This window comes from Citrobacter sp. CK191, assembly GCF_030333435.1.
In the GTDB taxonomy this organism is placed as follows: Bacteria; Pseudomonadota; Gammaproteobacteria; order Enterobacterales; family Enterobacteriaceae; genus Citrobacter_B; species Citrobacter_B koseri.
Map to the genome: position 1 here is coordinate 115343 of NZ_JAOWFX010000029.1, position 57464 is coordinate 172806.

The window sequence follows — 57464 nt, forward strand, 5'->3', positions numbered from 1 at the left end:
GCCAGATAGGTGTAATCATCTTTCAGAAACTGAACTAAATCCGTTTCGCGATTGATCAGAATTGGCGTGATGTGTTGGCGTAAGTAGTGTTTAAAATAATGCCGCAGCCAGCTTTGCTGGTTGGCCGACAGTTGGCGTTCGTTGATTAAGAAGATCTGATTACGCGCCATTTCCAGCAGCAATTCGTTGTACAGGCTGTCGAATTCCTGGTCGGCTTTTAGTACCCGGGACTGGATCTTACCTAGCAGATGGCGAGAATGAGAATTAGAACCCTGTTCTTCGCTGATTATGATGCGACGTTTCAGTTCGGCGAAACGAACTTTATAGAACTCGTCAAGGTTATTGGAATAGATGCCCAGGAAGCGCATGCGTTCAATAAGCGGATTTGATTTATCCGCAGCTTCCTGGAGCACGCGTTCGTTGAACGCTAACCAACTTAGCTCTTTCTCGATGTATAGTTTTTCCTGACCCATTACAACTCACACTCCGTTTTATTCACGGGACACTGCCTGATTATTATGGCGAGCATTGCGCTCAGATGTCCAACTGTGCCAGAAAAATATGACAATAAACCGTCAGATAAGCAAAGAGATGAGGGGAATTCCTGAGGCGTAGGCCGGATAAGGCGTTGACGCGCCACCCGGCATTGAAACGTTGGATTGCCTGATGGCGCTTCGCTTACCCGTCCTGCGAGGGAATGTTATTACTCGGCGGCATAGCCTTGCGGCGGCAGGCGATTGCCATCCAGCCAGGCGGCGTTATCACGCATTTCCAGACGGCCATCCACAAACCAACTGACGACCAGAGGATAGATAGCGTGTTCCTGCGTCTGAACGCGGGCCGTAATTTCATCTTCGCTGTCGCCTTCAAAGACCGGAATCTTCGCTTGCAGAATAACCGGGCCGCCGTCGAGTTCATCGGTAACAAAATGGACAGAGGTTCCGTGTTCTTCATCGCCGTTTTCCAGCGCCTGACGGTGCGTATGCAACCCCGGGTATTTTGGCAGCAGGGAAGGGTGAATATTGAGTAGACGCCCCTCATAGTGGGCGACGAACGCGGGGCTCAGGATGCGCATATAGCCCGCCAGCACCACGAGATCGGGGGCGTAAGCGTCTATTTCACGCATCAGTTCGCGGTCAAACGCTTCACGGCTGGCGAATTGATCGGCCGTTAACGCATGTGCCGGAATTCCGGCCTCACGCGCGCGTTCAAGGCCGAACGCGTCGGCCTTGTTGCTGAATACTGCCCGAAGGGTGCCTTTGATTTTTTTCTCTTTGCAGGCATCGATAATCGCCTGCAAATTGCTTCCGTTGCCGGAAATAAGCACCACAAGATTCATCATTGAATAACCACGCGCTGTTCGGAATCAGAAGCTTTAATGATACCGATTTTCCAGGCGTTTTCACCTTTTGCTTTCAGCAGGGCGAGGGCGTTATCCACTTCCGCTTCCGGCAGGGCGATCACCATCCCGACGCCGCAGTTGAAGGTGCGATACATTTCATGCTGGCTGACGTTGCCTGCGGTTTGCAGCCAGTTGAAGACGGCTGGCCATTGCCAGGAAGATTCGTCAATCACCGCCTGGGTGTTGTCCGGCAATACGCGAGGAATATTTTCCCAGAAACCGCCGCCGGTCAGGTGGGCGATGGCGTGCACATCGACTTTTTCAATCAGTTCCAGAATGGACTTCACATAAATGCGGGTTGGCGCCAGCAGGTGATCGGCTAACGGTTTGCCTTCCAGCTCGGTGTTTTCCGGGTCGCAACCGCTGACTTCAACGATCTTGCGCACCAGAGAATAGCCGTTGGAGTGCGGGCCGCTGGAGCCAAGGGCAATCAGCACATCGCCATCGGCCACTTTGGAACCGTCGATAATTTCTGATTTTTCCACCACGCCGACGCAGAAACCGGCGACATCGTAATCTTCGCCATGATACATCCCTGGCATTTCAGCGGTTTCGCCGCCGACCAGCGCGCAGCCTGATTGCAGACAACCTTCGGCAATACCGTTGATCACGCTGGCGGCGGTATCGACGTCCAGCTTGCCGGTCGCGTAGTAATCCAGGAAGAACAGCGGCTCCGCGCCCTGAACGACCAGATCGTTGACGCACATCGCCACCAGGTCGATCCCGATGGTGTCGTGGCGTTTCAGATCCATCGCCAGACGCAGTTTTGTCCCTACGCCGTCAGTGCCGGAAACCAGTACAGGCTCACGATATTTTTGCGGCAATGCGCACAGCGCGCCGAAGCCACCCAAACCACCCATGACTTCCGGGCGGCGAGTTTTCTTCACTACGCCTTTGATTCGATCAACCAGAGCATTACCAGCGTCAATATCAACACCGGCATCTTTATAGCTAAGAGAGGTTTTGTCGGTCACTGCTTAGGTCCCCACGCGTTACTTGCGGTGAAAATTAAATTCGGCGCAATTCTAACAGGGAAAGCAAACGTTTGCGAGCCTGCTCTGCATCCGTTTTTATCTGCCGAATTTTTCAGCGTTTTACCGTTGTGTACCCATTTGTTTGAACTGCTCCACGAAAATGAAACCGGGTTCATTAACGTGCTTGAAACCTGCGCCAGTTATGCACAGTATCGTACTGAAACCGGTTTCTGTTTTGCTTCGGGTTGTCAGCGTAGCGGCGTTAACATTGCAATTACAATGAGGGAAACGTATGTCTGGATTTAAAGCGAATTTCATGTGGGGCGGCGCCGTTGCCGCTCACCAGTTAGAAGGCGGCTGGCAGGAAGGCGGAAAGGGGATTAGCGTGGCGGATGTAATGACCGCCGGTGCGCATGGCGTTCCGCGGGAAATTACCGACGGCGTGATCGCCGGGAAAAATTATCCTAACCATGAGGCTATCGATTTCTATCACCGCTACAAAGACGATATTAAGCTCTTTGCCGAGATGGGCTTTAAATGTTTTCGCACCTCTATCGCCTGGACGCGCATTTTCCCGCAGGGGGATGAATTACAGCCAAATGAAGCGGGTTTGCAGTTTTATGACGCCCTGTTTGATGAATGCCTGAAGTACGGTATTGAGCCGGTGATTACGCTGTCGCATTTTGAAATGCCTTACCATCTGGTCACGGAATATGGCGGCTGGCGTAACCGTAAGCTGATCGATTTCTTCGTGCGCTTCGCGAAAGTGGTATTTACCCGCTATCAGCACAAAGTGAAATACTGGATGACCTTCAATGAGATCAACAACCAGGCCAATTATCACGAAGATTTCGCGCCGTTCACCAACTCGGGGCTGAAATACCTGCCGGGCGAAGATCGTGAACCGGTGATGTATCAGGCGGCGCACTATGAGCTGGTCGCCAGCGCGCTGGCGGTGAAAGCGGCGCGGGAGATCAACCCGGCATTGCAGGTTGGCTGCATGATCGCCATGTGTCCGATCTATCCGCTGACCTGCGCGCCGGACGATATGATGATGGCGATGAACGCGATGCACCGTCGCTACTGGTTTACGGATGTGCATGTGCGCGGGAAATATCCGCAGCATATCCTCAACTACTTTGCGCGTCGGGGCTTTGCGCTGGATATCACCGATGAAGATCGCGCGGCGTTGTTACAGGGCTGCGTCGACTATATCGGTTTCAGCTATTACATGTCTTTTGCCACGAAAGCAACCGCAGATAACCCACAGCTCGATTACGACGAAACGAAAAGTCTGGTCTCCAATCCGTATGTGCAGAAGTCGGACTGGGGCTGGCAGATCGATCCTGTGGGGTTACGCTACTCGCTCAACTGGTTCTGGGATCACTACCAGCTACCGTTGTTTATTGTCGAGAACGGCTTTGGGGCGATAGATATTCAGCAGGCAGATGGTTCCGTTGACGATCGGTATCGTATCGACTATCTCGCAGCGCACATTCGTGAAATGAAAAAAGCCGTTGTGGAAGATGGCGTTGATTTGATGGGTTACACCCCGTGGGGCTGCATTGATTTGGTGTCGGCGGGGACGGGCGAGATGAAAAAACGTTATGGCTTTATCTATGTCGATAAAAATAATGACGGCAGCGGGACGTTAGCGCGCCATCCGAAGAGATCTTTTGCCTGGTATCAAAATGTGATTAAAAACAACGGAGAAAACATTTAAGATTCAATGCGTTGTTATTCAGCCCCGCCATCTGTGCGGGGCGTGTTTTATACTCATTCTCCAGACGTATGTCACTTTGGTTGATCCATGTCAAGCATACGTTGTGTTGCGCCAGAGAGGAAAAGCGGTATAATCCGGCGATTTTTTTTGTGGTTGCCACTCGTCTGAGGAAAGGAGAAGAGTATGAAGATCGTGGAAGTCAAACACCCACTCGTCAAACACAAGCTGGGTCTGATGCGTGAAAACGATATTAGCACCAAACGCTTTCGTGAACTCGCCTCGGAAGTAGGCAGCCTGCTGACCTATGAAGCGACCGCAGACCTGGAAACCGAAACGGTAACCATCGACGGCTGGAATGGCCCGGTTGAAATCGAACAAATCAAAGGTAAAAAAATCACCGTGGTTCCTATCCTGCGTGCCGGTCTGGGCATGATGGAAGGCGTCCTGGAGCATGTGCCGAGCGCGCGTATCAGCGTGGTGGGCATCTACCGTAACGAAGAAACGCTGGAGCCCGTTCCGTACTTCCAGAAACTGGTATCCAACATCGATGAGCGTATGGCGCTGGTGGTTGACCCGATGCTGGCAACCGGTGGTTCAATGATTGCGACGATCGATCTGCTGAAAAACGCAGGCTGCCACAGCATTAAAGTTCTGGTGCTGGTTGCTGCGCCGGAAGGCATTGCGGCGCTGGAGAAAGCGCACCCGGATGTTGAGCTGTACACCGCATCGATTGATAAGGGACTTAACGAGCACGGATACATTATTCCGGGCCTCGGCGATGCCGGCGATAAGATCTTTGGTACGAAGTAAGTGAATGAATAATAAAGAGCCGACTTTAAGAGTCGGCTTTTTTTTGAATAAAACACCCATAACATACAACACTCAGAGGAAAACACTATGACGCGCCGTGCTATCGGGGTAAGTGAAAGACCGCCGCTTTTACAGACAATCCCGCTTAGTTTGCAGCATTTGTTCGCCATGTTTGGCGCAACCGTGCTGGTGCCAGTCCTGTTTCATATTAACCCGGCTACCGTTCTGCTGTTTAACGGCATCGGTACGTTGCTGTATCTCTTTATTTGTAAAGGTAAAATCCCTGCATATTTAGGGTCGAGCTTTGCCTTTATTTCGCCGGTTCTGCTGCTGTTGCCGCTGGGGTATGAAGTGGCGCTGGGCGGTTTTATCATGTGCGGCGTGCTGTTCTGCCTGGTCTCTTTTATCGTGAAGAAAGCCGGAACCGGCTGGCTGGACGTGATGTTCCCGCCTGCGGCGATGGGCGCAATCGTTGCCGTTATCGGTCTGGAACTGGCGGGCGTGGCTGCGGGTATGGCCGGGTTACTGCCTGCTGAAGGGCAATCCCCGGATACCAAAACCATTACCATCTCCCTTGTGACCCTGGCGGTGACGGTCTTTGGCTCCGTGCTGTTCCGGGGTTTCCTGGCCATTATCCCGATCCTGATCGGCGTGCTGGCAGGCTATGCGCTGTCATTTGCAATGGGAGTGGTGGATACCGCGCCGATTGCCGAAGCGCACTGGTTCGCGCTGCCGACGTTCTATACGCCGCGCTTTGAATGGTTTGCCATTCTGACAATTCTGCCAGCGGCGCTGGTGGTGATTGCCGAACACGTAGGCCACCTGGTCGTGACGGCGAACATCGTTAAAAAGGATCTGGTTCGTGACCCTGGCCTGCATCGTTCGATGTTTGCCAACGGGTTATCAACGATGATTTCCGGGTTCTTCGGTTCTACGCCGAACACCACCTACGGTGAAAACATCGGTGTTATGGCGATCACCCGCGTGTACAGCACCTGGGTTATCGGCGGCGCAGCGATTTTTGCCATTCTGCTCTCCTGCGTGGGTAAACTGGCCGCTGCGATTCAGATAATCCCGCTGCCGGTAATGGGCGGCGTATCGCTGCTGTTGTACGGCGTGATCGGCGCATCCGGTATTCGCGTATTGATTGAATCAAAAGTCGATTACAACAAAGCGCAGAACCTGATCCTGACCTCGGTGATTTTGATCATCGGCGTCAGCGGCGCGAAAGTGCATATTGGCGCGGCTGAACTGAAAGGAATGGCGCTGGCGACCATTGTTGGGATCGGCCTGAGCCTGATCTTCAAACTGATCAGCGTTCTGCGCCCGGAAGAAGTGGTGCTGGATGCGAAAGACGCGGATACGCCGCAGCAATAATCCTGAAACCGGGCAGTGCTTGCTGCCCGGTTCTATCGTGATGGAATTCTGTGGTAAACTCATCGCGATTTTATGGAATCCTGGATTGAGGTATCTCTGAACACTCCGGCACAGCTCTCTCTGCCACTTTATCTTCCTGACGACGAAACTTTCGCAAGTTTCTGGCCGGGGGATAACGCCTCTTTACTGGCTGCACTGCAAAACGTGCTGCGTCAGGAACATAGCGGATATATTTATCTCTGGTCGCGTGAAGGCGCGGGCCGTAGCCATCTGCTGCACGCGGCGTGTGCTGAACTGTCGCAACGCGGCGACGCGGTAGGCTATGTGCCGCTGGATAAGCGCACCTGGTTTGTACCGGAAGTGCTTGACGGCATGGAACATTTGTCGCTGGTGTGTATTGACAATATTGAATGTGTCGCCGGAGATGAACTGTGGGAAATGGCGATCTTTGATCTCTATAACCGCATCCTTGAGTCGGGAAAAACGCGCCTGCTGATCACCGGCGATCGCCCTCCACGTCAGTTAAAGCTGGGATTACCCGATCTGGCTTCTCGTCTGGACTGGGGGCAAATCTACAAGCTGCAACCTCTCTCTGATGAAGACAAACTCCAGGCGTTACAACTGCGCGCCAGACTGCGTGGGTTTGAACTGCCGGAAGATGTCGGGCGTTTTCTGTTGAAGCGGCTGGATCGCGAGATGCGTACGCTATTTATTACGCTGGATCAGCTCGATCACGCCTCAATCACCGCACAGCGTAAACTCACCATTCCGTTCGTTAAAGAGATTCTGACGCTGTAACGCTGTCGCTTTTGCCCGGTGGCCGGGCAAAAAACTCAGGCAATATCTTCCAGTAAGTGCTCAACCAGCAGTGGAATCGGCCTGCCGGACGCGACGCTTCTGCCGTTTTCTCGCCATAGCGCCGTACCGCTAATGTCCAGATGTGCCCACGGGATATCCGACGGGCAAAAATGATGCAGTAACCAGGCTGCGGAAGCGCTGATTGCCGCATTGTTCGTCGGCGTATTACAGAGATCGGCTATGGCGCTTTCGGTCTGCTTTTTCAGTCGTGCATCCAGAGGTAAAGACCAGACTTCATCTCCGCTCTGCCGCCCAGCCTCTGTTAGCGCCTGTCTTAACGCATCGTCCTGAGTCATCAGCCCGCTGAGTTCGTAGCCAAGCGCTTTCACCACCGCACCGGTCAAGGTGGCCATGTCGATGATATAACGGGCCTGCGGCTGTCGTTGGCTCGTCCATGCAATGGCGTCGGCCAGCACCAGCCGTCCTTCGGCGTCGGTGTTATTGATTTCCACTGTCATACCGTTGCAGGCGCGAGCAACGCTGCCAGGCTGCATTGCGTTCGGGCCGATCGCGTTTTCAGCCAGCGCCAGTACGCCCATTATGCGTACGGGCAGTTTTAACTCCGCAACCGTCAGGAGCAGTCCCAACACGTTGGCTGCGCCACACATGTCATATTTCATGGTGTACATACCCGCGCCCTCTTTCAACCACAGGCCACCGGTATCAAACGTTATCCCTTTACCTATATAGCAGCGTACCGGGCCGTCACTTATGCCGTTGTAATGAATGGCAAGCAAACGCGGTGGACAGGTCGCTCCTTTGCCAACTGCATGGAGCAGTCCGAGGCCTTGTTCAACAATTTGTTGTTCATCAAGGACTTCACAGTGCAGCGCAGGAAAAGAGGCGCACAGGGTTTGTGCCTCATTGACCACGAACTGCGGCGTACAGCAATCGGAGGGGGTATCCGCCAGCCGCCTTGCAGCGACCATGCCGTTGGCAATGGCCTGCTGCTGCCTGAACATTTTTTCACGTTTCTCGTATTGTTCTGGCTGGCAGAACGCGGTGATATGGCGGATGCGAGTGGCGGTGGCATCCGTTTTTTTCAATTGTAAATCATTGAGCGTATACGCCTGATTGAACAGAAAACGCAGCAGCAGCGCCAGTACAGTGTCATTTATTTCGGTGACATCAATCAGCACATTTTCGCTGACTGGCGAGGCCAGCAGCGGTCGTATCGCATTGAGTAAACCTTCGGTCAGGCTGTCCTGCCAGAGCGCATCAGGCAACAGGGTAATTCGCGTAAAAGGCGCGCAGCCAAAGCGGGTATCCGCTACTTTATCTTGCGCCAGTACGTGCATTTCCGCGAGCAGAGCGGAATCCCGCAATAACGAACAGCCAGGAGGTGCGATAAGATGGCCTTGTGGTTGAACCTCTGCTGGTGAGCAAATCAGTTGGTATGAAATCATTTCTCTTCCTCGACTGGAGCACGTATCCGCGCGGCATAGTCTTGCATCCATTCTTCATCGACGGGGTGATAATGGGTCTTCTCGTGCTGGCGTTCGGCGCGAAATACGGTGAGCGGTTGGCGTGCGGTAGCGACAACGAACGAGAATGTTTTGATGTTAGTGGCTGCGCCAAACTCGCCTTTACGGTTCATGCAGACCACAGAGAGGTCGCCTGTGCGACCAAATCGCGACATCAATTTATCTTCCAGCTCAAACACGACAGAATCAGCCGCTTGTTGCGGTGTCATCCCCTGCGCCATGCGACGAACAATTTCATAGCTGGCGCAGCCTTTCATCAGATCTTCACCGACGCCCGTTGCCGTCGCCGCGCCGACTTCACTGTCGCAATAGAAGCCGGAACCAATAACCGGAGAGTCGCCAATGCGGCCGCGTTTTTTCATAAACAGGCCGCTGGTGGAGGTGGCAACGCTCATCGACCCCAGTTTATCCAGACCAATAATGCCGACCGTATCGTGGCCGTTATATGGACTTAAGCCTTTATCCAGCGTCTCCCGGCAGCGTTTTTGATAGTGCTGGATGGCTCTGTCGGTGAGCATGGTTTTATCCGCAAACCCCTGGCTCAGTGCCCATTCACGCGCACCCTGGCCAACCAGCAGACAGTTATAGCGCTGGCGGCTTAACGCATGTGCGACGCGCACCGGGTTGGCAATATCCACCAGATTCCCGACCGCCCCAAACGCCAGGGTATCGCCGTCCATATAGGCGGCATCCAGTTCGACCTCGCCATTTTCAGTAGGCAGTCCGCCATAGCCCACGGATTTATAAAACGGAAAGTCCTCAACGGTTGCGACGGCGTCTACCACCGCCATTGCGACCGGGTTTCCCGCAGCCAGTGCAGACGCGGATTCCGCCACACCTTCAAGCGCCATTCGCCAGGTTGCGATAATTCCCCACATGGTTTACTCCTGTTTTGCAAGTGGTGCATCGGGCTGCGTTACGGCAGCCAGTTCCGCCGCGCGGTACTGTTTATCGACGATCCGCATAAAGGGCAGATACAGCATTGCGCCAATCAGCAGGTTAATGAGCTGCATGACGCTGCCGCTAATATGTCCGGTAACGATAAAACCGCTAATGACTGGCGGCAGCGTCCACGGAATAAAGACGCCCGTGGTGACGGCGACTGCGCCGAGCTTCATCGCGGTATACTGTACGGTGACCAGCACCAGCGGCACCAGGTTGAAGGGGATCAGCATTATCGGATTCATTATCACCGGCAGACCGAACAGAATCGGTTCGTTGATGTTGAACACAGACGCTCCAGCACCGAGCCGCGCCACTTCCCGCATGTTTTTACTGCGCGCAAAGAAAAGCATGGCTAACACCAGCGACAACGTTGCGCCCGCGCCGCCCATCCAAATCATGTCAAAAAACTGTTCCGTAATGATGTGTGGGGGTGTGGTGCCAGCCTGAATAGCCGCAATGTTGTCGGTCTGGTTTTCCATCCACAGCGGACGGATGATGCCGTTAACCATTGAGCCGGAGTTGATACCGACCGACCACAAAATAGTGATGCTGAACACTGTCATCAGCGCGCCAAAGTAAGAGGTGCCGTAATGACGAATCGGTGTGGCGACCACTTCGTAAATAAACTGATGGATGGTCTGGTAATGGGTGTTTTCAAACAAGATGCGAATGCTCAGTACCAGTATCATGACCAGTAAGGCGGGGATCAGCGCGGCAAAAGATTCTTGCACCGCCGGTGGCACACCTTCTGGCATTTTGATCACCAGATTTTTACGCTTTAGCCAGCAGAAAAGTTCAGTCCACAGCAGCGAACCGATCATCGCGACGAACAATCCTTTTGTGCCAATCCATTCTACGGGGATCACGGTAATACCGCCGTTTTCCGCCACTTTGATAAACGGTGTAAGGATCAGAAAACAGACCAGCGCCAAAATGCCGCAGGAGATGCGATCTTCGCCGTAGTGTTCCGCCAGACGAAATGCGACCAGGAAACTGATAAACAGCGACATCGTTGAGAACACCGCGTTAAACGGGATCTCAATAATCGCACTCCAGCTCTCGCCAAAAGCCTGAGACATAAACTGCTGATAGTTTTGATTCGGAAACGAGGAGATCACCAGCAGAATAGAGCCGACGATAATAAACGGCATAAACGAAACGTATGCGCCACGAATCGCGCCGAGATGCCGCTGCTGAGCGGTTTTCGCCGCCAGAGGCATCAGTTTTGCTTCAAGAAATCCCAGAACATTGTTCATTGTGAACTCCGTACAAGATTAACTCACGTTGTGTGTGCTATGCATGAGGATTATCTGCGAAGGCGTGTGAACGAAAGGTGAAATAGCTCACAATGTGATCGCGATTAACATATAAATCTCATAAGATTAATTATCTGAAAATCGACAGGGATTCTTGCGATGGAAATAAAATTGCACGCCAATGCCACTACCACACCGCGTATTCGTCGCTATCTTCAGCAGTCTGAAAAAAGCGACAGAGAGCTTGCCGCCGAGCTTGGGATTTCTGTTACGACTGTGAGGCGATGGCGACATCGTGATCGGATTAGTGATGGGCAAACTACGCCGAAGACGATATACAAAGCGATGAGACAAGAACAGGTTGTTCTGGTGAACGCCTTGCGTGACGCAACAGGTGCGCCGCTGGATGACCTCTTATTGTTGGTGAACGAGGTGCTGGGCATTGTTGTGTCGCGCGCGACGTTGAATCGTTATCTTAAACCGGCGACACCTCGGCGACAGCGGGCGTCGTTACAAGGGAAAAAAGCGTTAAAATTCGGGATGCTGCCGAATCATCTGGCGCTGTATCACCTTCCACTCTCGTTGCATATGGACGACGGTGGCGAACATCATTTGTTCTGGGTGCGCGAGCCGATGAGCGGCTGGTGCTTTGCCCGACTGTATGCGGGTATTTCACCGCAGCGGGTCGTGGTCTGGCTGGATGAATTGCTGGAAACCTGCCCGGCTGATATACAATCTATTGAGACAAATATTTCTGATCGCATATGCCCACAGCTAAAAACGCACCTGGCGACGCGCGATATATCATGCCAAATAACCGGTACGATTCCCGGTTGGGTGCCGGTGACAGTACCGCTAAATGAGATTGTTCCCCGGCTAAATAGTGAATCTGCCAGCGAGCTGCTTATCCGCTTATGTGAATGCTACAACCGTGGTAAGACACAGAAAAAACTGGGGGATTGTACGCCGCAGGACTTTCTGGAAGCGCTGCGGCGCATGGATTAGCTCACGATTTCCAGCACCTGCTCCGGCGGGCGGCCAATACGAGCCTGACCGTTGGCGACGACAATCGGTCGCTCCATCAGTTTCGGGTTTTCCACCATCGCCTGAATCAGCGCCTCTTCGCTCAGATGGCTGTCGGCCAGATTGAGTGACTTGTAGAGATCTTCTTTCTGGCGCATCAGTTCGCGTGCGCTGGACATCCCTAACATACGCAGCAGTTCACGCAGCGTTGCCGCGTCGGCAGGTGTTTCCAGGTAAAGCACCACTTCCGGTTCAACGCCGTTGGATTTCAGCAGGCTCAGCGTGTCGCGGCTCTTTGAACAACGCGGGTTGTGGTAGATTTTTACTGCATCAGACATGATTTCTCCTTTCGCGCGAACTGTAGGCCGGATAAGACGCGATAGCGTCGCCACCCGGCAACAGAACGAATACTACATTTTGGTGTATGGCTTAAAGCGTTCCTGCAACTGGCGAAGCTGGTCGATACGGGCATCGTAACGCGCCTGTTGCTGGCTGCCCAGCTTGACCTGAGAACTTGCGCTGCTGAGCATAGAGATCGCCTGATCCAGTCGCCCGGCCAGCGCATAGCCTTCGGCGCGCGCCGCCAGCTCCTGATCGCGGTTATTGAGCGCCGCTTCAGCCTGTGCCAGGAGATCCCAGCCGTTGCCGTCGTCTTTATTGTTGAAGGTGTAGCGATTGAGGATGGTCGTGGCTTCTCGGGCTTGCCCGCCCTGTAAATAAGCATTCGCCAGGTTTAGCTGCAATACCGGGTTTGCGCGCAGATCGCGGGCATTTTTCAGACGGTTAATCGCTTCGCTGGTTTTCTTCTGCCCCAGATCGATATCGGTCGCCAGGTCGAGATACCACGCGTTATTCGGTTCAGCCGTCAGCAACGGTTGCAGCGCTTTGCGAGCTTCGTCGTACTTGCTGGCTTCCATCGCCTGTAGCGCCCGGCCATATTGCGCCGCACGCTGTTGGCGCACGTTTCCTTTTTCCCATGCGTCGAGCAGGTCGCTGGTAAGCTGATTACGGCCCGAATTGTACATCCCCAGCGTACGCGCCTTCGCCAGATAAAAATCTTCAGACGATTCCACTACCACCGGGCGCATCTGGTTTGCACGGTTGCGGGCATCCGCCAGACGGCTTTCCGGCAGGGGGTGCGTCAGCAAAATTTCGGGAGGACGCGTGGAGTAGCGCGCCTGGTCGAGCAGTTTTTCCAGGAACGTCGGCATCGCTTGCGGATCGAACCCTGAACGTTGCAGCACCTGAATACCGATTCGGTCTGCTTCCTGTTCGTTTTGTTGAGTGAAGCTGATCATCCCCTGACGCGTTCCCGCCAGTGTACCGGTCAGCGCCGCCATACCGGCCTGTGGGCTGGCCATCGCCAGAAGAATAGAGCCTAAGGCGCCGACCCAGGTCAGCGGAGCGCTGCGCTTTTGATCTTCCATCGCGCGCGCCAGATGGCGTTGGGTTACGTGGGAAATTTCGTGCGCCATCACCGAGGCTAACTGACTTTCGTTATCGGAATAGCGAAAGAGCGCGGAATGCAGCACAACGTTGCCGCCGAAAAAGGCGAAGGCGTTGATTTCGTCGTTGTTAATCAAAAAGAAATGGAACGGCGTTTTCACGGAGTCTGCATGAGAGACTAAACGCATCCCCAGCGCGTTGATGTACTGACTCAACAGCGGATCGTTGATCAACGGCGCGCTGCCGCGCAACTGGCGAACGTAATAGTCGCCCATTTGCATTTCCTGACCGATAGAAAGCGTGCTTCCTGCTGAGGTCCCCATATCCGGTAGCGTGTCTGCGGAATCTGCAAACGCGGGGGCTACCTGACCGATAGTCAGCGCAGCGATGAGGGTAGCAACCAGGTTTTTCTTCAACAGCCTGAACATAGACCTCTGTCCTGTTTTCTTTAATATAGCCATTTGACCGATGCCGCGACGTATCGTTCCGCCACGCCAGCACAGGGAGTGTAACTGCGAAACCCGGTGGTGAATACCCCGCTCAAATGACTTTTCAGTTTCCTGAATCAGCAACAAAAAGCGAAGTCTTTTTTGTGACATTTAGATACAATTCGGGATCGCAATCCCGCTATTGAGGTTCAGGGAACGGTTTCTATGCTTGAGATGTTGATGCAGTGGTATCGCCGTCGTTTTAGCGACCCGGAGGCGATCGCCTTGCTGGTTATCCTGGTTGCCGGTTTTGGCATCCTTTTCTTTTTCAGTGGGCTTCTGGCGCCGTTGCTGGTGGCTATTGTCCTCGCTTACCTGCTGGAGTGGCCTACGGTCCGTCTGGAGGCGATTGGCTGCTCCCGGCGTTGGGCCACCTCAATCGTACTGATTGTGTTTGTCGGCATTTTACTGCTGATGGCGTTTGTCGTGATGCCGGTGGCCTGGCAGCAGGGGATCTATTTGATTCGCGATATGCCGGGTATGCTCAATAAGCTCTCTGATTATGCCGCCACGTTACCCCGCCGTTACCCGGCGCTGATGGATGCCGGGATCATTGATGCGATGGCGGAAAACATGCGCACCCGGATGCTGACGTTGGGTGATTCGGTTGTGAAATACTCCCTGGCCTCTCTGGTCGGGTTGCTGACGCTGGCGGTGTATCTGGTGCTGGTGCCGCTGATGGTCTTCTTCCTGATCAAAGATAAAGAGCAGATGCTGAATGCCGTGCGCCGGGTGCTGCCGCGCAATCGCGGGCTGGCCGGGCAGGTCTGGATGGAGATGAACCAGCAGATCACCAACTATATTCGCGGCAAAGTGCTGGAGATGGTGGTGGTTGGCGTGGCGACCTGGCTTGGCTTCCTGCTCTTTGGTCTCAACTACTCGCTGCTGCTGGCGGTTCTGGTTGGATTCTCGGTATTAATCCCCTACATCGGCGCGTTCGTGGTGACCATTCCGGTGATTGGCGTGGCATTATTCCAGTTTGGCCTCGGAACGGAGTTCTGGAGCTGCTTCGCCGTGTATCTGATCATTCAGGCGCTGGATGGAAACCTGCTGGTGCCGGTACTGTTTTCAGAAGCCGTCAACCTGCACCCGCTGGTGATTATTCTGTCGGTGGTGATTTTCGGCGGCCTGTGGGGTTTCTGGGGCGTGTTCTTCGCCATCCCGCTGGCGACGTTAATTAAAGCCGTGGTACATGCCTGGCCGGACGGACAGGTCAGCGACGGTTAAGCACGATTATCATTCTGCCCGGTGGCGCAACGTCATCGGGCGTTCCACGTTTTATCCGCTTTCTCCTTTCCTGAACGTTTTCCGAATGTGCTGTCCCGCCCTCCTTTTTTGCTTTCAACTTACCGGTATAGATGGTTTTTTAATCTCACAAGGACAAGACCAACCGGAGAAAAAAATGGGTCATCAGATGCACACGCAGCAAAAAGTGGGGTGGGGCGGTTATCTCGCCTTTTTTATTACCATTATCCTTTTTTCAGGCATGTTCGCGAAAAGTACAGAATGGTGGCGAGTGTTTGATTTTACCGTGCTCAATGGCGCGTTTGGCCTGGTTAACGCGGCAGGCGACACGGCGGTTTCATTTCGCGGCACTGGCGGTACCGGGGCGAGAGACGGCTTTTTATTCGCACTGGAGCTGGCGCCATCGGTTATTTTATCGCTCGGCATTATTTCCGTGACGGAAGGGCTGGGCGGACTGCGCGCCGCGCAGCAGTTGATGACGCCGATACTCAGGCCGATCCTGGGCATCCCCGGCATTTGCTCTCTGGCGCTTATCGCCAATTTACAAAATACGGATGCCGCCGCCGGGATGACCAAAGAGCTGGCGGAAGAGGGCGTGATTACCGAACAGGAACGGGCGATTTTCGCCTGCTGGCAGACAAGCGGCAGCGCGATTCTGACGAACTACTTCTCATCAGGCGCCGCGCTATTTGCCACGATAACCGTACCGGTTATTACGCCGCTGGCGGTCATTTTAGTCTTCAAATTTATCGGTGCGAACCTGTTGCGGGTGTGGATCGCGCAGCTTGAACATCGTCGTATGAAACAGGAGGCCTGAAATGAGCGCACAGGTACGTAAAAACGTTATGGATCTGTTTATCGACGGCGCGCGGCGCGGTTTTACCATCGCCACCACCAGCCTGTTGCCCAACGTCGTCATGGCCTTTGTCATTATTCAGGCGCTGAAGGTGACGGGGTTGCTGGATATCGTCGGGCGAGTGTGTGAACCGGTAATGGCGCTATGGGGTTTGCCGGGAGAATCGGCGACCGTTTTGCTGGCTGCGGTGATGAGTATGGGCGGCGGCGTGGGCGTCTGCGCCAGCCTGGTGGTTACTGGCGCGCTGTCCGGTCACGATGCCACTGTGCTGTTACCCGCCATTTACCTGATGGGCAACCCGGTTCAGAATGTAGGGCGCTGCCTGGGAACGGCGGGCGTTCATCCGCGTTATTACCCGCATATTATTGCGGTGTGCGTGATTAATGCCCTGGTCTCTATTTGGGTAATGCAGGCTATTGTTTAAAAAGGACTATCATGGACTGTTCCATTCTTAATCTGACGCTTTTTCAGCGCGGACACGTATATGCCCCGGACGATCTGGGCCAGCAGGACATTCTGGTTGCCAACGGCAAAATTGTCGCTATTGCGCCGACTATCGCTGCGAAAGACTTCCCCGGTTGCCAGCAGGTCGATCTTCACGGTGATATCGTCTGCCCGGGATTTATCGATCAGCATGTTCATCTCATCGGCGGTGGCGGCGAAGCCGGGCCGCATACCCGTACGCCAGAGGTGCGGCTGTCACGGTTGGTTGAAGCCGGTATCACCTCCGTTGTCGGGCTGCTGGGAACGGACGGCATCACCCGCCATCCTGAATCTCTGCTGGCGAAAACGCGCGCGCTGGAATATGAAGGGATCAGCGCATGGATGTTAACGGGGGCGTATTCTCTGCCCTCGCCAACCATCACCGGGAGCGTCGATCGCGATGTGGCGTTGATCGATAAAGTGATTGGCGTGAAATGCGCTGTCTCCGATCATCGTTCTTCGGCGCCGAATTCCGCCGCGCTGGCGACAATGGCGGCGCAGTCCCGCGTGGGGGGATTACTGGGCCAGAAGCCGGGAATCAGCGTCTTTCATATGGGCGACAGCCCACACATGCTGGAACCGCTGTACGATATTCTCGCCAACGCCGATGTCCCCATCACGAAACTGCTGCCGACGCATGTTAACCGCGCCGAACCGCTGTTCCAGGCGGCGCTGGAGTACGCGCTTGATGGCGGCTACATCGATATTACCAGCAGCATTGATGAACCGATCGATCCGGCGACGGCCATCGTGACAGCCTTGCGCCATAAGGTTCCGCTGTCGCGCATTACCCTGAGTTCTGATGGCAACGGCAGCCAGCCGGAATTTGATGAGCATGGGAATTTGACGGGCATTGGCGTGGCGGGTTTTGAGTCGCTGATCGGCACGCTGCGTCAGTTAGTTACGCAGCATAAACTGCCGCTGGAGCAGGCGCTGCGTCCGCTTACCCGCACCGTTGCGGAATTTCTCGGCTTTGAGCATAAAGGACGTCTGGCGGCGGGTTGTGACGCCGACATTCTGGTGCTGAATCAGGCGCTGGAAGTCAGCCATCTGTGGGCGAAAGGCAAAGCGGTGGTGAAAGACGGTAAAGCGTGCGTGAAAGGAACGTTTGAATAAACGACGCGTATGCCGGATGGCGGCGTAAACGCCTTATCCGGCCTACGGGGTTGTGCGAATCAGGCCTGATAAGACGCGTTAGCGTCGCATCAGGCTTTATCCGGCAAAACGCAAATCAGGCGTTTTCTTTCAGCCAGTTCAGCACTACATCGTGGTGGTTACTGGTTTTAAAGTCGTCAAATACGTGTTCGATCTTGCCGTCAGCGTCGATCAGGAAGCTGATGCGATGGATGCCGTCGTAGGTTTTCCCCATAAAGGATTTTTCCCCCCAGACGCCGAATTGCTCGCAGACCTGATGATCCTCATCGGACAGGAGCGTAAAGTTAAGCAGCTCTTTTTCGGCGAAACGAGACAGTTTTTCAGGTTTATCGGTGCTGATCCCCAACACGTCTACGCCTGCTTTTTTCAGATCGTCCATGTTATCGCGTAAACCACAGGCCTGTACGGTACAGCCGGGCGTCATGGCTTTAGGGTAGAAATACACCAGTACGCGCTGTCCCTGGAAGTCGGTCAAATTTACTTGTTCTCCGTCTTGATCCGGCAAGCTAAATTTCGGTGCGATGTCACCGGCTTTCAGTGGATTCATTACTTAACTCCATCCTGTTCATCATGTTGTGAGTAATTAACAACGTTAATACTGCCTTGCGCATTGAGTTCTGTACATAGTGCTTTAAAGGCATGCTCAATATTTACGGCATCATGAGATGCCGGACTGTGCGCGGTGATTTGAACAAACAGCTGTGCAGCCTTTTCATTTTCAGCAGGTTGCGTGCGGGAGACCAGCTCAGCGATGTTCATCTGATGGCTGTCGAAAAGCGCGGTAAAACGTTCAATTAAATGCGGAGAATCTTCCACCTCGACCTGTACCCATACCGTTGCGGGCATGGCCGGACGGGGGCGAGCGGTGGTGCGCTTCATCACAATCAACAAATCCAGCTCTGCGCCTTTCAACGGCAAGGTTGATTCAATCAGGGTGATGGCGTTCCAGGAACCAGACAGCAGCATGATAAACGTGAATTCATCGCCCAGCATGGCCAGTCGGCTGTCTTCGATATTGCAGCCGCAACTGCTGACATGGCGGGTGATAGTATTCACAATTCCCGGGCGATCGGCACCCAGCGCAGTGATAACCAGGTAATGTTGTGATGACGATGTCAAACCGGTTCTTCCTTTGAGAGGTGAGGTAATCATAAGGAAAGCATAAAAAAAACCTGCATACAATAATCAGAAGGGCTATGGTCTCTTGCTTTTATTGTCGTACCAAACGTACCATTGAGAAACTTGTTTGCACAGAGGATGGCCCATGTTCACGGGAAGTATTGTCGCGCTTGTTACACCGATGGATGAAAAAGGTAATGTCTGCCGGTCAAGCCTGAAAAAACTGATTGATTATCATGTCGCCAGCGGTACCTCGGCGATTGTTTCTGTTGGCACCACCGGCGAATCCGCCACGCTGAGCCATGACGAGCATGGCGATGTGGTCATGATGACGCTGGAGCTGGCGGACGGGCGTATTCCGGTTATCGCCGGAACGGGCGCGAACGCGACGGCGGAGGCCATTAGCCTGACGCAGCGTTTCAACGACAGCGGCGTTGTCGGTTGCCTGACAGTGACGCCTTACTACAACCGCCCGACTCAGGAAGGTCTGTTCCAGCATTTCAAAGCCATCGCTGAACATACTGACCTGCCGCAAATTCTGTATAATGTGCCGTCCCGTACAGGCTGCGATATGCTGCCGGAAACCGTCGGCCGTCTGGCGAAAGTAAAAAATATTGTCGCAATCAAAGAGGCGACAGGGAACTTAAGTCGGGTTCACCAGATCAAAGAGCTGGTTTCAGACGATTTTATTCTGCTCAGCGGTGATGATGCGACCGGGTTGGACTTCATACAGCTCGGCGGTCATGGCGTGATTTCCGTTACCGCGAACGTTGCGGCGCGTGATATGGCGGAAATGTGCAAACTGGCGGCGGAAGGTCGTTTTGCCGACGCGCGGGTGATTAATCAGCGTCTGATGCCGTTACATAACAAACTATTTGTCGAACCCAATCCGATCCCGGTGAAATGGGCATGTAAGGAGTTGGGACTTGTGGCGACCGATACGCTGCGCTTGCCGATGACGCCGATCACCGATACGGGTCGTGAGATTGTCAAAGCGGCGCTCAAGCATGCCGGTTTGCTGTAAAGTTTAGGGAGATTTGATGGCTTACTCAGTACAAAAGTCGCGCCTGGCCAGGGTTGCGGGTGTTTCGCTCATTATGCTGCTCGCGGCCTGTAGCTCTGACTCGCGCTACAAGCGCCAGGTGAGCGGTGATGAATCCTATCTGGAAGCCGCGCCGCTTGCTGAACTTCATGCGCCAGCAGGGATGATTCTGCCGGTAACGACGGGCGACTATAACATTCCGGTGACCAACGGCAGCGGCGCTGTCGGCAAAGCGCTGGACATTCGTCCGCCTGCTCAGCCGTTAGCGCTGGTGACCGGCGCGCGTACCCAGTTTACGGGCGATACCGCAACCTTGCTGGTGGAAAATGGTCGCAATACCAACCTGTGGCCGCAGGTTGTCAGCGTGATTCAGTCCAAAAACTACACGATTGAAAAACGTGATGACGCCAGCCAGACCCTGACGACCGATTGGGTTGAATGGAACCGTCTGGATGAAGACCAGCAGTACCGTGGACGTTATCAAATCTCGGTGAAACCGCAGGGTTATCAGCAGGCTGTAACGGTGAAACTGGTGAATCTGGAACAGGCTGGCAAGCCTGCCGCAGATGCCGCTTCGCTACAGCGCTATAGCGCTGAGATGATGAACGTAATCTCGGCGGGTCTGGATAAAACCGCCACCGACGCTGCGAACGCCGCGCAAAACCGTTCTGCCGCTACGATGGATGTGCAGAGCGCCGCAGATGACACCGGTTTGCCAATGCTGGTCGTCCGTGGGCCGTTCAACGTGGTGTGGCAGCGTCTGCCAGCCGCGCTTGAAAAAGTGGGCATGAAAGTGACCGACAGCACGCGTTCTCAGGGCAGCCTGGCAGTGACCTACAAACCGCTGTCTGACAGCGGCTGGCAGGATCTGGGCGCAACCGATCCGGGGCTGTCGTCCGGCGACTATAAATTGCAGGTGGGCGATTTAGACAACCGCAGTAGCCTACAGTTTATCGATCCGAAGGGGCATACCCTGACGCAGAGCCAGAACGACGCGCTGGTTGCCGTCTTCCAGGCAGCGTTCAGCAAGTAAAAATTGAGGGGCTGGAGCAATCCAGCCCTTTTTTCTGATATGATACGCAAACGTGTGCGTCAGCAGAAAAACGCAATTTTTACCGTAATTTCGCCCCCAGGCTGTAGGTCGGATAAGGCAACGCCGCCATCCGGCAAAGTGTGGCAGAAAATGAATTTTTATCGTTAATTCACACCAGGAGTAATAAAGATGCAAAAGCAAGCTGAGTTGTATCGTGGTAAAGCGAAGACCGTATACAGCACGGAAAACCCGGACCTGTTGGTGCTCGAATTCCGCAATGATACGTCAGCAGGGGATGGCGCGCGCATTGAACAGTTTGATCGCAAAGGGATGGTGAACAACAAGTTTAACCATTTCATCATGACTAAACTGGCAGAAGCGGGCATCCCGACCCAGATGGAGCAGTTGCTGTCCGATACCGAGTGTCTGGTGAAAAAGCTGGATATGGTGCCGGTCGAGTGCGTGGTGCGTAACCGTGCGGCTGGTTCTCTGGTCAAGCGTCTGGGCATTGAAGAAGGCATCGAACTGAACCCACCGCTGTTCGACCTGTTCCTGAAAAATGATGCGATGCACGATCCGATGGTCAACGATTCTTACTGCGAAACCTTCGGCTGGGTGAGCAAAGAGAATCTGGCGCGCATGAAAGAGCTGACCTACAAAGCCAACGACGTGCTGAAAAAGCTGTTTGACGATGCCGGTCTGATCCTGGTCGATTTCAAACTGGAGTTTGGTCTGTACAAAGGCGAAGTAGTGCTGGGCGATGAATTTTCCCCGGACGGCAGCCGCCTGTGGGACAAAGAGACGCTGGATAAAATGGACAAAGACCGTTTCCGCCAGAGTCTGGGCGGCCTGATCGAAGCCTATGAAACCGTCGCACGTCGCCTGGGCGTGCAGTTAGATTAATTCTTCCCCCGTCAGCATCAACCGGAGAGTTAACGCTCTCCGGTTTTTCTCTACCACCATTATTCTAATGGTAATCTTGCGCTGAACCGCCTACGATCATCATCATAATGAATAGTATGTTGAGGTGATTATGCGCTGGCAAGGGCGTCGTGAAAGTGACAATGTAGAAGACAGACGCAATAGCTCCGGCGGCCCGTCAATGGGCGGGCCGGGTTTTCGTTTGCCCAGCGGCAAAGGCGGAATCATTCTGCTGATTGTCGTACTGGTGGCGGGCTATTACGGGGTGGATCTTACCGGTTTAATGACCGGGCAGCCGATTTCTCAGCAGGAAACGACGCGTTCGATCAGTCCAAATGACGACGAGGCCGCGAAGTTTACCTCCGTCATTCTGGCGACCACAGAAGATACCTGGGGCCAGCAGTTTGAGAAAATGGGGCGCACATATCAGCAGCCTAAGCTGGTGATGTACCGTGGCGCGACGCGCACAGGATGCGGTGCGGGCCAGTCCGTGATGGGGCCGTTCTATTGCCCGGCGGATGGCACGGTCTACATCGATCTTTCCTTCTACGATGACATGAAAAACAAACTGGGCGCGGATGGCGATTTTGCCCAGGGTTACGTTATCGCCCACGAAGTGGGGCACCATGTGCAAAAACTGTTGGGCATCGAACCGAAGGTCCGTCAGCTGCAACAGACCGCATCGCAAGCGGAAGTGAACCGACTCTCCGTACGTATGGAGCTACAGGCGGATTGCTTCGCGGGCGTCTGGGGGCACAACATGCAGCAACAGGGCGTGCTGGAATCCGGCGATCTGGAAGAAGCGTTGAATGCGGCGCAGGCGATTGGTGACGATCGTCTGCAACAACAAAGTCAGGGACGCGTGGTGCCGGACAGCTTCACTCACGGCACTTCCGAGCAGCGCTATACCTGGTTTAAACGCGGTTTTGATAGCGGCGATCCGGCGCAATGTAATACCTTCGGCAAAGGTTTTTAACATACCGGGGCAGGGATGTCTGACAATGACGCATTGCGGGCGTTAACCGCACAAATGGCGCAGGAAGGGATTCGTCGGCTGCTGGTGCTCAGCGGCGATGTGTCCTGGTGTCGTGAACGGGCGCTGGCGCTGCGAGAAGCATTGGCTGGCGACTGGCTGTGGGTGGCAACCGATGCGCCCGCCGCGCCGCACTGTACGCCGCAGGCGTTACAAACGCTACTGGGACGCGAGTTCCGCCACGCGGTTTTTGATGCGCAGTTGGGGTTTGATGCCTCGGCATTCGCGGCGCTGAGCGGCACGCTGCGAGCCGGAAGCTGGCTGGTGCTGCTGACGCCGCCGTATTCTGCATGGGAATCCCGTCCCGATGCGGACTCGCTGCGCTGGAGCGACTGCCCGCAGCCTGTTGCAACGCCACATTTTATCCAGCACCTCAAACGCGTGATGGCCCGTGACGAGCAGACGTTGCACTGGCAGCAGTCTCAACCGTTTTCATGGCCGCGCTTTCCTGCCCGTCCCCACTGGCGACCCGCTACGGGTGAACCACAGCCTGAGCAGGCCGCGATTTTGCGGCATCTGCTGCGGATGCCGCCTGGCGTGGCCGCCGTTACGGCAGCGCGAGGTCGGGGTAAATCGGCGCTGGCCGGGCAGTTAATTTCGCGGATGAGCGGGACGGCCATTGTAACTGCGCCGTCGAAAGCGGCGACGGACGTGCTGGCGCAGTTTGCCGGTGAGGAATTTCGCTTTCTCGCTCCTGATGCGCTGTTGGCGGGCACGGAAACGGCCGACTGGCTGATTGTCGATGAAGCGGCGGCAATCCCCGCGCCGCTGCTGCATCGCCTGGCGTCACGTTTTTCACGCATATTATTGACCACCACCGTTCAGGGTTATGAAGGGACGGGACGCGGTTTTCTGCTGAAGTTCTGCGCCCGTTTTCCTCATCTCCGGCGTTTTGAACTGCGACAGCCTGTTCGCTGGGCGCAGGGGTGCCCGCTGGAACAATGGGTCGGCGAAGCGCTGATATTCGACGACGAGGCGTTTGCCTATGCGCCGCAGGGGGCGATTCGGTTCTCCGCTTTTACGCAGGCGCTCTGGCATACCGGGCCGGCGCAGCCGCTGGCGGTGTATCAGCTGCTTTCCGGCGCGCACTACCGCACCTCTCCGCTCGATCTGCGCCGTATGATGGATGCGCCGGGGCAGCATTTTCTCGGCGCTTTTACGGCTGAGCGGGTAGCGGGGGCCGCCTGGCTGGTGGAAGAGGGCGGACTATCGGCCGCGCTGAGCCAGGCCGTGTGGGCGGGCTATCGTCGCCCGCGCGGAAATCTTGTCGCGCAGTCGTTGGCCGCTCATGGCGGCGATCCGCTGGCGGCGACGCTGACCGGGCGTCGGGTGAGCCGTATTGCCGTCCACCCGGCCCGCCAGCGGGAAGGGATTGGGCAGCAGCTGATCGCTGAGGCATACGGCGGCGCCAGCCAGTGCGACTATCTCTCCGTCAGTTTTGGTTATACCGCCGAACTCTGGCGATTCTGGCAGCGTTGCGGTTTTGTGCTGGTGCGGATGGGGAACCACAAGGAGGCGAGCAGTGGCTGTTATACGGCGATGGCTTTGCTGCCCATCAGCGAGACCGGCGCGCGGCTGGCGCACCGCGAGCACCAGCGTCTGCGCCGGGATGCGGAGATCCTTGCTCGCTGGAACGGCGAAGCGATCCCGGTTATCCCGCTGAAAGCGTCTACGCTTAATGATGATGACTGGGATGAACTGGCGGGCTTTGCGTTTGCCCATCGACCGTTGCTCACGTCGTTAGGCAGTCTGAGTCGACTGCTTGAGCGCTGCGAGCTGGTGCTCCCCGCGCTGCGTGGACGCCTGGAGGAGAAATGCAGCGACGCGAATCTGTGTATCCGGTTGGGTTTGTCTGGGCGTAAAGCTCTGCTTGTCGCCCAGCGTCGGGAAGTCGCCCATGCGCTTACCGCGCTGGATGACGAACGGGCGCAGCGGTTACGCGAACGCGTTTTGCAATGGCAATTTTTTCACTAACTCCTTCAATTTCCTGGCATGGTCATTGTGATTAAGCGGCGTAGAATCTGTTCTATCAGTTAAGGAGATCGCCATGAAACATGACCATTTTGTTGTTCAAAGCCCCGATAAACCCGCGAAACAACTGCTGTTGCTGTTTCATGGCGTGGGCGATAACCCGGTCTCAATGGGAGAAATTGGCTCCTGGTTCGCACCGTTGTTTCCAGAGGCGCTGGTGGTCAGCATTGGCGGCGTGGAACCTTGTGGCCCGGCGCCTGGGCGTCAGTGGTTTTCGGTTCAGGATGTGACGGAAGAGAACCGCCAGGCGCGGGTTGATGCGATTATGCCGGTGTTTATCGAGACGGTTCGCTACTGGCAGAAACAGAGCGGCGTTGGGCCGGAGGCTACCGCGCTGATTGGGTTTTCGCAGGGGGCGATTATGTCTCTTGAAAGCATCAAAGCCGAGCCGGGTCTGGCATCGCGCGTGATTGCTTTCAACGGACGCTACGCCAGCTTGCCGGAAATCGCCACGACCGCCACAACGGTACATTTGATTCACGGCGGTGAAGACCGGGTGATTGAGTTATCTCATGCGGTTGCCGCACAGGACGCGTTAGTCCGTGCCGGAGGCGATGTGACGCTGGATATCGTCGAGGATTTAGGCCATGCGATTGACGATCGCAGTATGCAGTTTGCGCTCGACCATTTGCGCTATACCGTGCCGAAACACTACTTTGATGAAGCGTTGAGCGGCGGTAAGCCGAATGATGATGATATTATTGAAATGATATAAGCCGGAACTGAACCGTAGGCCGGATAGGGCGAAGCCGCCATCCGGCATTCAGATGGTATGTTGCCTGATGGCGACACGCTTATCAGGCCTACAGGTTTATCTGACTATTTCTTTGGCTGATCTTTCTTCGGCCAGTCGTCGTCATCGTCCCACTTATCGTTAAAATCACGATGCGGGGGCAGCTCCGGTTTATTGGCGAGGAATTTTTTGTGATCGACCCGCTTGAGATCTTTGATCACATTGATCAGTACGCCCACCAAAAACACCAGCACCAGAATCCACCAATATTTTGCCAGCCAGTCCATGCTTATTTCCTCTTACAGGAACACGCGTCAGGCGACGAGTTGTTCCATGATACGTTGATACATGCGGGCAAGCAGTTGCAGATCGGCTGCATTAACACATTCATTAATTTTATGAATGGTGGCGTTGACCGGCCCGAGTTCGACTACCTGCGCCCCCATACGCGCAATAAAGCGCCCGTCGGACGTTCCACCCGTAGTGAGTAACTGCGGTTTTATCTCATTATAGTGCTCAATGGCGTTCACCACCGCATCCACCAGCTTGCCGCGCGCCGTCAGGAACGGCTGGCCGGAAAGCCACCAGTCCACCGTGTAGCGTAATTGATGTTTATCCAGCAGCGCGTGAACGCGTTCTTTGAGAGTCTCATCGGTCAGTTCGGTGCTGAAGCGGAAATTGAACTGAATAAACAGCTCGCCCGGAATGACGTTATTGCTGCCGGTGCCAGCCTGAATGTTGGCAATCTGCATACTGGTCGCCGGGAAAAATTCATTTCCCTGATCCCAATCGATCGCCACCAGTTCATTCAACATCGGCGCTGCGCGATGCACTGGGTTATCCGCCAGATGAGGATAAGCGACGTGCCCCTGCACACCGTGGATCGTCAGGTTACAGGTCAGCGACCCGCGACGGCCATTCTTGACCACATCCCCGACGATTTCAGTGCTGGACGGTTCGCCGACCAGGCAATAATCCAGACGTTCGTTACGCGCCATCAGCGTTTCGACCACCTTCACGGTGCCGTTTTTCGCGCTGGCTTCTTCATCCGAGGTGATAAGGAACGCCAGACGCCCCTGATGATCTGGATGCTGGGCGACAAAACGTTCAGCCGCAACGACCATCGCCGCCAGAGAGCCTTTCATGTCCGCCGCACCACGGCCAAACAGCATTCCGTCGCGGATTGTCGGTTCAAAAGGCGGGTTGATCCAGCGATCGACATCACCCGCAGGTACGACATCGGTATGCCCGGCAAAAGCCAGCGTTTCGCCTTGTCCGCGCCATGCCCAAAAATTCTGTGTATCGCCAAAATCCATATGCTCAACGGTAAAACCGATTGCACGCAGGCGTTCAATCATTAACGCCTGGCATCCTGCGTCATCTGGACTCAGGGAAGGGCGGCGAATAAGCTGCTGTGTCAGCTCAATAACCGGGCACGACATAGACTACACCTCATCAAAAAACTGCTGATAACTGGATTCGCTAAAACCCAGCAGCATAGGCTTCCCGGTCGCGCAGAGCAATGGGCGTTTGATAATTGCTGGCATTTCAGTCATTAATGCTGCGGCGGACGCCGCATCCGTGATGCCGTTACGCGTGGCTTCATCAAGTTTACGCCATGTCGTTCCGCGCGTATTCAGCAAGGGTTGCCAGCCTGACTCCGCAATAAACGTATTCAATAGCGCGGCATCGATTCCGTCTGCGCGGTAATCGTGAAAGCGGTAGTCAATACCGTGAGCCTCCAGCCAGCGCCGCGCCTTTTTAATCGTGTCACAATTTTTGATGCCGTAGACGGTGATCATGTTGAATCCTTTTACGCGAATTACGAATAATTAAGCAATATTATCGTGGTATCCGTCAGTGCGGAACTGCCATATACCGGTTATTTATCATGACATAATAAACGGTAAATATAACATTGTTGAACTCTTGTGAATAATAATTCTGAAATGTTGCTTAATAAGCATCCCATCGGGAAGTATAAATCCAGCGAGCTGCAATAGGCTGTTTCTTAACTGAAATGAGCGCGGTTTTCAGAAGTGGATTAATGTTTCAAAATATTGCAGTAAGTCACATAAAATTTATGGTTACAGGGTCATAGTAATGCCATGAACCCCATTCACCGGAGGATGTAATCACTGCAATCGGTTAAATTATCTTCTCTTGAGGATAATGTTTTCGTAGAATAGCCATAATAATAAGAGAGGTTGTTATGATTGAACGTGAACTGGGGAACTGGAAAGATTTTATCGAAGTTATGCTTCGCAAATAAATTTCTGGAAGATATCCTGATCCTGAAAAGGATAAGAAAAAGGCGACTCAAAGTAAGTCGCCTTTTTTGTGTCTTATTCCGGCTTCGGTTTCAGCGGGAAGCGGCGACGTACCAGCACAAAGAACAGCGGTACGAAGTAAATCGCCAGAATGGTGGCTGAGATCATCCCGCCCATGACGCCTGTCCCGACGGCATGCTGGCTCCCGGAACCCGCCCCGTTGCTAATCGCCATCGGCAGCACCCCGAAAATAAAGGCCAGAGAGGTCATCAGAATTGGGCGTAAACGCTGGCGGCAGGCATGCAGCGTGGCATCCAGCAGATCGTGGCCTTTCTCGTTCATCTCATTGGCGAATTCGACAATCAGGATCGCGTTTTTCGCGGAAAGGCCGATCACCGTTAGCAACCCGACCTGGAAGTAAACGTCATTTTCCAGTCCGCGCATCCAGGTGGCGAGCAGCGCGCCAATGACGCCCAGCGGCACCACCAGCATGACCGAGAACGGCACCGACCAGCTTTCATACAGCGCGGCCAGACACAGGAAAACGACCAGCAGCGAAATGGCGTACAGCGCGGGCGCCTGCGCGCCAGAGAGGCGTTCCTGATAAGACATCGCCGTCCATTCAAGCCCAAACCCCGTTGGCAACTGGCGAACCAGCGACTCCATTACATCCATTGCCGTACCGGTACTGACGCCAGGCGCCGCTTCGCCGACAATTTCGACCGCCGAGTAGCCGTTATAGCGCTCCAGACGCGGAGAGCCCGTTTCCCAGCGTGACGTCGCAAAGGCGGAGAAAGGCACCATGCCGCCGTCTTTATTACGCACATACCAGAGATTGATATCGTCCGGCAGCATGCGGTATTTCGCCGCTGCCTGTACATAGACCTTCTTCACGCGGCCCCGATCCATAAAGTCATTGACGTAACTGGAGCCCCATGCGGTTTGCAGCGTGTCGTTGATGTCGTCGATAGAGACGCCCAGCGCCTGGGCTTTGCGCTGGTCGATATCAATTTGCAACTGTGGACTGTCGTCCAGACCATTGTGACGCACGCGGGTCAGCGAACTGTCCTGCGCCGCCAGCTCAATCAACCGATCGCGCGCGGCCATTAAGGCATCGTGACCGGCGCCCGCGTGATCCTGAAGTTCCATATCAAACCCTGCGGAACTGCCCAGACCGCTGATTGCCGGTGGACTGCTGGCGTAAACGCGCGCTTCTTTAATCTTGTTAAAGGCTTTCGTGGCGCGTTCAATAATGGCAAACGAGGTGCCGGTTGTGGCGTTGCGTTCGTCCCAGTCTTTTAAGCGGACAAACATGCGCGCCACGTTTTGACCGTTCCCGCCAGGCCCCGATCCCACCGTCGAGAAGACGGACATGACGTTGTCTTTCTCTTGGGTGAAGTAATATTTTTCAACTTCCTGCACCACTTTTAAGGTCTGCTGCTGCGTGGAGCCGCTTGGCAACTGTACCGAGGTAATAAACATCCCGCGATCTTCCTGCGGCAAGAAGGAGGTCGGCAGACGCAGGAACAGCACCACCATCGCGCCGAGCAACAGAACGTAGATCAGTATCCAGCGCAGGCTGCGATGCAGGATTTTCGCAACGCCTTTCTCGTAGCGTTCAGCGTTGCGGTTGAACGTCCGGTTAAACCAGCCGAAGAAGCCTTTCTGTCCGTGATGCTCGCCTTTGTGCAGGGGTTTTAGCAGCGTGGCGCACAGGGCGGGCGTCAGGATCATCGCCACCAGCACGGAGAGCACCATCGCGGCGACAATCGTGATGGAGAACTGGCGATAGATAGCCCCGGTCGTACCGCCAAAGAAAGCCATCGGCACAAATACGGCTGACAGCACCATCGCGATACCGACCAGCGCCCCTTGTATCTGCCCCATCGATTTTCTGGTGGCTTCGCGCGGCGAAAGACCTTCCTCGCTCATGATGCGCTCGACGTTTTCCACCACCACGATGGCGTCATCGACCAGCAGGCCGATCGCCAGCACCATCGCGAACATCGTCAGCGTGTTAATGCTGTAGTCGAAGGCATACAGGACGGAGAACGTCCCCATCAATACCACCGGTACGGCGATAGTGGGGATCAGCGTGGCGCGGAAGTTTTGCAGGAACAGGTACATCACCAGGAACACCAGCGCGATGGCTTCCAGCAGGGTTTTCACCACATCGATAATCGAGGCTTTGACGAAGGAGGTGGTTTCATACGCCACCTTATACTCCAGACCGTGCGGGAAGTATTCGGCCAGCTCGTCCAGGCGGTTAAGCACCAGTTTGGCGGTTTCCATTTCGTTGGCGCCAGAGGCCAGTTTTACCCCCAGACCGGAGGCCGGATTACCGTTGAAGCGGCTGAGATAATCATATTTTTCAGCGCCCATTTCGACGGTCGCCACATCGCCCAGCTTGACCTCTGAACCGTCCTGGTTTACGCGCAGCGTGATATCACGAAACTGCTCGGGCGTTTGCAGCAGCGACTGGGCGTTGATTGTCGCATTGAGCGCCTGCCTGTCGACCGAAGGCGTGCCGCCAAGCTGCCCGACGGCAATTTGCGCGTTCTGTGATTCGATGGCATCCGTGACATCTTTCGCGGTCATCTGGTAGCTGTTGAGTTTGGCCGGGTCCAGCCAGATACGCATCGAATATTGCGAACCGTAGGCATCGATATCCCCCACGCCGTTTACGCGGCTGAGCGGGTCCTGGATATTACTGGCGACATAGTCGGCGATGTCCTGTTTATCCATTGAACCGTCGGTGGAGACAAACGCAATGGTCAGGATGTTGGTGTCCCCGGTTTTACGGACCGTGACGCCCTGGTTCTGTACCGCCTGCGGCAATTTACGCATTGCCGATTGCAGCTGGTTTTGTACCTGCTGGACGGCTTCATCGGGGTCGGTTCCGGCCACAAAACTGAGCGTCACCGTTGCCTGGCCCGTCCCGCTGCTTTGCGACGACATATACATCAGATTATCGAGGCCGGTCATATTCTGTTCGATAACCTGAGTGACGGTATTTTCCAGCGTCTGCGCGGATGCCCCCGGATAATTCGCGGTAATGCGGACGTTTGGCGGCGCCAGGTCGGGATATTGCTCTACGGGCAAAGAGAGAATGGCCAGGGTGCCCGTCAGACACAACAGGATTGCCAGCACCCAGGCAAAAATGGGGCGATCAATAAAGAAATTCGCCATTAAAGGAGGACCTCGTGTTTCTGCGTATAATTATTGGGTATGACCTGCTTCACTGTAGCGGCAAGGTACGTGTCAAACGTGGAGAAAAAAAGAAGATAATGTAAATTATCATGCACGTTTACAGCATACATTTTGTGCCAGTGCCGCCCTGTCTGTATTCCCGCCGTGCGGTGCTTTGCCGTTCTTTACGCTAATTGACCCTCTTCATCTTCCGATGAGCGAAAACTGATGCTGACCAGCGTCCCACCCCCTGACGGTTGCGAGAAATTCAGCGTGCCGCTAAGTCTTTCCGCACGCTCGCGCATAATGTTCAGACCGTAGTGTCCCGTTGGTTCGTTCGGTTCGCCAATGCCGACGCCGTTATCCCGAATATAGACCGTATGGTTGCCATCGGGGGCGGTGACGCAGCTAACGGCGATCTCCGTGGCGCTGGCGTGTTTAATCGCATTCAGCACCGCCTCGCGAACGATTTGTAGCAGGTGCACCTGCATTTGCGCATCCAGCGCCAGCGTCGGTAAACGGCAATCCAGCGTCAGTTTCGCGGAGGTCTGGCTTTGCAGGGTATCCAGCATTTCATGCAGCGCAGAAGGTAAGTCGGCCTGCTGTAACGTCAGGCGGAAGGTGGTCAGCAGCTCGCGCAGTTGACGATAAGCGTCGTTCAGCGCCTGGGAGAAATCCGCCATGATGCTTTGCGCGGGGAGATTATCTTCTGGAATTGAGCGCTTCAGCAGCGTCAACTGAATGCGCAAATAGGAGAGCACCTGCGCCAGTGAGTCATGCAGCTCGCGGGCAATAGTCGCGCGCTCTTCCATCAGCAGCAGTTGCTGGAAATGTTTTTGCGCCTGATTAAAGTACAAACCGCGCCCCAGCATGGTCGATACGCTGTGCAGCAGCGGGGTGGAGGCGTTGACGTTGGGGCTTTGCCAGTGCAGTTCGCCGTAGACCGTTTCCTGCATCGTGACCGGCAGAATCTGCATGGGCAAATCAGCGCTTTCCGCTCCTTCGCTGATCCGCCAGTTATCGCCCACGGTTAATTCCAGATAGTACGCGGCGTCATGTTCGCGGACGATCTGTAAAATATGGCGGAAACAGTGAACGTCGATTTGGCTGGTATTGAGCGCCTGTGAGCACTGGTACAGCACTTCCAGACGGCGGTTGGCTTCGTGCAGATCGTGGGTTTTTTCTTCTACCGAAGCTTCGAGAGAGCGGTACAGCTTATGCAACTCGCTCGACATCTGGCTAAACGTTTTGGCCAGCAGCCCCAGCTCATTCGGCAAGTGGGTATTCAGCGGCGGGATGTCGAACTGACCATGTTCAATGTGCTGGCTGGCGGCGACCAGTTGGTTAAGCGGCTGGACTACCTGCTGGCGAATGCGCCGCAGGGTGAAAAAGACCAGCGTGAAGATCCCGATGCCGCCCGCCAGCGATATGCCGACCACCAGCATCACCTTGCGCTCGGCATAGTGTTGCAGCGCCAGAACGAAGAGATCGATCTGATCGACATAGTTATTGATATTGGCGCGATACCACTTTATATCCGCATCCACCAGTCTCGTGTTCATCTCCAGCCAGTTCGCATGCAGTTGCCCATAACGGCTTTTAACCGTCTGCGGGACGTACCAGGCGTTCAGGTTACTTAACGCGGGAGAGTTGAGCGCTTGCTGAAAAAGCTGACGGTGCGCGTTCAATTGCGAACTGCCGCTTTGCAGATCGTAACCCAGTCGGTAGCTCTGCATACGCAGTGAACCGGCCACGTTAATGGCCTCGGCATCCCGCAAACTGCTCGCCAGCGTCAGCAGGGCGATACCGGTTGAGAGAATCGACAGCAGCACAATGTAAAAAAAGGCCCGGGCCAGGCTGGCCGAGACAGGGCGTTTGACGACCACGCGCGTAATCCCCGAAAAATATGCTCACAGTGAACGAATAAATATTGGCAAGTGTAACTGAAACGCAATTTCACCAGCGATGAAATAAATTGATCTGCCACAGGTTCTGGATAAATAGTTGTGCGTCCTGGGCAAATGAACATTGCCGACCCCTTCGGCGTCGGTTAATAACATTCATATAAAGAATAAGGTTTTTGCCACCAAAACAGAAGGACGCCATGAATCGTTTTATTATGGCCAATAGCCAACAGTGCCTGGGATGCCATGCCTGTGAGGTCGCTTGCGTAATGGCCCACAATGATGAGCAACACGTACTGCACCAGCGGCATTTTCAGCCCCGAATTACGGTGATCAAACATCAGCATCAGCGCAGCGCGGTAACCTGCCACCACTGCGAGGATGCGCCTTGCGCCCGGAGTTGCCCAAATGGCGCAATCCGTCATGTCAAAGACAGCGTTCAGGTCAACCAGCAAAAATGTATCGGCTGTAAATCCTGCGTGGTTGCCTGTCCCTTCGGCACAATGCAGATAATCCTTACGCCAACAGGTCAGGATCAGGTCAAAGCCACGGCGCACAAATGTGATTTGTGTCTGGATCGCGAAGACGGCCCGGCCTGTGTTGAAAACTGCCCGGCAGATGCGTTGCAGCTGGTAACGGAAGCGTCGCTGACCCGGCTGTCGAAAGCGCGGCGTCTGCGCACTGCGCGTCAGGAAAATCAGCCCTGGCATGCCTGTGCGACGGGAGTCACTCCTGGTGCGCTCAATAAAGTCGAACAGATGCGGGCGACGCCCCCACGCGGCGAGCCGGATAAGCTGGCGATTGACGCGCGAAAAACCAGCTTTGATGAAATCTACCTGCCGTTTCGTACCGCGCAGGCTGAACGCGAAGCGGCCCGTTGCCTGAAGTGCGGTGAACACAGTATCTGCGAGTGGACGTGCCCGCTGCACAACCATATTCCGCAGTGGATTGAGCTGGTAAAAGCGGGAAACATTGACGATGCGGTGGCGCTGTCGCACCAGACTAACTGCCTGCCGGAAATTACCGGGCGCGTATGCCCGCAGGACAGGCTGTGCGAAGGCGCCTGTACGGTGCGCGATGAGTATGGCGCGGTGACGATCGGCAATATTGAACGCTACATTTCCGACCGGGCGCTGGACAAAGGCTGGCGGCCAGACCTGAGCGGCGTGCAGCAGCAGGATAAACGCGTGGCGATTATTGGCGCGGGCCCGGCCGGGCTGGCCTGCGCGGATGTGCTGGCGCGTTATGGCGTGAGCACGACCGTGTTCGATCGCCACCCTGAAATTGGCGGCCTGCTGACCTTTGGCATTCCCTCTTTTAAGCTGGATAAATCACTGCTGGCGCGCCGTCGCGAAATCTTCAGCGCGATGGGAATTCATTTTGAACTGAACTGCGAAGTCGGCAAAGACGTCAGGCTGGCGTCGCTGCTGGATGAGTACGATGCGGTTTTTGTCGGCGTCGGTACATACCGTTCCATGAAGGCCGACCTGCCAAACGAAGATGCGCCGGGCGTATATGATGCGCTGCCGTTCCTGATTGCCAACACGAAACAGGTTATGGGGCTGGATGAATTGCCTGACGAACCTTTTATCGACACCGCCGGGCTTAATGTTGTGGTGCTGGGCGGCGGCGATACCGCGATGGACTGCGTGCGTACCGCGCTGCGTCATGGCGCAAGCCAGGTGACCTGCGCATATCGTCGCGACGAGGCGAATATGCCGGGGTCGAAAAAAGAGGTAAAAAACGCGCGGGAAGAGGGGGCGCACTTTGAATTTAACGTACAGCCGGTTGAGCTGGTGCTGAATGCCGACGGTTGCGTCAGCGGCGTGCGTTTTTTACGTACTCAGCTTGGCGAACCCGATGCGCAGGGGCGTCGCCGTCCGATGCCCATCGCGGGCAGCGAGTTTGTCATGCCCGCTGATGCGGTAATTATGGCGTTTGGTTTTCATCCGCATGGTATGCCGTGGCTGGAGGCGCACGGTGTGAAAGTGGACGACTGGGGGCGCATTGCGGCAAATGTCGAAAGCGCGTTCCGTTACCAGACCAGTAATCCTAAAATCTTCGCGGGCGGTGACGCCGTGCGCGGCGCCGATCTGGTGGTGACGGCGATGGCGGAAGGGCGTCACGCCGCGCAGGGGATTATTCAGTGGCTGGGGATCATGCAAACCGGATAAGTCTCCATTCGGCGCGAGCAGCATGATAGCGCGCAGACAAAACCGGCCTTGCGGCGTAAGATTACCTGTCTTCTTACGCTGTGGAGCCGGTATGTCGCAAAAAATTACTCTCATCAAAGACAAAGTTCTCTCTGATAACTACTTTATCCTGCGCAATATTACCTACGATCTGACCCGTAAAAATGGCGATGTGATTCGCCATAAGCGCGAGGTTTACGATCGCGGCAATGGCGCAACGATCCTGCTGTATAACCGTGAAAAGCAGACCGTGGTGCTCATCCGCCAGTTTCGCGTTGCCACCTGGGTGAACGGCAATGAAAGCGGCCAGTTGATAGAAACCTGCGCCGGGCTGCTGGATAACGACGAGCCGGAAGCGTGCATTCGCAAAGAAGCGATTGAAGAGACCGGCTATGAAGTGGGTGAGGTGCGTAAACTGTTTGAGTTATATATGTCGCCTGGCGGCGTGACGGAACTGATTCACTTCTTCATTGCAGAATACAGCGACAGCCAGCAGGCAAACGCAGGCGGCGGTGTGGAAGATGAAGATATTGAGGTACTGGAACTGCCATTGACACAGGCGCTGGCGATGATCAAAACCGGCGAGATACGAGACGGTAAGACCGTGTTATTGCTCAATTATTTGCATTCTTCCTCGCTAATGTATTGATAAATAAGGTTTATATTTCTTTACATAATGATGCCGCTATCCGACAAATCTGATTGAGCCACAGGAGTCGCGCAAGGAAGATACCGCCTAAAGCCGTTTCGTTTTTCTTCTGGGGTTGTACCGTCCATGCGCAATCGCGTTATTTTCGTTTTCCTGCTCGGTCTGCTGCCGACGTCGCTGACGTGGGCGGCGCCAGCGCAGCAGACTTTTTCTGACTGGCAGGTCACCTGTAACAATCAGAATTTTTGCGTGGCGCGTAATACCGGCGAACATCGCGGGCTGGTGATGACGTTAAGCCGCAGCGCCGGGGCGCATACCGATGCGGTACTTCGCATTGATTTGGGGGGGCTGACCTCGCCCGGTGCGAAAGAGGCGGAGATTGCGCCGCGTCTGCTGCTGGATGAAAAACCGCTGCCGCTAAATGCCGGGCAATGGCGCATCACGCCCTGGCATCTGATGACGGACGACACCGCCACCATTGCCGCGTTTTTACAGACCATTCAGGAAGCCCAGGCGATTACCCTGAAAAAGGGAAAACAGACGATTTCTCTGGTGGGGCTTAAAGCTGCGCTGTTGTTTATCGACGCACAGCAAAAACGCGTTGGCAGCGAAACGGCGTGGATTGATAAAGGGAATGATCCACCGCTCAGCGTGCCGCCCGCGCCAGCGCTGAAAGGCGTGGCTATCGTCAACCCAACGCCGACGCCGCTCTCTTATGATGAACGCAACGATCTGCTGGATTACGGTAACTGGCGGATGAACAGTATTCACTGCTCGCTTGACCCGATGCGCCGGGAAGTGCGTGTCGCGGCCCTGACCGATGACAAAGCCCTGCTGATGATCGGTTGCGAAGCCGGAGCCTATAATACGGTCGATCTCGCGTGGATTGTCTCACGCAAAAAACCATTCGCCTCCCGCGCCGTACGGTTGCGTTTACCCTTTAACTCCGGGGCTGAAAGCAATGATATGGAGCTGATGAACGCGGTTTTTGACGAGAAATCCCGGGAATTAATCACGCTGGCAAAAGGGCGGGGGTTGGCCGATTGCGGTATCCAGACGCGCTGGCGTTTTGACGGCCAGCGTTTTCGTCTGGTGCGTTATGCCGAAGAGCCAAGCTGCGATAACTGGCATGGGCCAGATGCCTGGCCCACGTTGTGGATCACACGTTAGGGGCGCCCGGTGGCGCTAACGCTTACCGGGCCTACGGGCTGTTTTGTAGGCCGGATAAGACGCATTGCGTCGCCATCCGGCTTCCGACCCACTCATCCATTTTCACGCTTTAAGCACCTTATGCGCTTTTTCGACGATATTCTCGACCGTAAAGCCGAAATAAGGGAACAGTTTTTCGGCCGGGGCCGATTCGCCATATCCCGTCATCCCGACAATCGCGCCTTTCAGCCCGACATATTTGTACCAGTAGTCGGCAATGCCTGCCTCAATCGCCACGCGAGCGGCAACGTTCGACGGCAGCACCGATTCACGATACGCCTCATCCTGAGCATCAAAAATATCCGTCGAAGGCAGGGACACCACCCGGACGTTATGGCCTTCTCCGGTCAGCTTTTCTGCCGCCAGCAGGGTGATTTCCATTTCAGACCCGGTGGCAATCAGGATCACATCCGGCTTACCGCCGCTGTCTTTCAGCACATAACCACCACGGGCGATCTCCTTCACCTGCTCCGGGGTACGCTCCACCTGCGCCAGATTCTGCCTTGAGAGAATCAGCGCCGTCGGGCCGGTATGGCGCTCAACCGCCAGCTTCCAGCCGACTGCCGCCTCAACCTGATCGCACGGACGCCAGGTGCTGAAATTTGGCGTCAGACGCAGGCTGGCCAGTTGCTCCACGGCCTGGTGCGTCGGCCCATCTTCACCCAGCCCGATGGAGTCGTGGGTATAAACCATGATCTGCCGGGCTTTCATCAACGCCGCCATTCGCGCCGCGTTACGGGCGTATTCCACAAACATCAGGAAGGTCGCGGTGTATGGCACGAATCCGCCGTGGTGGGCAATGCCGTTGGCAATGGCCGTCATACCAAATTCGCGCACGCCGTAGTGAATGTAATTCCCGGCCGGATCTTCTTTCAGCGACGTCGAACCTTTCCAGATAGTCAGGTTACTGGGCGCGAGATCCGCCGAGCCGCCGAGCAGTTCCGGCAGTATTGGGCCGTAGGCGTTCAGCGTATTTTGCGATGCCTTGCGGGTGGCGATTTTGGCCGGGTTGGCCTGCAATTCAGCAATGTATTTTCGCGTCGTGGTTTCCCAGGACTCTGGCAACTCGCCGCGCATTCGTCGGGTAAATGTTCTTGCCAGATCGGGATACGCTTTCTGATACGCCGTGAACTTCTCCTGCCATGCCTGCTGCGCTTTTTCACCTTTTTCACGCGCATCCCAGGCACGGTAAATCTCTTTCGGGATCTCAAAAGCAGGGTGATGCCAGCCCAGTTTCTGGCGGGTCAGCGCCACCTCTTCTTCTCCCAGCGCCGCGCCGTGAGACTCCTCTTTCCCGGCTTTATTCGGTGAGCCGAAGCCGATTACCGTCCGGCAAATAATCAACGACGGTTTGTCTTTTACACTCTGCGCTTCAAGAATCGCTTTCTTCACGGCTTCGGGATCGTGTCCGTCGATCTCATGCACTACATGCCAGTGATACGCTTCGAACCGTTTGGCGGTATCGTCGGTAAACCAGCCTTCGGTTTCGCCATCAATTGAGATGCCGTTGTGATCGTAGAAGCCGATTAGCTTGCCCAACCCCAGCGTACCCGCCAGCGAGCAGACTTCGTGCGAAATCCCCTCCATCAGGCAGCCATCGCCCATAAAGACATACGTGTAGTGATCGACGATGTCATGATCGGGCTGATTAAACTGCGCGGCCAGCGTGCGTTCGGCAATCGCCAGACCGACGGCGTTCGCCAGTCCCTGACCTAATGGCCCGGTGGTGGTTTCAACGCCTGGCGTATAGCCGATTTCCGGGTGTCCCGGCGTTTTTGAATGGAGCTGACGGAAGTTTTTCAGCTCCTCGATTGGCAGATCGTAGCCGGTCAGGTGCAGCAGGCTGTAGAGCAGCATTGACGCGTGGCCGTTGGAAAGAATAAAGCGATCGCGGTCATACCAGGTGGGGTCGGTCGGGTTGTGGCGGAGAAAATCATTCCACAGCACTTCAGCAATATCCGCCATGCCCATCGGCGCGCCGGGATGACCGGAATTGGCTTTTTGTACGGCATCCATACTGAGCGCACGAATGGCATTGGCAAGGTCTTTTCGGGACATAAATCACTCCGTGGCAAGGTTTACAGTTTGGCGGCGAGCAGGTCTTCCAGTTTGCGTTGGTCAACGGCGAACAGGCGGATACCTTCCGACAGTTTCTCAACGGCCATCGCGTCCTGATTATGTTCCCAGCGGAATTCCGCTTCGGTCATCGGGGTCGGGCGATGGAACGTCTGCGATGACGGCACCAGTTTGCGGATCACCAGCTCTTCTTTTTCTTGTAGCGCTTTCAGTAGGTTGGGAGAAATGGTCAGGCGGTCGCAGCCTGTCAGCGCCAGGATTTGCTCGGTGCGACGGAAACTGGCCCCCATGACGATGGTTTCGTAGCGGTGACGTTTGAAGTAGTCATAGATATTACGTACCGATTTCACCCCCGGATCTTCTTCCACGACGTAGGGGTCCATCGGGCTGTGCGCCTGATACCAGTCATAGATACGCCCGACAAACGGCGAAACCAGAAAAACGCCCGCTTCCGCGCAGGCGCGCGCCTGTGCAAAAGAGAACAGCAGCGTCAGGTTACAGTTGATGCCTTCTTTCTCCAGCTCTTCCGCCGCCCGTATCCCTTCCCAGGTTGACGCGAGCTTAATTAAAATGCGCGATTTTTCCACGCCCTGCTGCTGGTAGAGGTCAACCAGGTGGCGGGCCTTCTGCATACTTTTTTCTTTATCGAAGGATAAGCGCGCGTCCACTTCCGTAGAGACCCGTCCGGGGACGATTTTCAGAATTTCCGCACCGAAATTGACGGCCAGTTTATCGCTGGCCTCGGCGACCTGTTGCTCCTGGGTTTTACCGCGTTTCTTGCCCCAGGCGATCGCGTCATCAATCAAATGGCTGTATTGCGCAAGGCCAGCCGCTTTTAGCAGCAGCGAGGGATTGGTGGTGGCGTCCTGAGGCTGATAATGGCGAATGGATTCGATATCGCCGCTGTCTGCCACGACAGTGGTGAATTGTTTGATGCCGTCTAACTGGTTCATAGGAAATACTCCTTGAAAAGTAAAGCGTTAGGTGAGTGCGTTGATTCACACTTCTGAGAAATTCATGCAGTACACAACAAAAAAGCATAGCAGACAGGCATGGTAATGCGGGTTTAAGCGGGTAACATGGATGCTATAAATTGATAACAAATTCTTTCTTTGAGTAGTGAGAGTATGGCTACCTTCAAAGTTTATGCCGCGCAGGGAGGTGATAATGTGCGGCGCACCAGAGGTTACCCGCGCCACTTTTTTGATCGATACGTGAAAGGAACAACAAGATGGATGACCAATTAAAACAAAGCGCCCTCGATTTCCACGAATTTCCCGTTCCAGGTAAAATCCAGGTTTCCCCGACCAAGCCCCTTGCCACACAGCGCGATCTGGCGCTGGCCTATTCGCCAGGCGTAGCGGCGCCGTGTCTTGAAATTGAAAAAGACCCGCTGGCGGCTTACAAATACACCGCTCGCGGCAACCTGGTCGCGGTGGTCTCTAACGGAACGGCGGTGCTCGGCCTGGGCAACATCGGCGCGCTGGCCGGTAAACCGGTAATGGAAGGTAAGGGCGTTCTGTTTAAGAAATTCGCGGGCATCGACGTGTTTGATATTGAAGTCGATGAACATAACCCGGATAAATTCATTGATGTCGTTGCCGCGCTGGAGCCGACGTTCGGCGGGATTAACCTCGAAGATATTAAAGCGCCTGAATGTTTCTATATCGAGCAGAAACTGCGTGAGCGCATGAATATTCCGGTATTCCATGATGACCAGCACGGAACGGCGATTATCAGCACCGCCGCGATTCTTAACGGCCTGCGCGTGGTGGAAAAAAATATCTCTGACGTGCGGATGGTGGTTTCCGGTGCAGGGGCGGCGGCAATCGCCTGTATGAACCTGCTGGTGGCGTTGGGGATGCAGAAACACAATATCGTGGTCTGTGACTCGAAAGGCGTTATCTATAAAGATCGCGAACCCAACATGGTGGAGACCAAAGCGGCCTATGCGGTGGTGGATGACGGCAAACGCACGCTGGATGATGTGATCGACGGGGCGGACATTTTCCTGGGCTGTTCCGGCCCGAAAGTGCTGACCCAGGAGATGGTGAAAAAAATGGCGCGTGCGCCGATGATCCTGGCGCTGGCGAACCCGGAGCCGGAAATTCTGCCGCCGTTGGCGAAAGAGGTGCGTTCAGACGCCATCATCTGTACCGGACGTTCTGACTATCCGAACCAGGTCAACAACGTGCTCTGCTTCCCGTTCATCTTCCGTGGCGCGCTGGATGTCGGCGCAACCGCGATCAACGAAGAGATGAAACTGGCGGCGGTACACGCCATTGCCGAACTGGCGCACGCCGAACAAAGTGAAGTGGTCGCTTCCGCCTATGGCGATCAGGACTTGAGCTTCGGCCCGGAATATATCATTCCAAAACCGTTCGACCCGCGCCTGATTGTGAAGATTGCGCCTGCCGTGGCGAAAGCGGCGATGGACTCCGGCGTGGCGACGCGGCCGATCGCTGATTTCGATGCCTACATCGATAAGCTGACCGAATTTGTCTACAAAACCAACCTGTTCATGAAGCCAATCTTCTCTCTGGCCCGTAAAGCGCCGAAGCGCGTGGTGCTGGCGGAAGGGGAAGAGGCGCGTGTCCTGCATGCGACGCAGGAGTTGATTACGTTAGGTCTGGCGAAACCGATCCTGATTGGTCGCCCGAGCGTGATCGAAATGCGCATTCAGAAGCTGGGGCTACAGATCAAATCGGGTGTGGATTTTGAGATCGTCAACAATGAATCCGATCCGCGCTTCAAAGAGTACTGGGGTGAATACTATAAGATCATGAAACGCCGTGGCGTGACGCAGGAACAGGCGCAGCGGGCGGTGATCAGCAATACCACGGTGATTGGCGCGATCATGGTTCTGCGCGGTGAAGCGGATGCGATGATCTGCGGCACCATCGGCGAATACCACGAACACTTCAGCGTGGTGCAGGAACTGTTTGGCTACCGTGAGGGCGTCCACGCAGCAGGGGCGATGAACGCCTTGCTGTTGCCGAGCGGCAACACCTTTATCGCCGACACCTATGTCAATGACGACCCGACGCCGGAGCAACTGGCGGAAATTACGTTAATGGCTGCGGAAACGGTGCGCCGCTTTGGTATTGAGCCGAAGGTGGCGCTGTTGTCGCACTCCAACTTTGGTTCGTCTAAGTCGGTCGCTGCTTGCAAAATGCGTCAGACGCTGGAGTTAGTACGCGAACGCGCGCCTGAGCTGATGATCGACGGCGAAATGCACGGTGATGCCGCGCTGGTCGAAAGCATTCGCAACGACAGAATGCCGGACAGCCCGCTGAAAGGAGCGGCGAATATTTTAATTATGCCTAACGTGGAGGCCGCGCGTATTAGTTACAACTTACTGCGTGTCTCCAGCTCGGAAGGCGTGACGGTAGGGCCGGTATTGATGGGCGTTGCCAAACCGGTGCATGTATTAACGCCGATCGCTTCTGTTCGCCGTATCGTTAATATGGTGGCGCTGGCGGTGGTCGAAGCGCAAACACAACCACTGTAATTTCACTTTAATTCATTCCGGCGCGGGGTTCCCCGCGCTTTTTTTATTTCCTCCTTTCTTAGTGATCTACTTCACCTTTTAAATCTGCTTGCCGAATTTTGTTATTTACTCTGACAAAAAATTGCCACGATGAGGTCAGTTTCAGCGGAGGCGGTGAGCAATGGATAAAGAACGCATTATTCAGGAATTTGTGCCGGGGAAACAGGTCACGCTGGCGCATCTGATTGCCCACCCGGGTGAAGAACTGGCGAAAAAGATCGGCGTTCCCGAAGCGGGCGCCATCGGCATCATGACGCTAACGCCAGGGGAAACGGCGATGATCGCGGGCGATTTAGCCATGAAAGCCGCCGATGTTCATATCGGTTTTCTCGATAGATTCAGCGGCGCGCTGGTGATTTATGGCTCCGTTGGCGCCGTCGAAGAAGCCTTATTGCAAACGGTCAACGGGCTGGGACGCTTATTAAATTTCACGTTGTGCGAATTAACAAAAAGTTAATTGGGGGGCGGCAATGAAACGTATTGCGTTTGTCGGCACCGTTGGCGCGGGGAAAACAACGCTTTTTAACGCCTTGCAGGGAAATTATTCCCTCGCCCGAAAAACACAAGCCGTGGAATTTAATGACAACGGCGATATCGATACGCCGGGAGAATATTTTAGCCATCCTCGCTGGTATCACGCCTTAATTACCACGCTACAGGATGTGGATACGCTGATTTATGTACATGCGGCAAATGACCGCGAAAGTCGCTTACCCGCCGGGTTATTGGATATTGGCGCCAGTAAACGACACATCGCCGTCATCAGCAAAACGGACATGCCGGATGCCGACGTCGCCGCCGCGCGACAGCTACTGAGCGGGCTGGGATTTCAGGAGCCGATTTTCGAGCTCAACAGCCATGACCCGCAAAGTGTGCAGCACCTGGTGGATTATCTGGCAGCACTCACCGAACAGGAGGAAGGCGCAGGTGAAGAAACTCATCACAGCTAACGATATTCGTGCGGCTCACGCACGCGGCGAACAGGAAATGTCGGTTGTTCTGCGCGCCAGCATCATTACCCCGGAAGCCCGCGAAGTTGCGGAACTGCTGGACTTCACGATCGTGGAATGCGACGAATCGGCACCGGCTGTCGCGCCGGTGGAAGACGCGAAAACCGAAAGTCAGCGCATTCGTGAAACCATCATCGCACAACTGCCGGAAGGGCAGTTTACCGAAAGCCTGGTCGCGCAGCTGATGGACAAAGTGATGAAGGAAAAACAGTCGCTGGAGCAGGCTGACATGCAGCCGGGCTTTAAGTCGGTCACCGGCAAGGGCGGCGTAAAAGTGATCGACGGCAGCAGCGTGAAGTTTGGTCGCTTCGACGGCGCGCAGCCCCACTGCGTCGGCTTAACGGATTTGGTCACCGACAAGGACGGCAGCAGCATGGCCGCCGGGTTCATGCAGTGGGATAACGCGTTTTTCCCGTGGACGCTGAACTACGACGAGATCGATATGGTACTGGAGGGCGAACTGCATGTGCGTCATGAAGGCGAAACCATGATCGCGAAAGCCGGGGACGTGATGTTTATCCCGAAAGGCTCCAGCATTGAGTTTGGCACACCGTCGACCGTGCGCTTCTTGTACGTTGCCTGGCCTGCGAACTGGCAGTCCTGCTAAGGCGGATGTATGAAGGATTTCATTACCGAAGCATGGCTCAGAGCGAATCATACGCTTAGCGAAGGGGCGGAGATCCATCTTCCCGCTGACGCTCGCCTGACGCCATCTGCCCGGGAATTGCTGGAAAGCCGCCATTTGCGCATCAAGTTTCTGGATGAGCAAGGCCGTCTTTTTGTCGATGACGATGAGCAGCAATTACAGCCGGTGCACGGTTTGACCAGCAGCGATACGCACCCTAAGGCGTGCTGCGAACTGTGTCGCCAGCCGGTGGCGAAAAAGCCCGATACGCTGACCCACCTGACCGCCGACAAAATGGTTGCGAAAAGCGATCCGCGCCTGGGATTTCGCGCCGCGCTGGACAGCACCATCGCGCTGGTGGTGTGGCTGCAAATTGAGTTACCGGAGCAGTGGCAGCCCTGGCTTGCCGACATTCGTTCCCGCCTGGGCAACATCATGCGTGCCGATGCGATGGATGAACCGCTGGCCGCGCAGGCCATTGTGGGGCTAAACGAAGACGAATTGCATCGTCTGTCCCATCAGCCGCTGCGCTATCTCGATCACGATCATCTGGTGCCGGAAGCCAGCCACGGCCGCGATGCCGCGCTGCTGAATTTGCTGCGTACCAAAGTGCGTGAGACGGAAGTCGTGGCCGCTCAGGTCTTTATCACCCGCAATTTTGACGTGCTGCGCCCGGATCTTCTACAGGCGTTGAACCGCCTCTCCAGTACGGTCTACGTGATGATGATTTTGTGCGTGACGAAGCATCCGCTCACCGTCAGCCAGATTCAACAGCGACTGGGAGGGGAGCAATGATCATTGAACGTTGCCGCGAACAGGCCTTACGCGCGCCCGCCAGGGTGGTCTTCCCGGATGCGCTGGATGTCCGTGTCCTGAAGGCGGCGCACTATCTGCAACGGCATGGTCTGGCGCGACCGGTTCTTGTCACCAGCCCGTTTGCGCTACGCCAGTTTGCGCTCACTCACCGTATCGCGATGGATGGCATTCAGGTGATTGACCCACAGAGCAATCTGTCTATGCGCGAGGTGTTCGCCGGGCGCTGGCTGGCGCGGGCGGGAGAGAAAACACCGCCGGATGCGCTGGAAAAACTGAACGACCCGCTGATGTTCGCCGCCGCGATGGTGAGCGCAGGTCATGCCGATGTGTGCATTGCCGGCAACCTCTCTTCGACAGCGAACGTGCTACGGGCAGGGCTACGCCTGATCGGTTTGCAGCCGGGCAGCAAAACGCTGTCGTCGATCTTCCTGATGCTGCCGCAGTACACCGGGCAGGCGCTGGGATTCGCCGATTGCAGCGTGGTGCCGCAACCCACGGCGGCGCAACTGGCGGATATCGCCATCGCCAGCGCGCAGACCTGGCGAACCATTACTGGAGAGGAGCCTCGGGTCGCCATGCTGTCGTTCTCCAGTCATGGCAGCGCGCGTCACCCCAATGTCGCCAATGTGCAGCAGGCGACAGAGATCGTTCGCGAGCGCGCGCCGGATTTGATTGTTGACGGCGAGTTGCAGTTCGACGCCGCTTTTGTCCCGGACGTCGCCGCGCAAAAAGCGCCCGCCAGTCCGTTACAGGGCAAAGCCAATGTGATGGTCTTTCCGTCACTGGAAGCGGGCAACATTGGCTACAAAATCGCCCAGCGTCTGGGAGGATATCGCGCCGTTGGGCCGCTGATTCAGGGGCTTGCCGCACCGCTTCACGATCTCTCCCGAGGCTGTAGCGTACAGGAAATTATCGAACTGGCGTTGGTGGCAGCAGTGCCGCGCCAGACTGACGTGAGTCGTGAACTCGACTCGCAAACACTGGTTGTATAAAGGTCCCGTCTGGACCCCCTTACCGAAGAGGAAAACACAATGGAAGCATTAGGAATGATTGAAACCCGGGGCCTGGTTGCACTGATTGAGGCCTCTGATGCGATGGTTAAAGCAGCACGCGTGAAACTGGTTGGCGTGAAGCAGATTGGCGGCGGTCTGGTCACCGCGATGGTGCGTGGCGATGTGGCAGCGTGCAAAGCCGCTACTGATGCCGGCGCCGCAGCGGCGCAGCGCATTGGCGAACTGGTTTCCGTACACGTCATTCCGCGCCCGCACGGCGATCTGGAAGAGGTGTTCCCGATCAGCTTCAAAGGTGACAGCAATATCTAAGCTGGATGGCTACGTCTGATCGTGTAGGCCGGAGAAGACGCAAACGCGTCGCCATCCGGCAATGAGATGGCATCGATGCCGGATGGCGCCTCGCTTATCCGGCCTACAGTTTCGGCACGCAACACACAACACATGGAGGCGGGTATGAAGCTGGCAGTCGTCACAGGACAAATTGTTTGTACGGTGCGCCATGAAGGACTCGCGCATGACAAATTGCTGATGGTGAAAATGATTGATGCCGAAGGGAATCCCGACGGGCAGTGCGCCGTTGCAATCGACAGCATTGGGGCGGGAACCGGGGAGTGGGTGCTGCTGGTTAGCGGCAGTTCTGCCCGCCAGGCGCATCGGAGCGAATCCTCACCTGTCGATCTGTGCGTGATTGGTATTGTCGATGAAGTGGTGGCTGGCGGGAAAGTCGTTTTCCATAAATAGGACTGAACATCATGAATCAACAGGATATTGAACAGGTGGTAAAAGCGGTATTGCTGAAAATGAAAGACAGCAGTCAACCTGCCGCCGCCGTTCATGAAATGGGCGTCTTTGCCTCCCTGGATGACGCCGTTGCCGCAGCGAAAGTGGCTCAGCAGGGGCTGAAGAGCGTGGCCATGCGCCAGCTCGCTATTCATGCGATACGTGAAGCGGGTGAAAAGCACGCCAGAGAACTGGCGGAACTTGCCGTGTCAGAAACCGGCATGGGACGCGTCGAAGATAAATTAGCGAAAAACGTGGCGCAGGCGCGCGGTACGCCGGGCGTGGAATGCCTCTCGCCGCAGGTACTGACCGGCGATAACGGTCTGACCTTAATTGAAAATGCGCCGTGGGGGGTTGTGGCGTCGGTCACGCCGTCCACCAATCCGGCGGCAACCGTGATTAACAATGCCATCAGCCTGATTGCCGCAGGCAACAGCGTGATCTTTGCGCCGCATCCGGCGGCGAAAAAGGTTTCTCAGCGCGCCATTACGCTGCTTAACCAGGCGGTTGTTGCCGCAGGCGGCCCGGCTAACCTGCTGGTGACCGTTGCGAACCCAGATATCGAAACCGCCCAGCGCCTCTTTAAATATCCCGGTATCGGTCTGCTGGTGGTGACCGGCGGTGAAGCGGTCGTCGAGGCCGCGCGTAAACACACCAACAAACGTCTGATTGCCGCAGGTGCCGGGAACCCGCCGGTGGTGGTGGATGAAACCGCTGACCTGGCGCGTGCCGCGCAGTCCATCGTCAAAGGCGCATCCTTCGATAACAACATCATTTGCGCCGACGAGAAGGTGCTGATTGTTGTCGATAGCGTTGCCGATGAACTGATGCGCCTGATGGAAGGGCAGCATGCGGTGAAACTCACCGCCGCACAGGCCGAACAGCTTCAGCCGGTATTGCTGAAAAATATCGACGAGCGTGGCAAAGGAACGGTCAGCCGCGACTGGGTTGGGCGTGACGCCGCCAAAATCGCCGCCGCGATTGGGCTGACGGTGCCGGAGCAAACGCGCTTGCTGTTTGTGGAAACGCCTGCCACGCACCCGTTCGCGGTCACGGAACTGATGATGCCGGTACTGCCGGTGGTGCGGGTTGCCAACGTAGAAGAGGCCATTGAACTGGCAGTCACGCTGGAAGGCGGTTGCCACCATACGGCGGCGATGCACTCGCGCAACATCGACAACATGAACCGGATGGCAAACGCCATTGATACCAGCATCTTCGTCAAGAACGGGCCGTGCATCGCCGGGCTTGGTCTGGGCGGCGAAGGCTGGACCACCATGACCATTACTACGCCAACCGGGGAAGGGGTGACCAGCGCGCGCACCTTCGTGCGCCTGCGTCGCTGCGTGTTGGTGGATGCGTTTCGCATCGTCTGATATCGGCCCCGCAGACTGTCTATAAGGAGAAAAGAGATGGCGCACGATGAACAACGTTGGCTGACGCCGAGACTCCAGAAAGCCGCTGAGCTATGTAATCAGCATCCCGTCGCCAGCGATTCGCCGCTGTGGCTGGGTATTGATTTAGGGACGTGCGATGTGGTGTCGATGGTTGTCGACCGCGACGCGCAGCCAGTCGCCGTTTGTCTGGACTGGGCTGACGTCGTGCGTGACGGCATCGTCTGGGACTTCTTCGGCGCCGTCACCATCGTGCGTCGCCATCTCGACACGCTCGAACGCCAGCTTGGCTGCCAGTTCACCCACGCGGCGACCTCATTTCCGCCAGGCACCGACCCGCGTATCTCCATCAATGTTCTGGAATCCGCCGGGCTGGAGGTCAGCCATGTGCTGGATGAGCCGACCGCCGTGGCGGATCTGCTGCGACTGGATAACGCGGGCGTGGTGGATATCGGCGGCGGTACGACGGGGATCGCCATTGTGAAGCAGGGCAAGGTGACTTACTCCGCTGATGAAGCGACCGGCGGACACCATATTTCCCTGACGCTGGCCGGAAACCGCCGCATCGAACTGGAAGACGCTGAGCAGTTCAAGCGCAGCAACGCCCGGGAGATTTGGCCGGTGGTAAAACCGGTATACGAAAAGATGGCGGAGATTGTTGCCCGGCATATCGAAGGGCAAGGTATAGCCGATCTGTGGCTGGCGGGCGGCTCCTGTATGCAGCCGGGCGTGGATGAACTATTCCGTAAACGCTTCCCGGAACTGCGGGTGCATTTACCTGAACACAGCCTGTTTATGACGCCGCTGGCGATTGCCAACAGCGGGAAAGAAAAAGCGGAGGGGATCTATGCAAAGTGAATTGCAGACCGCGCTCTTTCAGGCATTCGATACCCTGAATCTGCAACGGATAAAAACGTTCAGCGTTCCGCCCGTCACGCTGTGCGGCCTGGGGGCGCTCAGCGCCTGCGGGCAGGAAGCGCAAACGCGCGGGCTGACGCATCTGTTTGTCATGGTTGACAGTTTTCTGCATCAGGCAGGGATGACCGCCGGGCTTGAACGGAGTCTGGCGATGAAAGGCGTGGCAATGAGCATTTGGCCCTGCCCGGTGGGAGAACCTTCCATCACTGACGTTTGCGCGGCGGTCGCGCAGCTGCGCGAATCAAAATGTGACGGCGTGGTGGCGTTTGGCGGCGGCTCGGTGCTGGATGCGGCAAAAGCCGTAGCGCTGCTCTTTACCAACCCAGGGCAGACGCTGGCGGATATGACGGCGCAGAGCGTACTGCGCCCGCGTCTGCCGCTGATTGCCGTGCCGACGACGGCGGGGACGGGGTCGGAAACCACCAACGTGACGGTGATTATTGATGCGGTAAGCGGGCGCAAGCAGGTTCTGGCGCATGCCTCGCTGATGCCGGACGTCGCCATTCTGGATGCGGCGCTGACGGAAGGGGTGCCTTCTCACGTAACGGCGATGACCGGGATTGACGCGCTGACCCATGCGGTTGAGGCGTATAGCGCTCTGAATGCCACGCCGTTTACCGACAGCCTGGCGATTGGCGCTATTGCGATGATCGGCAAGTCTCTGCCGAAAGCGGTGGGGAACGGGCACGACATGGCGGCGCGGGAAAACATGCTGCTGGCGTCCTGCATGGCGGGGATGGCCTTTTCCAGCGCGGGGCTGGGGCTGTGTCATGCGATGGCGCACCAGCCGGGCGCGACGCTGCATATTCCGCATGGCCAGGCGAACAGTATGTTGCTGCCGACGGTGATGGGATTTAACCGCATGGTGTGTCGCGAACGGTTCAGCCATATCGGCCGGGCGTTACTCAACAAGAAAGCGGACGATCGCGACGCGATCGGCGCAGTTAGCGAACTGATTATTGAAACCGGGCTGACAAAACGCCTCGCCGATGTTGGCGCGACGTCCGCGCATTACAGCGCGTGGGCGCAAGGCGCGCTGGAAGATATTTGTATTCGCAGTAACCCACGAACCGCCACGCAGGAACAGATTATCGACCTGTACGCGGCGGCACAATAAAGCATACCAGGATGTAGGCCGGATAAGGCGTTCGCGCCGCCATCCGGCAAAAACGCGGCACTATTGCCTGATGGCGCTGCGCTTATCAGGCCTACGAAACACCTGGCAAATGGAGATAGGGCTATGGGAATTAATGAAATCATCATGTACATCATGATGTTCTTTATGCTGATTGCCGCCGTGGACAGGATCCTGTCGCAGTTTGGCGGTTCGGCGCGTTTTCTCGGTAAATTCGGTAAGAGCATCGAGGGGTCGGGCGGTCAGTTTGAAGAAGGTTTTATGGCGATGGGCGCGCTGGGGCTGGCGATGGTCGGTATGACCGCCCTGGCGCCGGTGCTGGCGAAGCTGCTCGGGCCGGTGATTATCCCGCTGTATGAAATGCTCGGCGCGAACCCGTCGATGTTCGCCGGAACGCTGCTGGCCTGCGATATGGGCGGCTTCTTCCTCGCCAAAGAACTGGCGGGCGGCGATGTGGCGGCATGGCTGTACTCCGGCCTGATCCTGGGTGCGATGATGGGGCCGACGATCGTCTTCTCCATTCCGGTGGCGCTCGGCATTATCGAGCCGTCTGACCGCCGCTACCTGGCGCTGGGCGTGCTGGCGGGGATTGTTACCATTCCCATTGGCTGTATCGCCGGTGGTTTAGTGGCGATGTACTCCGGCGTGGAGATCAACGGGCAACCGGTGGAGTTCACCTTCGCGCTGATCCTGATGAACATGATCCCGGTGATCATCGTCGCGGTGCTGGTTGCGCTGGGGCTGAAATTTATCCCGGAGAAAATGATCAGCGGTTTCCAGATCTTCGCTAAATTCCTGGTGGCGTTGATCACCATTGGTCTGGCGGCTGCGGTGATTAAATTCCTGCTGGGATGGGAGCTGATCCCAGGTCTTGACCCGATCTTCATGTCCCCTGGCGACCAGCCTGGCGAAGTGATGCGCGCCATTGAAGTGATCGGCTCTATCTCCTGCGTTCTGCTCGGCGCCTATCCGATGGTGCTTCTGCTGACCCGCTGGTTTGAAAAACCGCTGATGCGCGTTGGCGGCCTGTTAAAAATCAACAATATGGCGGCAGGCGGCATGGTCGCGACGCTGGCGAACAATATTCCGATGTTCGGCATGATGAAACAGATGGATACCCGCGGCAAAGTGATCAACTGCGCCTTCGCGGTCTCCGCTGCCTTTGCGCTGGGCGACCACTTAGGCTTTGCGGCCGCCAACATGAACGCGATGATCTTCCCGATGATTGTCGGCAAGCTGATCGGCGGCGTGACGGCGATTGGCGTGGCGATGATGCTGGTGCCCAAAGATGAAGACGTTCCGGCAGAAACGGAAGTGGAGGCGCAGTCGTGAACACTCGCCAGCTACTGAGCGTCGGTATCGATATCGGCACCACCACCACTCAGGTGATCTTCTCACGCCTTGAGCTGGTTAACCGTGCGGCAGTGTCGCAGGTGCCGCGCTACGAATTTATCAAACGTGAAATTAGCTGGCAAAGCCCGGTCTTTTTTACCCCTGTCGATAAGCAGGGCGGATTGAAAGAGGCCGAACTTAAGGCGCTGATTCTGGCTCAGTATCAGGCGGCGGGGATTGCGCCGGAGACGGTGGATTCCGGGGCGATCATCATTACCGGCGAAAGCGCGAAAACCCGCAATGCGCGTCCGGCAGTGATGGCGCTGTCGCAGTCTCTCGGCGATTTTGTCGTCGCCAGCGCCGGGCCGCATCTGGAATCGGTGATTGCCGGGCACGGCGCGGGGGCGCAGACCCTGTCTGAACAGCGCTTGTGTCGCGTGCTCAATATCGACATCGGCGGCGGCACCTCGAACTATGTTCTGTTTGACGCCGGAAAAGTGAGCGGCTCCGCCTGTCTGAACGTGGGCGGCAGATTGCTGGAAACGGACGGCCAGGGGCGGGTGGTGCATGCGCATAAACCGGGGCAGATGATCGTTGAGGCGGTGTTCGGCGCGGGCACTGACGCCCGCTCGCTCAATGCCACACAGCTGGCGCAGGTTGTGCGGCGGATGGCGGATTTGATTGTCGAAATCATTGACGGCGAGCCTTCGCCGCTGGCGCAGGCGCTGATGCAAACCGGATTATTGCCCGCAGGGGTGAAACCGGAAGTGATCACCCTTTCCGGCGGAGTCGGGGAGTGCTACCGCAATCAGCCTGCCGATCCGTTCTGCTTTTCTGATGTCGGCCCGCTGCTGGCGACGGCGCTGCATGAGCACCCGCGCCTGCGTGAGATGAACGTGCAGTTCCCGACGCAAACCGTGCGCGCCACGGTGATTGGCGCGGGGGCGCACACGCTGTCGCTGTCCGGCAGCACCATCTGGCTGGAGGGGGTGGCGCTTCCGCTGCGCAACCTGCCGGTGGCGATTCCACAAGATGAAAACGAACTGGTGGCCGCCTGGGAACAGGCGCTGACTCAGCTCGATCTCGACCCTGGCACTGACGCATACGTGCTGGCGCTTCCCGCCCGGCTTCCGGTGCGCTACGCGGTATTACTCACGGTCATCGACGCGCTGCTGGCGTTTACCGCGCGTTTTCCCAATCCGCATCCCCTGCTGGTGGTGGCCGAGCAGGACTTTGGCAAAGCCCTGGGCATGTTATTGCGCCCACAGTTACAGCAACACCCGCTGGCGGTCATTGACGAAGTGAGCGTCCGGGCGGGGGACTATATCGACATTGGTACGCCTCTTTTTGGCGGATCGGTTGTGCCGGTGACGGTGAAATCACTCGCATTTCCTTCCTGAGGGAACGACTTATGAAACTAAAGACCACATTGTTCGGCAATGTTTATCAGTTTAAGGATGTAAAAGAGGTGCTGGCAAAAGCCAACGAACTGCGTTCGGGGGATGTGCTGGCAGGTGTTGCGGCTGAAAGCTCACAGGAGCGTGTTGCCGCGAAACAGGTGTTGTCGGAAATGTCGGTGGCGGATATTCGCAACAACCCGGTGATTTCCTATGAAGAGGACTGCGTGACGCGTCTGATTCAGGACGACGTCAATGAAACGGCCTATAACCGCATTAAAAACTGGAGCATCAGTGAGCTGCGCGAATATGTGCTGAGTGATGAAACGTCCGTCGATGACATTGCGTTTACGCGTAAAGGGCTGACTTCGGAAGTGGTGGCGGCGGTCGCGAAGATCTGCTCCAACGCCGACCTGATCTACGGTGGTAAGAAGATGCCGGTGATCAAAAAGGCCAATACCACCATCGGTATTCCGGGCACCTTTAGCTGCCGTTTGCAGCCGAACGATACCCGTGACGATGTACAGAGTATCGCCGCGCAAATCTATGAAGGGCTTTCTTTCGGGGCGGGCGATGCGGTGATTGGCGTTAACCCGGTAACGGACGACGTGGAAAACTTAAGCCGCGTGCTGGATACCGTGTACGGGGTGATCGACAAGTTCAATATTCCGACGCAGGGCTGCGTGCTGGCGCACGTCACCACTCAGATTGAAGCCATTCGTCGCGGCGCGCCGGGCGGGCTGATTTTCCAGAGTATTTGCGGCAGCGAAAAAGGATTAAAAGAGTTCGGCGTGGAGCTGGCGATGCTGGATGAAGCGCGTGCGGTCGGCGCGGAGTTCAACCGTATCGCCGGGGAAAACTGCCTGTACTTTGAAACCGGGCAGGGGTCTGCGCTTTCGGCTGGAGCCAACTTCGGCGCCGACCAGGTGACGATGGAAGCGCGTAACTACGGCCTGGCGCGGCACTACGATCCGTTCCTGGTGAATACGGTGGTCGGTTTTATCGGGCCGGAGTATCTCTACAACGACCGGCAGATTATTCGCGCCGGTCTGGAAGATCACTTTATGGGTAAGCTGAGCGGCATCTCAATGGGCTGCGACTGCTGCTACACCAACCACGCCGACGCCGATCAGAACCTCAACGAAAACCTGATGATTCTGCTCGCTACCGCAGGCTGTAACTACATTATGGGCATGCCGCTCGGCGACGACATCATGCTCAACTACCAGACCACCGCATTCCACGATACCGCAACGGTACGTCAGTTACTCAACCTGCGTCCGTCGCCGGAGTTTGAGCGCTGGCTGGAAACGATGGGCATTATGGAAAACGGTCGCCTGACCAAGCGGGCGGGCGATCCGTCACTGTTCTTCTGATGACGCGGGGATGACATACGATGGATCAAAAACAGATTGAAGAAATTGTACGCAGTGTAATGGCGTCAATGGGCGAGTCGCAGCCGCAGGCCCCCGCAGAATCCGCGCCAGCCTGTAGCGCTAAACAATGTGCCGCACCTTCAGCGCCTTCAGCGGCGGAAAGCTGCGCGCTGGATTTAGGATCGGCTGAGGCGAAAGCCTGGGTAGGCGTGGAGAATCCGCATCGCGCGGATGTGTTGGCCGAACTGCGCCGCAGCACCGCTGCGCGCGTGTGTACCGGTCGCGCTGGCCCACGTCCGCGCACCCTGGCGCTGTTGCGCTTCCTGGCGGATCACTCTCGTTCGAAAGATACCGTCCTGAAAGAGGTGCCGGAAGAGTGGGTGAAAGCACAGGGGCTGCTGGAAGTGCGTTCAGAAATCAGCGATAAAAACCTCTACCTGACCCGCCCGGATATGGGGCGTCGTCTGAGCCAGGAGGCCATTGACGCGCTGAAAGCGCAGTGTGTCGCCAGCCCGGATGTCCAGGTGGTGATTTCCGATGGTTTATCGACGGATGCGATTACCGCCAACTATGAAGAGATCCTGCCGCCGCTGCTCTCTGGTCTGAAACAGGCGGGGCTGAAAGTCGGGACGCCGTTCTTTGTACGTTATGGCCGCGTGAAGATTGAAGATCAGATCGGCGAAATTCTTGGCGCGAAAGTGGTGATTCTGCTGGTGGGCGAGCGTCCTGGCTTAGGTCAGTCGGAAAGCCTCTCCTGCTATGCGGTTTACTCACCACGGGTGGCAACCACCGTTGAAGCGGATCGTACCTGTATTTCGAATATTCACCAGGGCGGCACGCCGCCAGTTGAAGCCGCAGCGGTAATTGTGGATTTGGCGAAACGTATGCTGGAGCAGAAAGCATCCGGCATCAATATGACCCGTTAAGGAGGCAACATGCCAGCATTAGATTTGATTCGACCGTCGGTCACCGCAATGCGCGTGATTGCCTCGGTGAATGACGGTTTCGCGCGTGAGCTTAAATTACCGTCACATATACGTAGCCTCGGTCTCATCACGGCAGACTCTGATGACGTAACGTATATTGCGGCAGACGAAGCGACAAAACAGGCGATGGTGGAAGTGGTGTATGGCCGTTCACTGTATGCCGGAGCGGCCCACGGGCCGTCGCCGACGGCCGGTGAAGTCTTGATTATGTTGGGCGGCCCGAACCCGGCGGAAGTGCGGGCGGGTCTGGATGCGATGGTGGCGCATATTGAAGGCGGCGCAGCGTTCCAGTGGGCCAACGATGCGGAAGATACAGCATTCCTGGCGCATGTGGTTTCGCGTACCGGGTCTTATCTCTCATCAACCTCAGGCATCGCGCTGGGCGATCCTATCGCCTATCTGGTGGCACCGCCGCTGGAAGCGACGTTTGGCATTGATGCGGCGATGAAATCCGCCGATGTCCAACTGGTGACCTACGTGCCGCCGCCGTCAGAAACCAACTACTCTGCGGCGTTTTTAACGGGGAGCCAGGCCGCCTGTAAAGCCGCCTGCAACGCCTTTACCGATGCCGTTCTGGATATTGCCCGTAATCCCGTCCAGCGCGCGTAAGAGAGGTAGCGATGATCAATGCACTGGGATTACTGGAAGTGGATGGCATGGTTGCCGCCGTTGATGCGGCGGACGCCATGCTGAAAGCCGCCAATGTGCGATTGCTCAGCCACGAAGTGCTCGATCCCGGCAGGCTGACGCTGGTGGTGGAGGGCGATCTGGCGGCGTGTCGCGCGGCGCTGGATGCCGGAAGCGCCGCAGCACAACGCACGGGCCGTGTTATCAGCCGCAAAGAAATTGGGCGGCCGGAAGACGACACCCAGTGGCTGATCGGCGGCTTTAAGCGCCAGCCAACGAAAGTCGGAAAGACGCCAGATGCGCCTGTTACCTCTGAATCCTCAGAAGCGCTGTTGGCGTTATTAGCATCAGTACGTCAGGGAATGACGGCAGGGGAGGTGGCCGCGCATTTTGGCTGGTCACTGGAGCGCGCCAGAAATGCGCTGGAGCAACTCTTTTCTGACGGGGCGTTGCGTAAACGCAGTAGTCGCTATCGTCTGAAGAAAGTATAACCTGTCGGAGGTGCCGGGGACGTTGCGCCCCGGCTTTGAAGATCATGAAAAAGACTCGTACAGCAAACTTGCACCATCTTTATCATGAAGCGTTACCCGAAGACGTTAAACTTACGCCTCTGGTTGAGGTGGATAATGTTCACCAGCGGCTGACAACGGACGTCTATGAACACGCCCTGACGATAACCGCCTGGCAGCAGATTTACGATCAGCTGCATCCCGGTAAATTTCATGGGGAATTCACGGAAATCCTGCTGGATGAAATTCAGGTGTTCCGTGAGTACACCGGTCTGGCGCTGCGTCAGTCTTGCCTGGTCTGGCCGAACTCCTTCTGGTTCGGTATTCCGGCAACGCGCGGCGAGCAAGGTTTTATCGGCACGCAGTGCATTGGCAGCGCGGAGATCGCCACCCGTCCTGGCGGGACGGAGTTTGAGCTGAGCACGCCGGATGATTACACCATCCTTGGCGTGGTTGTCTCGGAGGAGGTGCTTACCCGGCAGGCCAATTTCCTGCATCACCCGGAAAGGGTGCTGCATATGTTGCGTAACCAGTCTGCGCTGGAAGTGAAAGAGCAGCATAAAGCGGCGCTGTGGGGCTTTGTCCAGCAGGCGCTGGCGACGTTCAGCGAGAACCCGGAAAACCTGCATCAGCATGCGGTGCGTAAAGTGCTGGGGGATAACCTGCTGCTGGCGATGGGGACGATGCTGGAAGAAGCGCAGCCGATTATAACGGCAGAAAGCGTCAGCCATCAGAGCTATCGAAAATTGCTGTCCCGCGCGCGGGAATACGTGCTGGAGAATATGTCGGAGCCGCTGACGGTACTCGATCTGTGCAATCAGCTGCACGTCAGCCGCCGCACGTTGCAAAACGCGTTTCACGCGATTCTGGGGATTGGCCCGAACGCGTGGCTGAAGCGGATTCGATTAAACGCGGTGCGAAGGGAGCTGATCAGTCCGTGGTCGCAAAGTTCGACGGTCAAAGAGGCGGCAATGCAGTGGGGGTTCTGGCATCTGGGGCAGTTCGCGACCGATTACCAGCAGCTGTTTGCCGAAAAACCGTCGCTGACGCTGCATCAGCGTATGCGTCAG

The 57464-nt window shown here is 56.0% G+C and carries 54 protein-coding genes (2 of these 54 running past the window's edge); 37 read left to right on the forward strand and 17 right to left on the reverse strand.

The annotated features are described in order from the left end of the window. The 3 genes from ppk1 to purM all read right to left on the reverse strand — a co-directional run. On the reverse strand, positions 1–473 hold the beginning of the coding sequence (gene ppk1 / locus OGV82_RS08985; protein ID WP_012131280.1) for a polyphosphate kinase 1. 1594 nt of this gene lie to the left of the window's left edge; only the first 473 of its 2067 coding nucleotides appear in the window; it begins with the start codon at positions 471–473; the stop codon falls past the left edge of the window. Positions 474–703: 230 nt separating this feature from the next. Then, a complete protein-coding gene (gene purN / locus OGV82_RS08990; protein ID WP_077956824.1) occupies positions 704–1339 on the reverse strand; it encodes a phosphoribosylglycinamide formyltransferase in 636 nt (211 codons plus the stop codon). After that, a complete protein-coding gene (gene purM, locus OGV82_RS08995; RefSeq protein ID WP_024130122.1) occupies positions 1339–2376 on the reverse strand; it encodes a phosphoribosylformylglycinamidine cyclo-ligase in 1038 nt (345 codons plus the stop codon). Before purM ends, purN begins: the two co-directional genes overlap by 1 nt. Positions 2377–2668: 292 nt before the next feature. Between purM and OGV82_RS09000 the strand changes: the two genes are divergently transcribed. The 4 genes from OGV82_RS09000 (at position 2669) to OGV82_RS09015 (ending at position 7084) form a co-directional block, all read left to right on the forward strand. Next, entirely contained in the window at positions 2669–4099 is a 1431-nt protein-coding gene (locus OGV82_RS09000) for a 6-phospho-beta-glucosidase (protein ID WP_047462059.1), read from the forward strand. 183 nt (positions 4100–4282) lie between these two features. Continuing rightward, complete coding sequence (gene upp, locus OGV82_RS09005) at positions 4283–4909, forward strand: uracil phosphoribosyltransferase (RefSeq protein ID WP_012131286.1); 627 nt, start codon at positions 4283–4285, stop codon at positions 4907–4909. Between the two features lie 87 nt (positions 4910–4996). Next, positions 4997–6286 (forward strand): uracil permease, encoded by a 1290-nt coding sequence (uraA, locus tag OGV82_RS09010; protein WP_012131287.1) that lies wholly within the window; start codon positions 4997–4999, stop codon positions 6284–6286. 96 nt (positions 6287–6382) lie between these two features. Beyond that, complete coding sequence (locus OGV82_RS09015) at positions 6383–7084, forward strand: DnaA inactivator Hda (RefSeq protein ID WP_213164963.1); 702 nt, start codon at positions 6383–6385, stop codon at positions 7082–7084. A gap of 35 nt (positions 7085–7119) precedes the next feature. Here OGV82_RS09015 and OGV82_RS09020 read toward each other — a convergent pair whose 3' ends face one another. From OGV82_RS09020 to celB, 3 genes are read right to left on the reverse strand one after another with little or no spacing between them, the layout of a single operon-like run. Beyond that, positions 7120–8550 carry a leucyl aminopeptidase family protein gene (locus tag OGV82_RS09020; protein ID WP_024130124.1) on the reverse strand — a complete coding sequence of 477 codons (1431 nt, stop codon included), beginning with the start codon at positions 8548–8550 and terminating at the stop codon, positions 7120–7122. Next, positions 8547–9506 (reverse strand): glycosylasparaginase, encoded by a 960-nt coding sequence (locus OGV82_RS09025; protein WP_012131290.1) that lies wholly within the window; start codon positions 9504–9506, stop codon positions 8547–8549. The genes OGV82_RS09020 and OGV82_RS09025 overlap by 4 nt, the downstream gene beginning before the upstream one ends. 3 nt (positions 9507–9509) lie before the next feature. After that, positions 9510–10829 (reverse strand): PTS cellobiose transporter subunit IIC, encoded by a 1320-nt coding sequence (gene celB / locus OGV82_RS09030; RefSeq protein WP_101744318.1) that lies wholly within the window; start codon positions 10827–10829, stop codon positions 9510–9512. Between the two features lie 159 nt (positions 10830–10988). On the opposite strand from celB, the gene OGV82_RS09035 reads away from it, so the two are divergent. After that, positions 10989–11834 carry a helix-turn-helix domain-containing protein gene (locus OGV82_RS09035; protein ID WP_101744319.1) on the forward strand — a complete coding sequence of 282 codons (846 nt, stop codon included), beginning with the start codon at positions 10989–10991 and terminating at the stop codon, positions 11832–11834. On the opposite strand, the gene arsC is transcribed toward OGV82_RS09035, so the two are convergent. Both arsC and bepA read right to left on the reverse strand, forming a co-directional pair. After that, positions 11831–12190, reverse strand: coding sequence for an arsenate reductase (glutaredoxin) (gene arsC, locus OGV82_RS09040; RefSeq protein WP_012131294.1), 360 nt, complete (start codon positions 12188–12190; stop codon positions 11831–11833). The genes OGV82_RS09035 and arsC overlap by 4 nt on opposite strands. A gap of 72 nt (positions 12191–12262) precedes the next feature. Continuing rightward, positions 12263–13726, reverse strand: a complete 1464-nt coding sequence (bepA, locus tag OGV82_RS09045) for a beta-barrel assembly-enhancing protease (protein ID WP_024130125.1) — start codon at positions 13724–13726, stop codon at positions 12263–12265. Between the two features lie 225 nt (positions 13727–13951). On the opposite strand from bepA, the gene OGV82_RS09050 reads away from it, so the two are divergent. The 4 genes from OGV82_RS09050 to iadA all read left to right on the forward strand — a co-directional run bounded on the left by OGV82_RS09050 (position 13952) and on the right by iadA (position 17486). Beyond that, entirely contained in the window at positions 13952–15013 is a 1062-nt protein-coding gene (locus OGV82_RS09050) for an AI-2E family transporter (protein ID WP_012131296.1), read from the forward strand. A 175-nt stretch (positions 15014–15188) separates the two neighbouring features. Beyond that, a complete protein-coding gene (locus OGV82_RS09055; protein WP_024130126.1) occupies positions 15189–15848 on the forward strand; it encodes a nucleoside recognition domain-containing protein in 660 nt (219 codons plus the stop codon). A gap of 1 nt (position 15849) precedes the next feature. Further along, positions 15850–16311 carry a YjiG family protein gene (locus tag OGV82_RS09060; RefSeq protein ID WP_047462074.1) on the forward strand — a complete coding sequence of 154 codons (462 nt, stop codon included), beginning with the start codon at positions 15850–15852 and terminating at the stop codon, positions 16309–16311. Between the two features lie 11 nt (positions 16312–16322). Continuing rightward, positions 16323–17486 (forward strand): beta-aspartyl-peptidase, encoded by a 1164-nt coding sequence (gene iadA / locus OGV82_RS09065; protein ID WP_200023515.1) that lies wholly within the window; start codon positions 16323–16325, stop codon positions 17484–17486. A gap of 115 nt (positions 17487–17601) precedes the next feature. Here iadA and bcp read toward each other — a convergent pair whose 3' ends face one another. Together bcp and OGV82_RS09075 are read right to left on the reverse strand one after the other, a co-directional pair. Continuing rightward, positions 17602–18072, reverse strand: a complete 471-nt coding sequence (gene bcp / locus OGV82_RS09070; RefSeq protein WP_012131300.1) for a thioredoxin-dependent thiol peroxidase — start codon at positions 18070–18072, stop codon at positions 17602–17604. Beyond that, positions 18072–18644, reverse strand: coding sequence for a glycine cleavage system transcriptional repressor (locus tag OGV82_RS09075; RefSeq protein ID WP_024130128.1), 573 nt, complete (start codon positions 18642–18644; stop codon positions 18072–18074). The genes bcp and OGV82_RS09075 overlap by 1 nt, the downstream gene beginning before the upstream one ends. A 145-nt stretch (positions 18645–18789) precedes the next feature. On the opposite strand from OGV82_RS09075, the gene dapA reads away from it, so the two are divergent. The 6 genes from dapA (at position 18790) to ypfH (ending at position 25419) form a co-directional block, all read left to right on the forward strand. After that, the gene (gene dapA / locus OGV82_RS09080; protein ID WP_012131302.1) at positions 18790–19668 is read left to right on the forward strand and encodes a 4-hydroxy-tetrahydrodipicolinate synthase; all 879 of its coding nucleotides are present in this window, start codon (positions 18790–18792) and stop codon (positions 19666–19668) included. A 16-nt stretch (positions 19669–19684) separates the two neighbouring features. Next, on the forward strand, positions 19685–20719 hold the full coding sequence (bamC, locus tag OGV82_RS09085; RefSeq protein WP_012131303.1) for an outer membrane protein assembly factor BamC: 1035 nt from the start codon (positions 19685–19687) through the stop codon (positions 20717–20719). Positions 20720–20908: 189 nt separating this feature from the next. Further along, the gene (gene purC / locus OGV82_RS09090) at positions 20909–21622 is read left to right on the forward strand and encodes a phosphoribosylaminoimidazolesuccinocarboxamide synthase (RefSeq protein WP_012131304.1); all 714 of its coding nucleotides are present in this window, start codon (positions 20909–20911) and stop codon (positions 21620–21622) included. 130 nt (positions 21623–21752) lie between these two features. After that, positions 21753–22616 carry a KPN_02809 family neutral zinc metallopeptidase gene (gene ypfJ, locus OGV82_RS09095; protein ID WP_024130129.1) on the forward strand — a complete coding sequence of 288 codons (864 nt, stop codon included), beginning with the start codon at positions 21753–21755 and terminating at the stop codon, positions 22614–22616. A 15-nt stretch (positions 22617–22631) separates the two neighbouring features. After that, the gene (locus tag OGV82_RS09100; RefSeq protein WP_047462084.1) at positions 22632–24647 is read left to right on the forward strand and encodes a tRNA(Met) cytidine acetyltransferase TmcA; all 2016 of its coding nucleotides are present in this window, start codon (positions 22632–22634) and stop codon (positions 24645–24647) included. A gap of 73 nt (positions 24648–24720) precedes the next feature. Next, positions 24721–25419 carry an esterase gene (gene ypfH / locus OGV82_RS09105; RefSeq protein WP_047462087.1) on the forward strand — a complete coding sequence of 233 codons (699 nt, stop codon included), beginning with the start codon at positions 24721–24723 and terminating at the stop codon, positions 25417–25419. Positions 25420–25523: 104 nt separating this feature from the next. Here the strand turns inward: ypfH and OGV82_RS09110 are convergent, their stop codons facing one another. The 3 genes from OGV82_RS09110 to OGV82_RS09120 are packed head-to-tail and all read right to left on the reverse strand — an operon-like array spanning position 25524 to position 27239. Continuing rightward, positions 25524–25724, reverse strand: coding sequence for a YpfN family protein (locus OGV82_RS09110; RefSeq protein ID WP_012131308.1), 201 nt, complete (start codon positions 25722–25724; stop codon positions 25524–25526). A gap of 27 nt (positions 25725–25751) precedes the next feature. Then, positions 25752–26879, reverse strand: coding sequence for a succinyl-diaminopimelate desuccinylase (gene dapE, locus OGV82_RS09115; RefSeq protein ID WP_047462090.1), 1128 nt, complete (start codon positions 26877–26879; stop codon positions 25752–25754). A gap of 3 nt (positions 26880–26882) precedes the next feature. Further along, entirely contained in the window at positions 26883–27239 is a 357-nt protein-coding gene (locus tag OGV82_RS09120; protein WP_012131310.1) for an ArsC family reductase, read from the reverse strand. Positions 27240–27649: 410 nt separating this feature from the next. On the opposite strand from OGV82_RS09120, the gene ypfM reads away from it, so the two are divergent. Beyond that, a complete protein-coding gene (gene ypfM, locus OGV82_RS09125; RefSeq protein WP_001386977.1) occupies positions 27650–27709 on the forward strand; it encodes a protein YpfM in 60 nt (19 codons plus the stop codon). A gap of 73 nt (positions 27710–27782) precedes the next feature. Here the strand turns inward: ypfM and acrD are convergent, their stop codons facing one another. Beyond that, the gene (gene acrD, locus OGV82_RS09130) at positions 27783–30896 is read right to left on the reverse strand and encodes a multidrug efflux RND transporter permease AcrD (RefSeq protein WP_047462093.1); all 3114 of its coding nucleotides are present in this window, start codon (positions 30894–30896) and stop codon (positions 27783–27785) included. 185 nt (positions 30897–31081) lie between these two features. Then, positions 31082–32782, reverse strand: a complete 1701-nt coding sequence (gene narQ, locus OGV82_RS09135) for a nitrate/nitrite two-component system sensor histidine kinase NarQ (protein ID WP_101744321.1) — start codon at positions 32780–32782, stop codon at positions 31082–31084. Between the two features lie 218 nt (positions 32783–33000). On the opposite strand from narQ, the gene aegA reads away from it, so the two are divergent. The 3 genes from aegA (at position 33001) to OGV82_RS09150 (ending at position 36811) form a co-directional block, all read left to right on the forward strand. After that, the gene (aegA, locus tag OGV82_RS09140) at positions 33001–34974 is read left to right on the forward strand and encodes a formate-dependent uric acid utilization protein AegA (RefSeq protein ID WP_047462099.1); all 1974 of its coding nucleotides are present in this window, start codon (positions 33001–33003) and stop codon (positions 34972–34974) included. Positions 34975–35065: 91 nt separating this feature from the next. Continuing rightward, positions 35066–35641: a GDP-mannose pyrophosphatase NudK gene (nudK, locus tag OGV82_RS09145; protein WP_047462101.1), complete on the forward strand. Its 576-nt coding sequence runs from the start codon at positions 35066–35068 to the stop codon at positions 35639–35641. A 126-nt stretch (positions 35642–35767) separates the two neighbouring features. Next, positions 35768–36811 carry a DUF1176 domain-containing protein gene (locus OGV82_RS09150; protein WP_047462103.1) on the forward strand — a complete coding sequence of 348 codons (1044 nt, stop codon included), beginning with the start codon at positions 35768–35770 and terminating at the stop codon, positions 36809–36811. 102 nt (positions 36812–36913) lie between these two features. Here the strand turns inward: OGV82_RS09150 and tkt are convergent, their stop codons facing one another. Both tkt and tal read right to left on the reverse strand, forming a co-directional pair. After that, positions 36914–38908, reverse strand: coding sequence for a transketolase (tkt, locus tag OGV82_RS09155; protein ID WP_047462105.1), 1995 nt, complete (start codon positions 38906–38908; stop codon positions 36914–36916). A 20-nt stretch (positions 38909–38928) separates the two neighbouring features. Further along, a complete protein-coding gene (gene tal / locus OGV82_RS09160; protein ID WP_047462108.1) occupies positions 38929–39879 on the reverse strand; it encodes a transaldolase in 951 nt (316 codons plus the stop codon). Between the two features lie 278 nt (positions 39880–40157). Between tal and maeB the strand changes: the two genes are divergently transcribed. The 18 genes from maeB to eutR all read left to right on the forward strand — a co-directional run. After that, positions 40158–42437, forward strand: a complete 2280-nt coding sequence (maeB, locus tag OGV82_RS09165) for an NADP-dependent oxaloacetate-decarboxylating malate dehydrogenase (protein WP_012131325.1) — start codon at positions 40158–40160, stop codon at positions 42435–42437. 160 nt (positions 42438–42597) lie between these two features. After that, complete coding sequence (gene eutS, locus OGV82_RS09170; protein WP_047462111.1) at positions 42598–42933, forward strand: ethanolamine utilization microcompartment protein EutS; 336 nt, start codon at positions 42598–42600, stop codon at positions 42931–42933. A gap of 13 nt (positions 42934–42946) precedes the next feature. Next, positions 42947–43426, forward strand: a complete 480-nt coding sequence (eutP, locus tag OGV82_RS09175; RefSeq protein WP_012131327.1) for an ethanolamine utilization acetate kinase EutP — start codon at positions 42947–42949, stop codon at positions 43424–43426. After that, positions 43404–44093 carry an ethanolamine utilization acetate kinase EutQ gene (eutQ, locus tag OGV82_RS09180; protein WP_012131328.1) on the forward strand — a complete coding sequence of 230 codons (690 nt, stop codon included), beginning with the start codon at positions 43404–43406 and terminating at the stop codon, positions 44091–44093. Before eutP ends, eutQ begins: the two co-directional genes overlap by 23 nt. Before the next feature lie 9 nt (positions 44094–44102). Beyond that, positions 44103–44906 carry an ethanolamine utilization cob(I)yrinic acid a,c-diamide adenosyltransferase EutT gene (eutT, locus tag OGV82_RS09185; protein ID WP_012131329.1) on the forward strand — a complete coding sequence of 268 codons (804 nt, stop codon included), beginning with the start codon at positions 44103–44105 and terminating at the stop codon, positions 44904–44906. Next, positions 44903–45919 (forward strand): phosphate acetyltransferase, encoded by a 1017-nt coding sequence (gene pta, locus OGV82_RS09190; RefSeq protein WP_047462114.1) that lies wholly within the window; start codon positions 44903–44905, stop codon positions 45917–45919. The genes eutT and pta overlap by 4 nt, the downstream gene beginning before the upstream one ends. A 39-nt stretch (positions 45920–45958) precedes the next feature. Continuing rightward, positions 45959–46249, forward strand: coding sequence for an ethanolamine utilization microcompartment protein EutM (gene eutM / locus OGV82_RS09195; RefSeq protein ID WP_000387720.1), 291 nt, complete (start codon positions 45959–45961; stop codon positions 46247–46249). Positions 46250–46393: 144 nt separating this feature from the next. After that, positions 46394–46681, forward strand: a complete 288-nt coding sequence (gene eutN, locus OGV82_RS09200; RefSeq protein WP_024130131.1) for an ethanolamine utilization microcompartment protein EutN — start codon at positions 46394–46396, stop codon at positions 46679–46681. A gap of 11 nt (positions 46682–46692) precedes the next feature. Further along, positions 46693–48096 carry an aldehyde dehydrogenase family protein gene (locus OGV82_RS09205; protein WP_047462117.1) on the forward strand — a complete coding sequence of 468 codons (1404 nt, stop codon included), beginning with the start codon at positions 46693–46695 and terminating at the stop codon, positions 48094–48096. Positions 48097–48132: 36 nt separating this feature from the next. After that, positions 48133–48972 carry an ethanolamine utilization protein EutJ gene (eutJ, locus tag OGV82_RS09210; RefSeq protein WP_012131333.1) on the forward strand — a complete coding sequence of 280 codons (840 nt, stop codon included), beginning with the start codon at positions 48133–48135 and terminating at the stop codon, positions 48970–48972. Next, positions 48962–50149 carry an ethanolamine utilization ethanol dehydrogenase EutG gene (gene eutG / locus OGV82_RS09215; protein ID WP_012131334.1) on the forward strand — a complete coding sequence of 396 codons (1188 nt, stop codon included), beginning with the start codon at positions 48962–48964 and terminating at the stop codon, positions 50147–50149. The genes eutJ and eutG overlap by 11 nt, the downstream gene beginning before the upstream one ends. Positions 50150–50272: 123 nt before the next feature. After that, positions 50273–51499 carry an ethanolamine utilization protein EutH gene (gene eutH, locus OGV82_RS09220; RefSeq protein ID WP_047462122.1) on the forward strand — a complete coding sequence of 409 codons (1227 nt, stop codon included), beginning with the start codon at positions 50273–50275 and terminating at the stop codon, positions 51497–51499. Beyond that, positions 51496–52899, forward strand: a complete 1404-nt coding sequence (gene eutA / locus OGV82_RS09225; protein ID WP_058667854.1) for an ethanolamine ammonia-lyase reactivating factor EutA — start codon at positions 51496–51498, stop codon at positions 52897–52899. The genes eutH and eutA overlap by 4 nt, the downstream gene beginning before the upstream one ends. An 11-nt stretch (positions 52900–52910) precedes the next feature. Continuing rightward, on the forward strand, positions 52911–54272 hold the full coding sequence (gene eutB, locus OGV82_RS09230; protein ID WP_012131337.1) for an ethanolamine ammonia-lyase subunit alpha: 1362 nt from the start codon (positions 52911–52913) through the stop codon (positions 54270–54272). Positions 54273–54292: 20 nt separating this feature from the next. After that, the gene (gene eutC / locus OGV82_RS09235) at positions 54293–55198 is read left to right on the forward strand and encodes an ethanolamine ammonia-lyase subunit EutC (protein ID WP_012131338.1); all 906 of its coding nucleotides are present in this window, start codon (positions 54293–54295) and stop codon (positions 55196–55198) included. 9 nt (positions 55199–55207) lie between these two features. Beyond that, positions 55208–55867 (forward strand): ethanolamine utilization microcompartment protein EutL, encoded by a 660-nt coding sequence (gene eutL, locus OGV82_RS09240; RefSeq protein ID WP_047462132.1) that lies wholly within the window; start codon positions 55208–55210, stop codon positions 55865–55867. An 11-nt stretch (positions 55868–55878) separates the two neighbouring features. After that, positions 55879–56376, forward strand: a complete 498-nt coding sequence (gene eutK / locus OGV82_RS09245; protein ID WP_012131340.1) for an ethanolamine utilization microcompartment protein EutK — start codon at positions 55879–55881, stop codon at positions 56374–56376. Positions 56377–56420: 44 nt separating this feature from the next. After that, positions 56421–57464: the 5' portion of an HTH-type transcriptional regulator EutR gene (eutR, locus tag OGV82_RS09250; protein ID WP_047462135.1), read on the forward strand. Its footprint extends 9 nt past the window's final position; 1044 of the gene's 1053 nt are visible here — the first part of the coding sequence; it begins with the start codon at positions 56421–56423; its stop codon lies off the right edge, out of view.

Bases quoted from the DNA above. Each gene is read 5' to 3' on its own strand.
- eutB (WP_012131337.1), top strand. From the start codon at position 52,911: ATGAAACTAAAGACCACATTGTTCGGCAATGTTTATCAGTTTAAGGAT.
- OGV82_RS09100 (WP_047462084.1), top strand. From the start codon at position 22,632: ATGTCTGACAATGACGCATTGCGGGCGTTAACCGCACAAATGGCGCAG.
- celB (WP_101744318.1), bottom strand. From the start codon at position 10,829: ATGAACAATGTTCTGGGATTTCTTGAAGCAAAACTGATGCCTCTGGCG.
- dapA (WP_012131302.1), top strand. From the start codon at position 18,790: ATGTTCACGGGAAGTATTGTCGCGCTTGTTACACCGATGGATGAAAAA.
- OGV82_RS09000 (WP_047462059.1), top strand. From the start codon at position 2,669: ATGTCTGGATTTAAAGCGAATTTCATGTGGGGCGGCGCCGTTGCCGCT.
- OGV82_RS09050 (WP_012131296.1), top strand. From the start codon at position 13,952: ATGCTTGAGATGTTGATGCAGTGGTATCGCCGTCGTTTTAGCGACCCG.
- eutG (WP_012131334.1), top strand. From the start codon at position 48,962: ATGCAAAGTGAATTGCAGACCGCGCTCTTTCAGGCATTCGATACCCTG.
- tal (WP_047462108.1), bottom strand. From the start codon at position 39,879: ATGAACCAGTTAGACGGCATCAAACAATTCACCACTGTCGTGGCAGAC.
- eutL (WP_047462132.1), top strand. From the start codon at position 55,208: ATGCCAGCATTAGATTTGATTCGACCGTCGGTCACCGCAATGCGCGTG.
- eutH (WP_047462122.1), top strand. From the start codon at position 50,273: ATGGGAATTAATGAAATCATCATGTACATCATGATGTTCTTTATGCTG.
- OGV82_RS09150 (WP_047462103.1), top strand. From the start codon at position 35,768: ATGCGCAATCGCGTTATTTTCGTTTTCCTGCTCGGTCTGCTGCCGACG.
- OGV82_RS09055 (WP_024130126.1), top strand. From the start codon at position 15,189: ATGGGTCATCAGATGCACACGCAGCAAAAAGTGGGGTGGGGCGGTTAT.
- eutM (WP_000387720.1), top strand. From the start codon at position 45,959: ATGGAAGCATTAGGAATGATTGAAACCCGGGGCCTGGTTGCACTGATT.
- bamC (WP_012131303.1), top strand. From the start codon at position 19,685: ATGGCTTACTCAGTACAAAAGTCGCGCCTGGCCAGGGTTGCGGGTGTT.
- OGV82_RS09035 (WP_101744319.1), top strand. From the start codon at position 10,989: ATGGAAATAAAATTGCACGCCAATGCCACTACCACACCGCGTATTCGT.
- eutS (WP_047462111.1), top strand. From the start codon at position 42,598: ATGGATAAAGAACGCATTATTCAGGAATTTGTGCCGGGGAAACAGGTC.
- bepA (WP_024130125.1), bottom strand. From the start codon at position 13,726: ATGTTCAGGCTGTTGAAGAAAAACCTGGTTGCTACCCTCATCGCTGCG.
- tkt (WP_047462105.1), bottom strand. From the start codon at position 38,908: ATGTCCCGAAAAGACCTTGCCAATGCCATTCGTGCGCTCAGTATGGAT.
- ypfJ (WP_024130129.1), top strand. From the start codon at position 21,753: ATGCGCTGGCAAGGGCGTCGTGAAAGTGACAATGTAGAAGACAGACGC.
- OGV82_RS09020 (WP_024130124.1), bottom strand. From the start codon at position 8,550: ATGATTTCATACCAACTGATTTGCTCACCAGCAGAGGTTCAACCACAA.
- iadA (WP_200023515.1), top strand. From the start codon at position 16,323: ATGGACTGTTCCATTCTTAATCTGACGCTTTTTCAGCGCGGACACGTA.
- eutN (WP_024130131.1), top strand. From the start codon at position 46,394: ATGAAGCTGGCAGTCGTCACAGGACAAATTGTTTGTACGGTGCGCCAT.
- acrD (WP_047462093.1), bottom strand. From the start codon at position 30,896: ATGGCGAATTTCTTTATTGATCGCCCCATTTTTGCCTGGGTGCTGGCA.
- maeB (WP_012131325.1), top strand. From the start codon at position 40,158: ATGGATGACCAATTAAAACAAAGCGCCCTCGATTTCCACGAATTTCCC.
- nudK (WP_047462101.1), top strand. From the start codon at position 35,066: ATGTCGCAAAAAATTACTCTCATCAAAGACAAAGTTCTCTCTGATAAC.
- uraA (WP_012131287.1), top strand. From the start codon at position 4,997: ATGACGCGCCGTGCTATCGGGGTAAGTGAAAGACCGCCGCTTTTACAG.
- OGV82_RS09120 (WP_012131310.1), bottom strand. From the start codon at position 27,239: ATGATCACCGTCTACGGCATCAAAAATTGTGACACGATTAAAAAGGCG.
- arsC (WP_012131294.1), bottom strand. From the start codon at position 12,190: ATGTCTGATGCAGTAAAAATCTACCACAACCCGCGTTGTTCAAAGAGC.
- eutT (WP_012131329.1), top strand. From the start codon at position 44,103: ATGAAGGATTTCATTACCGAAGCATGGCTCAGAGCGAATCATACGCTT.
- OGV82_RS09205 (WP_047462117.1), top strand. From the start codon at position 46,693: ATGAATCAACAGGATATTGAACAGGTGGTAAAAGCGGTATTGCTGAAA.
- bcp (WP_012131300.1), bottom strand. From the start codon at position 18,072: ATGAATCCACTGAAAGCCGGTGACATCGCACCGAAATTTAGCTTGCCG.
- eutJ (WP_012131333.1), top strand. From the start codon at position 48,133: ATGGCGCACGATGAACAACGTTGGCTGACGCCGAGACTCCAGAAAGCC.
- purC (WP_012131304.1), top strand. From the start codon at position 20,909: ATGCAAAAGCAAGCTGAGTTGTATCGTGGTAAAGCGAAGACCGTATAC.
- OGV82_RS09025 (WP_012131290.1), bottom strand. From the start codon at position 9,506: ATGTGGGGAATTATCGCAACCTGGCGAATGGCGCTTGAAGGTGTGGCG.
- eutP (WP_012131327.1), top strand. From the start codon at position 42,947: ATGAAACGTATTGCGTTTGTCGGCACCGTTGGCGCGGGGAAAACAACG.
- eutK (WP_012131340.1), top strand. From the start codon at position 55,879: ATGATCAATGCACTGGGATTACTGGAAGTGGATGGCATGGTTGCCGCC.
- OGV82_RS09060 (WP_047462074.1), top strand. From the start codon at position 15,850: ATGAGCGCACAGGTACGTAAAAACGTTATGGATCTGTTTATCGACGGC.
- dapE (WP_047462090.1), bottom strand. From the start codon at position 26,879: ATGTCGTGCCCGGTTATTGAGCTGACACAGCAGCTTATTCGCCGCCCT.
- upp (WP_012131286.1), top strand. From the start codon at position 4,283: ATGAAGATCGTGGAAGTCAAACACCCACTCGTCAAACACAAGCTGGGT.
- ypfH (WP_047462087.1), top strand. From the start codon at position 24,721: ATGAAACATGACCATTTTGTTGTTCAAAGCCCCGATAAACCCGCGAAA.
- OGV82_RS09110 (WP_012131308.1), bottom strand. From the start codon at position 25,724: ATGGACTGGCTGGCAAAATATTGGTGGATTCTGGTGCTGGTGTTTTTG.
- eutC (WP_012131338.1), top strand. From the start codon at position 54,293: ATGGATCAAAAACAGATTGAAGAAATTGTACGCAGTGTAATGGCGTCA.
- pta (WP_047462114.1), top strand. From the start codon at position 44,903: ATGATCATTGAACGTTGCCGCGAACAGGCCTTACGCGCGCCCGCCAGG.
- aegA (WP_047462099.1), top strand. From the start codon at position 33,001: ATGAATCGTTTTATTATGGCCAATAGCCAACAGTGCCTGGGATGCCAT.
- purN (WP_077956824.1), bottom strand. From the start codon at position 1,339: ATGAATCTTGTGGTGCTTATTTCCGGCAACGGAAGCAATTTGCAGGCG.